This is a genomic window from Brachybacterium paraconglomeratum, assembly GCF_039541415.1.
In the GTDB taxonomy this organism is placed as follows: domain Bacteria; phylum Actinomycetota; class Actinomycetes; order Actinomycetales; family Dermabacteraceae; genus Brachybacterium; species Brachybacterium paraconglomeratum_A.
Map to the genome: position 1 here is coordinate 1 of NZ_BAABGE010000003.1, position 57,671 is coordinate 57,671.

General features: G+C 68.5%; 48 protein-coding genes, 3 tRNA genes and 2 pseudogenes (1 of these 53 running past the window's edge). 32 read left to right on the forward strand and 21 right to left on the reverse strand.

What is annotated here, in order from left to right; translation table 11 throughout:
* Positions 1–120 precede the first annotated feature (120 nt).
* Positions 121–609 (reverse strand): YajQ family cyclic di-GMP-binding protein, encoded by a 489-nt coding sequence (locus ABD893_RS03940; protein WP_345076252.1) that lies wholly within the window; start codon positions 607–609, stop codon positions 121–123.
* 197 nt (positions 610–806) lie between these two features.
* On the opposite strand from ABD893_RS03940, the gene ABD893_RS03945 reads away from it, so the two are divergent.
* The 10 genes from ABD893_RS03945 (at position 807) to ABD893_RS03990 (ending at position 6,983) form a co-directional block, all read left to right on the forward strand.
* Positions 807–888 (forward strand) — tRNA-Tyr (locus tag ABD893_RS03945).
* 85 nt (positions 889–973) lie between these two features.
* Positions 974–1,046, forward strand: a tRNA-Thr gene (locus tag ABD893_RS03950).
* A gap of 53 nt (positions 1,047–1,099) precedes the next feature.
* Positions 1,100–1,176: transfer RNA gene (locus tag ABD893_RS03955), tRNA-Met, on the forward strand.
* A gap of 97 nt (positions 1,177–1,273) precedes the next feature.
* A complete protein-coding gene (gene rpmG, locus ABD893_RS03960) occupies positions 1,274–1,444 on the forward strand; it encodes a 50S ribosomal protein L33 (protein ID WP_029360274.1) in 171 nt (56 codons plus the stop codon).
* 207 nt (positions 1,445–1,651) lie between these two features.
* A complete protein-coding gene (locus ABD893_RS03965) occupies positions 1,652–2,101 on the forward strand; it encodes an FAS1-like dehydratase domain-containing protein (protein WP_345076253.1) in 450 nt (149 codons plus the stop codon).
* 64 nt (positions 2,102–2,165) lie between these two features.
* Positions 2,166–2,648: a MaoC/PaaZ C-terminal domain-containing protein gene (locus ABD893_RS03970; RefSeq protein WP_345076254.1), complete on the forward strand. Its 483-nt coding sequence runs from the start codon at positions 2,166–2,168 to the stop codon at positions 2,646–2,648.
* Positions 2,645–3,772, forward strand: a complete 1,128-nt coding sequence (locus tag ABD893_RS03975) for a UDP-N-acetylmuramate dehydrogenase (protein WP_345076255.1) — start codon at positions 2,645–2,647, stop codon at positions 3,770–3,772. Before ABD893_RS03970 ends, ABD893_RS03975 begins: the two co-directional genes overlap by 4 nt.
* Positions 3,773–3,857: 85 nt before the next feature.
* Positions 3,858–5,126 (forward strand): serine hydroxymethyltransferase, encoded by a 1,269-nt coding sequence (glyA, locus tag ABD893_RS03980; RefSeq protein ID WP_345076256.1) that lies wholly within the window; start codon positions 3,858–3,860, stop codon positions 5,124–5,126.
* A gap of 139 nt (positions 5,127–5,265) precedes the next feature.
* Complete coding sequence (locus tag ABD893_RS03985) at positions 5,266–6,165, forward strand: bifunctional methylenetetrahydrofolate dehydrogenase/methenyltetrahydrofolate cyclohydrolase (RefSeq protein ID WP_345076257.1); 900 nt, start codon at positions 5,266–5,268, stop codon at positions 6,163–6,165.
* Positions 6,162–6,983 (forward strand): exodeoxyribonuclease III, encoded by an 822-nt coding sequence (locus tag ABD893_RS03990; RefSeq protein WP_345076258.1) that lies wholly within the window; start codon positions 6,162–6,164, stop codon positions 6,981–6,983. Before ABD893_RS03985 ends, ABD893_RS03990 begins: the two co-directional genes overlap by 4 nt.
* Positions 6,984–7,215: 232 nt before the next feature.
* On the opposite strand, the gene ABD893_RS03995 is transcribed toward ABD893_RS03990, so the two are convergent.
* The 4 genes from ABD893_RS03995 to sdhC all read right to left on the reverse strand — a co-directional run bounded on the left by ABD893_RS03995 (position 7,216) and on the right by sdhC (position 10,668).
* A complete protein-coding gene (locus ABD893_RS03995) occupies positions 7,216–7,977 on the reverse strand; it encodes a succinate dehydrogenase iron-sulfur subunit (protein ID WP_345076259.1) in 762 nt (253 codons plus the stop codon).
* Positions 7,977–9,752 carry a succinate dehydrogenase flavoprotein subunit gene (gene sdhA, locus ABD893_RS04000; protein ID WP_345076260.1) on the reverse strand — a complete coding sequence of 592 codons (1,776 nt, stop codon included), beginning with the start codon at positions 9,750–9,752 and terminating at the stop codon, positions 7,977–7,979. Before sdhA ends, ABD893_RS03995 begins: the two co-directional genes overlap by 1 nt.
* Before the next feature lie 77 nt (positions 9,753–9,829).
* Positions 9,830–10,288 (reverse strand): succinate dehydrogenase, hydrophobic membrane anchor protein, encoded by a 459-nt coding sequence (sdhD, locus tag ABD893_RS04005; protein ID WP_345076261.1) that lies wholly within the window; start codon positions 10,286–10,288, stop codon positions 9,830–9,832.
* 2 nt (positions 10,289–10,290) lie between these two features.
* Positions 10,291–10,668: a succinate dehydrogenase, cytochrome b556 subunit gene (gene sdhC, locus ABD893_RS04010; RefSeq protein WP_345076262.1), complete on the reverse strand. Its 378-nt coding sequence runs from the start codon at positions 10,666–10,668 to the stop codon at positions 10,291–10,293.
* A 442-nt stretch (positions 10,669–11,110) separates the two neighbouring features.
* On the opposite strand from sdhC, the gene ABD893_RS04015 reads away from it, so the two are divergent.
* From ABD893_RS04015 to ABD893_RS04025, 3 genes and pseudogenes are all read left to right on the forward strand, one after another.
* On the forward strand, positions 11,111–11,290 hold the full coding sequence (locus ABD893_RS04015) for a hypothetical protein (RefSeq protein ID WP_345076263.1): 180 nt from the start codon (positions 11,111–11,113) through the stop codon (positions 11,288–11,290).
* 114 nt (positions 11,291–11,404) lie between these two features.
* Complete coding sequence (locus ABD893_RS04020) at positions 11,405–12,655, forward strand: M20 family metallopeptidase (protein ID WP_345076264.1); 1,251 nt, start codon at positions 11,405–11,407, stop codon at positions 12,653–12,655.
* A gap of 126 nt (positions 12,656–12,781) precedes the next feature.
* A pseudogene (locus ABD893_RS04025) lies at positions 12,782–14,068 on the forward strand (ISL3 family transposase).
* Positions 14,069–15,571: 1,503 nt separating this feature from the next.
* On the opposite strand, the pseudogene ABD893_RS04030 reads toward ABD893_RS04025, so the two are convergent.
* Positions 15,572–16,079 (reverse strand): annotated as a pseudogene (locus ABD893_RS04030) (transposase); the annotation flags it as partial.
* A 609-nt stretch (positions 16,080–16,688) separates the two neighbouring features.
* On the opposite strand from ABD893_RS04030, the gene ABD893_RS04035 reads away from it, so the two are divergent.
* The 7 genes from ABD893_RS04035 to ABD893_RS04065 all read left to right on the forward strand — a co-directional run bounded on the left by ABD893_RS04035 (position 16,689) and on the right by ABD893_RS04065 (position 25,321).
* Positions 16,689–17,036 carry a hypothetical protein gene (locus tag ABD893_RS04035; protein ID WP_345076265.1) on the forward strand — a complete coding sequence of 116 codons (348 nt, stop codon included), beginning with the start codon at positions 16,689–16,691 and terminating at the stop codon, positions 17,034–17,036.
* Positions 17,037–17,644: 608 nt separating this feature from the next.
* Positions 17,645–18,757 carry a BMP family lipoprotein gene (locus ABD893_RS04040; RefSeq protein WP_345076266.1) on the forward strand — a complete coding sequence of 371 codons (1,113 nt, stop codon included), beginning with the start codon at positions 17,645–17,647 and terminating at the stop codon, positions 18,755–18,757.
* A 159-nt stretch (positions 18,758–18,916) separates the two neighbouring features.
* Positions 18,917–20,488 carry an ABC transporter ATP-binding protein gene (locus ABD893_RS04045; RefSeq protein ID WP_345076267.1) on the forward strand — a complete coding sequence of 524 codons (1,572 nt, stop codon included), beginning with the start codon at positions 18,917–18,919 and terminating at the stop codon, positions 20,486–20,488.
* Positions 20,485–22,086 (forward strand): ABC transporter permease, encoded by a 1,602-nt coding sequence (locus ABD893_RS04050; RefSeq protein ID WP_345076268.1) that lies wholly within the window; start codon positions 20,485–20,487, stop codon positions 22,084–22,086. The genes ABD893_RS04045 and ABD893_RS04050 overlap by 4 nt, the downstream gene beginning before the upstream one ends.
* Positions 22,083–23,420, forward strand: a complete 1,338-nt coding sequence (locus tag ABD893_RS04055) for an ABC transporter permease (protein ID WP_345076269.1) — start codon at positions 22,083–22,085, stop codon at positions 23,418–23,420. The genes ABD893_RS04050 and ABD893_RS04055 overlap by 4 nt, the downstream gene beginning before the upstream one ends.
* A gap of 13 nt (positions 23,421–23,433) precedes the next feature.
* Positions 23,434–23,901, forward strand: a complete 468-nt coding sequence (locus ABD893_RS04060) for a cytidine deaminase (RefSeq protein WP_345076270.1) — start codon at positions 23,434–23,436, stop codon at positions 23,899–23,901.
* Positions 23,902–23,983: 82 nt separating this feature from the next.
* Positions 23,984–25,321, forward strand: coding sequence for a thymidine phosphorylase (locus ABD893_RS04065; RefSeq protein WP_345076271.1), 1,338 nt, complete (start codon positions 23,984–23,986; stop codon positions 25,319–25,321).
* 30 nt (positions 25,322–25,351) lie between these two features.
* On the opposite strand, the gene ABD893_RS04070 is transcribed toward ABD893_RS04065, so the two are convergent.
* The 4 genes from ABD893_RS04070 to ABD893_RS04085 all read right to left on the reverse strand — a co-directional run bounded on the left by ABD893_RS04070 (position 25,352) and on the right by ABD893_RS04085 (position 29,982).
* A complete protein-coding gene (locus tag ABD893_RS04070; RefSeq protein WP_345076272.1) occupies positions 25,352–26,461 on the reverse strand; it encodes an NUDIX domain-containing protein in 1,110 nt (369 codons plus the stop codon).
* Between the two features lie 81 nt (positions 26,462–26,542).
* Positions 26,543–27,553, reverse strand: coding sequence for an L-idonate 5-dehydrogenase (locus tag ABD893_RS04075; RefSeq protein ID WP_345076273.1), 1,011 nt, complete (start codon positions 27,551–27,553; stop codon positions 26,543–26,545).
* Positions 27,554–27,713: 160 nt separating this feature from the next.
* Entirely contained in the window at positions 27,714–28,487 is a 774-nt protein-coding gene (locus ABD893_RS04080) for a FadR/GntR family transcriptional regulator (RefSeq protein ID WP_345076274.1), read from the reverse strand.
* 64 nt (positions 28,488–28,551) lie between these two features.
* On the reverse strand, positions 28,552–29,982 hold the full coding sequence (locus ABD893_RS04085; RefSeq protein WP_345076275.1) for an Nramp family divalent metal transporter: 1,431 nt from the start codon (positions 29,980–29,982) through the stop codon (positions 28,552–28,554).
* A 173-nt stretch (positions 29,983–30,155) separates the two neighbouring features.
* Between ABD893_RS04085 and deoC the strand changes: the two genes are divergently transcribed.
* The gene (gene deoC, locus ABD893_RS04090) at positions 30,156–30,821 is read left to right on the forward strand and encodes a deoxyribose-phosphate aldolase (RefSeq protein WP_345076276.1); all 666 of its coding nucleotides are present in this window, start codon (positions 30,156–30,158) and stop codon (positions 30,819–30,821) included.
* Between the two features lie 72 nt (positions 30,822–30,893).
* On the opposite strand, the gene ABD893_RS04095 is transcribed toward deoC, so the two are convergent.
* Together ABD893_RS04095 and ABD893_RS04100 are read right to left on the reverse strand one after the other, a co-directional pair.
* A complete protein-coding gene (locus ABD893_RS04095) occupies positions 30,894–32,609 on the reverse strand; it encodes a phospho-sugar mutase (protein WP_345076277.1) in 1,716 nt (571 codons plus the stop codon).
* Positions 32,606–33,505, reverse strand: coding sequence for a purine-nucleoside phosphorylase (locus ABD893_RS04100; RefSeq protein ID WP_345076278.1), 900 nt, complete (start codon positions 33,503–33,505; stop codon positions 32,606–32,608). Before ABD893_RS04100 ends, ABD893_RS04095 begins: the two co-directional genes overlap by 4 nt.
* A 152-nt stretch (positions 33,506–33,657) precedes the next feature.
* Between ABD893_RS04100 and ABD893_RS04105 the strand changes: the two genes are divergently transcribed.
* A complete protein-coding gene (locus tag ABD893_RS04105) occupies positions 33,658–35,124 on the forward strand; it encodes an NAD(P)H-quinone dehydrogenase (protein WP_345076279.1) in 1,467 nt (488 codons plus the stop codon).
* A 361-nt stretch (positions 35,125–35,485) separates the two neighbouring features.
* On the opposite strand, the gene ABD893_RS04110 is transcribed toward ABD893_RS04105, so the two are convergent.
* Genes ABD893_RS04110 through ABD893_RS04130 form a run of 5 tightly spaced genes read right to left on the reverse strand, consistent with a single transcriptional unit; the run spans position 35,486 to position 41,676 of the window.
* A complete protein-coding gene (locus ABD893_RS04110) occupies positions 35,486–37,267 on the reverse strand; it encodes an acetyl/propionyl/methylcrotonyl-CoA carboxylase subunit alpha (RefSeq protein WP_345076280.1) in 1,782 nt (593 codons plus the stop codon).
* Positions 37,268–37,321: 54 nt separating this feature from the next.
* Complete coding sequence (locus tag ABD893_RS04115) at positions 37,322–38,074, reverse strand: Maf family protein (RefSeq protein WP_345076281.1); 753 nt, start codon at positions 38,072–38,074, stop codon at positions 37,322–37,324.
* On the reverse strand, positions 38,071–39,750 hold the full coding sequence (locus ABD893_RS04120; RefSeq protein ID WP_345076282.1) for a DUF885 domain-containing protein: 1,680 nt from the start codon (positions 39,748–39,750) through the stop codon (positions 38,071–38,073). Before ABD893_RS04120 ends, ABD893_RS04115 begins: the two co-directional genes overlap by 4 nt.
* Positions 39,751–39,781: 31 nt before the next feature.
* Complete coding sequence (locus tag ABD893_RS04125) at positions 39,782–40,090, reverse strand: acyl-CoA carboxylase epsilon subunit (protein WP_345076283.1); 309 nt, start codon at positions 40,088–40,090, stop codon at positions 39,782–39,784.
* A complete protein-coding gene (locus ABD893_RS04130; RefSeq protein WP_345076284.1) occupies positions 40,087–41,676 on the reverse strand; it encodes an acyl-CoA carboxylase subunit beta in 1,590 nt (529 codons plus the stop codon). Before ABD893_RS04130 ends, ABD893_RS04125 begins: the two co-directional genes overlap by 4 nt.
* 189 nt (positions 41,677–41,865) lie before the next feature.
* Between ABD893_RS04130 and ABD893_RS04135 the strand changes: the two genes are divergently transcribed.
* The 7 genes from ABD893_RS04135 to ABD893_RS04165 all read left to right on the forward strand — a co-directional run bounded on the left by ABD893_RS04135 (position 41,866) and on the right by ABD893_RS04165 (position 48,947).
* Entirely contained in the window at positions 41,866–42,765 is a 900-nt protein-coding gene (locus tag ABD893_RS04135; protein ID WP_345076285.1) for a biotin--[acetyl-CoA-carboxylase] ligase, read from the forward strand.
* A 45-nt stretch (positions 42,766–42,810) separates the two neighbouring features.
* A complete protein-coding gene (locus ABD893_RS04140) occupies positions 42,811–44,031 on the forward strand; it encodes an adenylate/guanylate cyclase domain-containing protein (protein WP_345076286.1) in 1,221 nt (406 codons plus the stop codon).
* 128 nt (positions 44,032–44,159) lie between these two features.
* The gene (locus ABD893_RS04145; RefSeq protein WP_345076287.1) at positions 44,160–44,855 is read left to right on the forward strand and encodes a response regulator transcription factor; all 696 of its coding nucleotides are present in this window, start codon (positions 44,160–44,162) and stop codon (positions 44,853–44,855) included.
* Between the two features lie 3 nt (positions 44,856–44,858).
* The gene (locus ABD893_RS04150) at positions 44,859–46,322 is read left to right on the forward strand and encodes an ATP-binding protein (protein ID WP_425548339.1); all 1,464 of its coding nucleotides are present in this window, start codon (positions 44,859–44,861) and stop codon (positions 46,320–46,322) included.
* Between the two features lie 18 nt (positions 46,323–46,340).
* A complete protein-coding gene (locus ABD893_RS04155; RefSeq protein WP_425548340.1) occupies positions 46,341–47,648 on the forward strand; it encodes a 5-(carboxyamino)imidazole ribonucleotide synthase in 1,308 nt (435 codons plus the stop codon).
* On the forward strand, positions 47,645–48,163 hold the full coding sequence (gene purE / locus ABD893_RS04160; RefSeq protein WP_345076289.1) for a 5-(carboxyamino)imidazole ribonucleotide mutase: 519 nt from the start codon (positions 47,645–47,647) through the stop codon (positions 48,161–48,163). Before ABD893_RS04155 ends, purE begins: the two co-directional genes overlap by 4 nt.
* Before the next feature lie 106 nt (positions 48,164–48,269).
* Positions 48,270–48,947 (forward strand): acyltransferase, encoded by a 678-nt coding sequence (locus tag ABD893_RS04165; protein ID WP_345076290.1) that lies wholly within the window; start codon positions 48,270–48,272, stop codon positions 48,945–48,947.
* 15 nt (positions 48,948–48,962) lie between these two features.
* On the opposite strand, the gene ABD893_RS04170 is transcribed toward ABD893_RS04165, so the two are convergent.
* The 4 genes from ABD893_RS04170 to ABD893_RS04185 form a co-directional block, all read right to left on the reverse strand.
* On the reverse strand, positions 48,963–50,537 hold the full coding sequence (locus tag ABD893_RS04170) for a hypothetical protein (protein ID WP_345076291.1): 1,575 nt from the start codon (positions 50,535–50,537) through the stop codon (positions 48,963–48,965).
* 96 nt (positions 50,538–50,633) lie between these two features.
* On the reverse strand, positions 50,634–50,777 hold the full coding sequence (locus ABD893_RS04175; protein ID WP_345076292.1) for a hypothetical protein: 144 nt from the start codon (positions 50,775–50,777) through the stop codon (positions 50,634–50,636).
* Between the two features lie 261 nt (positions 50,778–51,038).
* Positions 51,039–51,899 (reverse strand): ABC transporter ATP-binding protein, encoded by an 861-nt coding sequence (locus ABD893_RS04180; protein ID WP_345076293.1) that lies wholly within the window; start codon positions 51,897–51,899, stop codon positions 51,039–51,041.
* Positions 51,892–52,818, reverse strand: coding sequence for an ABC transporter permease (locus ABD893_RS04185; protein ID WP_345076294.1), 927 nt, complete (start codon positions 52,816–52,818; stop codon positions 51,892–51,894). Before ABD893_RS04185 ends, ABD893_RS04180 begins: the two co-directional genes overlap by 8 nt.
* 70 nt (positions 52,819–52,888) lie before the next feature.
* On the opposite strand from ABD893_RS04185, the gene ABD893_RS04190 reads away from it, so the two are divergent.
* The 3 genes in view from ABD893_RS04190 to ABD893_RS04200 are tightly spaced (at most 30 nt apart) and all read left to right on the forward strand, a layout consistent with a single transcriptional unit that may run on beyond the window.
* Positions 52,889–53,683: a glycosyltransferase family 2 protein gene (locus ABD893_RS04190; protein ID WP_345076295.1), complete on the forward strand. Its 795-nt coding sequence runs from the start codon at positions 52,889–52,891 to the stop codon at positions 53,681–53,683.
* A 30-nt stretch (positions 53,684–53,713) separates the two neighbouring features.
* A complete protein-coding gene (locus tag ABD893_RS04195; RefSeq protein ID WP_345076296.1) occupies positions 53,714–57,169 on the forward strand; it encodes a glycosyltransferase in 3,456 nt (1,151 codons plus the stop codon).
* Between the two features lie 6 nt (positions 57,170–57,175).
* Positions 57,176–57,671, forward strand: the 5' portion of a protein-coding gene (locus tag ABD893_RS04200) for a hypothetical protein (protein WP_345076297.1). Its footprint extends 515 nt past the window's final position; the window shows 496 of its 1,011 coding nt (coding positions 1–496); the start codon lies at positions 57,176–57,178; the stop codon falls past the right edge of the window.

The following is a 57,671-nucleotide window of genomic DNA, read 5'->3' on the forward strand; positions in this document are numbered from 1 at the left end:
ATTCGACGTCGAACCAGGGCTGATAGCCGGGTTTCTCGTGGGGAAGGCCCCGCACCCTTTCTGGGTGCGGGGCCTTCCTCGCTGTGTGTGACCTGTAGGCGCGACGCCGGCGCGGCAGGGTCAGCGGTAGTTGACGAACTGCAGCGCGACGTCGAGGTCCTTGCCCTTCAACAACGAGATGACGGTCTGCAGATCGTCGCGGCTCTTGGAGGAGACCCGCAGCTCGTCGCCCTCGATCCGCGCCTTGACCGCCTTGGGCCCCTCTTCGCGGATCAGCTTCGAGATCTTCTTGGCATCTTCGGTGCTGATGCCCTCCTTGAGTGCAGCGGCCAGGCGCATCTCCTTGCCGGACTGCTTGGGCTCGTCCACCTCGAGCGCCTTGAGAGAGATTCCGCGACGGATCAGCTTGGACTGAAGCACATCCAGCACGGCGAGAACGCGCTCCTCCGCGTTGGCGACCATGACGATCTCGTCGCCGGTGAGCGTGATCGACGCCCCGGTGCCCCGGAAGTCGTACCGCTGCCCGACCTCCTTCACGGCCTGGTTGACAGCGTTATCGATCTCCTGGCGATCGAGCTTGCTGACGATGTCGAACGATGAATCTGCCACGGTGGGTCCTTCCTTCAGGCGGCCGCAGGGGCGGGCCGCAACTCCATTGTCCATGAGGGGCACTGAGAGCTGTGATGCTCTTCATGCGACCCGAGGCCCCTTCGAGTTCGCATCGGCGGCGGGACGCCGCTATGCTGATTCAGGTCCGCTTCCGGCGGCCACACGATCCAGGTCGGGTGGGCAACGGGAGCAGTCTTGGCAGATTACCCGAGTGGCCAAAGGGAGCTGACTGTAAATCAGCTGGCATCGCCTACGTGGGTTCGAATCCCTCATCTGCCACCGCGGAGGGTCCATGTGATCCGAAGCACCGGGGCCCACCCCTGAATTGCCTCCGGGCAAAGAGGCGGGTAAGGTTCACCGGGTTGCCCTGATAGCTCAGTCGGCAGAGCGTCTCCATGGTAAGGAGAAGGTCAAGGGTTCGATTCCCTTTCAGGGCTCTGATGGATGCGGCGGCCCGTTCTCATTCGAGACGGGCCGCTTCGTCGGTCATGCCGAGGTAGCTCAGACGGTTAGAGCGCACGACTCATAATCGTGAGGTCGCGGGTTCGATCCCCGCCCTCGGTACCACACCGGTCAATACCGGCGTGCAGAATCCACATCCCCTGAGCACGGGGACCCACGCGACGCGCTGCGGAGTGCGTCACCCGGACGAAAGAGGCGAACCGTGGCGAGCAAGAGCTCTGACGTGCGTCCCAAGATCACCATGGCTTGTGTTGATTGCAAGGCGCGCAACTACATCACCAAGAAGAACCGTCGCAACACCCCGGATCGGCTCGAGCTCTCGAAGTTCTGCCCGACCTGCGGCAAGCAGACGGCGCACCGCGAGACCCGCTGAGCGAGTCGCACGCACTTCCTCGAAGGCCACCCGGATTCTCCGGGTGGCCTTCGTCGTTCCCGGAGTACTCAGCACAGGACCGGGGCGCCGCGGCGCGGGGGAGCTCCAGCGTGTCAGCCAGCGAGCGCGCCGCCGCTGCGGCCCGACGGTGAGATGATCGAGGGGTCCATCATCGTCGGCTCCGCCGACTCGACCTCGGGAGACATCGTGACCACCACCCCCGATCCCGCCTTCGCAGGGCGCAGTTATCCGGCCGGACCCGTGCACACGGTCTCCGCCGCAAAGATCATCGAGTTCGCCCACGCCACCGGCTCCTCCTCGCCGCTGCACAGCGACCCCGAGGCTGCACGCGATGCCGGGCATGCCGGCGTCGTCGCTCCTCCGACGTTCCTGGTCTCCCTCGCGCAGGCCACCGAGGCGCAGTACATCGAAGACCCCGCCGCAGGTATCGACTTCCGCCGGGTCGTGCACGGGGAAGAGACCTTCACCCTCCATCGGCCAGTCGTGGCAGGAGACCGCCTGGTGCCGACCCTCACCGTCGAAGCGGTCCGCGCTGCCGGTGGTCACTCGATGATCACCACCCGCGTGGACCTGGCTGATGAGTCCGGCACTGGTGTCGCCAGCGTGCGCAGCATGCTCGTCGTCCGCGGCGCCTGACCCGGGCTCGCGCCCGCCGCACCCATCCTCGCCACGCCCGCCTCCCCGCCATCCAGGAGCAGACATGACCGCCACCACGCCCAGCCCTGTGGACCTCGCCGATCTGGTCGTCGGCCAGAAGCTCGCCCGCACCCAGCATGAGATCACCCGCGACACGCTGGTGCGATATGCCGGCGCCTCAGGGGACTTCAACCCCATCCATTACAACGACACCGTTGCCACCGAGGCAGGGCTCCCGGGCGTCATCGCCCACGGCATGCTCACCATGGGCACCGCAATCACCGGGCTGCTCGACGCGATCGTGGACCCCACCGCGGTACGTGCCTACACAACCCGGTTCACGAACCCGATCCCGGTGCCCGCGACCGGTGTCGCCCTCCTCGAGGTGAGTGCCGTCGTCGGCGCGATCGATGAGTCGGCACGCACCGCCAGGGTGGACATCACCGCAGAGGTCGACGGCACCAAGGTGCTCGGCCGTGCCCGTGCCACCCTCGCCCTCCCGGCTGCCGACGATTCAGAGGCACAGACCGGGAACGATGCCGCATGAAGCTCTCTGACCTGACCACCCTCCGGATCGGAGGGAAGATCCGGAAGCTGGTCGAGGCGCGCACTGCCGAAGAGGTGATCGAAGCGGTCGCCGCCGCCGATGCCGCAGGCGAGCAGCTCCTGGTGCTCGGGGGAGGCTCGAACCTGGTCGCCTCGGATGCGCCGTTCGACGGCACGGTCGTGCTGCTGCGGGACCCGGAGGAGCCGCCGCTGCTGGACGCCACCTGCGAGGTGGGCGCGTCCGGAGAGCCCGACGGGATCCCCGTGGATCCCGCCGATCTCACGCCACTGGATCCGACCTGCGGTGGCGCCATCGTCGAGTACTTCGCCGGCGTGAACTGGGACCGCGCGGTGCGCTATGCGATCGCCCGCGAGATGGTCGGGATCGAGTCGCTCTCGGGCATCCCCGGCACCGTCGGCGCCACCCCGATCCAGAACGTCGGCGCCTACGGGCAGGAGGTCGCCTCGACCATCTCCCGCGTGCGCACCTGGGACCGGGAGAAGAACGTGGTGCGCACCTTCTTCGCCGCCGACTGCGGGTTCGCCTATCGCGACAGCATTTTCAAGCGCACCCGGTACGCGGGTCCCGTGCCCTCCGCCACAGGACGCTATGTCGTCCTCTCCGTGACCTTCCAGCACACCATCGGTTCTCGCTCCGCCCCGATCCGCTACGGCCAGCTCGCCGAGGCGCTCGGCGTCGAGGTCGGGGACCGGGCACCGATGAGCGAGGTGCGGGACGCTGTGCTGCGGATCCGCAGCGCCAAGGGCATGGTGCTGGACCCTCTGGACCACGACACCTGGAGTGCTGGCTCGTTCTTCACCAACCCGATCCTTGCGCCGCACGAGGCTGCGCTCCTGCCCGAGGACGCACCGCGCTATGACGTCGACGGCGGGCGGATCAAGACCAGCGCCGCGTGGCTGATCAGCCACGCCGGCGTCGAGCGGGGACATGCGCTGGGGGAGCGGGCCGCCGTCTCCACCAAGCATTCTCTTGCTCTGACCAACCGCGGCGGCGCCAGCAGCGATGACCTGGTGGCGCTGGCACAGGACGTCCAGCAGAGGGTGGAGAATGCTTTCGGCGTGCACCTGGTCCCTGAGCCGGTGCGTCTCGGCCTCGAACTCTGAGCCGTCCTGCCGGGATCCGGCCCCGCGTCCTAAGATGGCAGGACGGCGTCCATCGCCTATCCGCCCCGACACTGCAGGAGGCCCAGTGAACGTCCTCGACCAGTCCATCTCCGAGCTCGACCCGGACATCGCCCAGGTGCTCGACCGTGAGCTGGCCCGCCAGCAGCGCACGCTCGAGATGATCGCGAGCGAGAATTTCGTTCCCCGCGCGGTGCTGCAGGCACAGGGGTCCGTGCTCACGAACAAGTACGCCGAGGGCTACCCGGGCCGCCGCTACTACGGTGGCTGTGAAGAGGTCGACGTCGCCGAGCAGATCGCGATCGACCGTGCGAAGGAGCTTTTCGGCGCCGAGCACGCCAACGTGCAGCCCCACTCGGGCGCCTCCGCGAACGCCGCGGTGATGCATGCTCTGGCCCGTCCCGGCGACAAGCTCATGGGGCTTTCCCTGGCACACGGCGGCCACCTCACCCACGGCATGAAGATCAACTTCTCCGGCCGTCTCTACGAGATCGTCGCCTATGAGACCGAGCCCGAGAACGGCCAGATCGACATGGCCAAGGTGCGCGAGCTCGCCATCGCCGAGCAGCCCAAGGTGATCGTCGCCGGCTGGTCCGCCTACACCCGCCAGCTCGACTTCCCCGCCTTCCGCGAGATCGCCGACGAGGTCGGCGCAGTGCTCTGGGTCGATATGGCGCACTTCGCGGGTCTGGTCGCTGCGGGGCTGCACCCGAGCCCCGTTCCCTACGCGGACGTGGTCTCCACCACCATCCACAAGACCATCGGCGGGCCCCGCTCCGGCATGATCCTGTGCAAGGAGAAGTGGGCCAAGAAGATCGACTCTGCTGTCTTCCCCGGGCAGCAGGGCGGCCCGCTGATGCACGTCATCGCGGCGAAGGCGATCGCGCTCAAGATCGCCGGCACCGAGGACTTCAAGGACCGTCAGGTCCGCACCCTCGAGGGCGCGAAGATCCTCGCCGATCGACTCCAGGCGGAAGACGCCAAGGCGGCTGGCGTGAAGCTGATCTCCGGCGGCACCGATGTGCACCTGGTGCTGGTGGACCTGGTGGACAGCGAGCTCGACGGCCAGCAGGCCGAGGACCGCCTGCACGAAGCCGGAATCACCGTGAACCGCAACGCCGTTCCCAACGACCCGCGCCCACCGCGGGTCACCTCGGGCCTGCGCATCGGTACTCCGGCACTGGCCACGCGCGGCTTCGGCAAGGCGGAGTTCACCGAGGTCGCCGACGTCATCGCCCTGGCACTGACCGGCGGTGCGGACATCGAATCGCTGCGTGCGCGCACCGCAGCACTCGCTGAGTCGAAGCCGCTGTACGCCGACCTCCAGCAGTACTGAGCAGCCTCGTGGGGCCCGGCACGATGCGCCGGGCCCCACTGCTGTCCCTGCACCTCACCTCAGCACCCGGTCCCCGCGTCGAGGGCATCCGCCACTGGCCCTGCATCACCCATCACCCCCTGAGAACCCAAGGAGCGCTATGACTGCCCAGATCCTCGACGGCAAGGCCACCGCGAAAGTGATCAAGGAGGAGCTCGCCGAGCGCGTCGCCCGACTCGTCGAGGCAGGGCATCAGCGCCCGGGCCTTGCGACCGTCCTGGTCGGCGAAGATCCGGGCAGCGCCGCCTATGTGCGCGGGAAGCATCGTGACAGCGAGCAGATCGGGCTGCACTCGATCCAGAAGCACCTCCCGGCCGACGCCACCCAGGAGGACGTCGAAGCGCTCGTCGACGAGCTGAACGCTGACCCCGACTGCACCGGATACATCGTGCAGCTCCCGCTTCCGAAGCAGATCGACACTGACGCGATACTCGAGCGGATCGACCCTGCCAAAGATGCCGACGGGCTGCACCCGACGAACCTCGGGCGCCTGGTCCTGAACGCCTACACCGAGATCGATACCCCGCTGCCCTGCACCCCGCGCGCCGTGATCGAGCTGGTGCAGCGACATGGTCAGGACTTCCGCGGCAAGGACGTGGTGGTCGTCGGCCGCGGCATCACCGTCGGCCGCTCGATCGGTGCACTGCTGACACGGCGCGAGCACAACGCGACCGTCACGCTGTGCCACACCGGGACCACGGACCTGCCCTCCCACCTGCGCCGCGCCGATGTGATCGTGGCCGCCGCCGGCGCCGCGCACCTGGTGCGCGCCGAGGACGTCAAGCCCGGCGCGATCGTGCTCGACGTCGGCGTCTCCCGACGAGAGGACCCCGAGGGAGGCAAGGCGAAGCTCGTGGGCGATGTGGATCCTGCGGCGGCCGAGGTTGCCGGCTGGATCAGCCCGAACCCTGGTGGCGTCGGGCCGATGACCCGCGCGCTGCTGCTGAAGAATGTCGTCGAGGCGGCCGAGCGTGCCGCCGGGATCGAGGTGCCCGCATGAGCCTGACCATCGCGACCGTCAACGTCAACGGACTGCGTGCCGCCGCCCGGAAAGGGATGGGCGACTGGCTCGCCTCCACTTCCGCGGACGTCATCACCCTGCAGGAGGTGCGCGCCCCGGAGGAGCTGCTCGCCGACCTGGTGGGGGAGAGCTGGTCCATCGTGGGGGAGGTCTCGCAGCTGAAGGGGCGCGCCGGGGTGGCGATCGCCGCCCGCACCTCGCTGGAGCGGATCGACCTGGCCGGGGTGCGCCACGGCCTGCCGGGCCTGACCGAGGACGCCCACACCGGCCGCTGGCTCGAAGCAGACCTCGAGGATCCGCTGGGAGACGGCACCGCGATGACGGTCATCTCCTGCTACACGCACTCGGGCAATACCGAGAAGCCGCAGACGATGATCGACAAGTACGCGTTCCTCGACGCGATGATGGAGCGCCTGGAGGCGCTGCGGGGCGACGGACGCCACGTGGTGCTCACCGGCGACATCAACATCGCCCACACCGAATGGGACATCAAGAACTGGAAGGGCAATCTGAAGTCCGCCGGGTTCCTGCCCGAGGAGCGCGCCTACCTCGACCGTCTCACCACCGCGGCGGGCTTCGTGGATGTGCATCGCACCCTCCACGGGGACGGTCCCGGCCCCTATACCTGGTGGTCGCAGCGAGGGAAGGCCTTCGACAACGACGCAGGCTGGCGGATCGACTACCAGCTCGCCACCGCGGGCCTCGCCGCGAAGGCCACCTCCGCCCAGGTGGACCGTGCCCCCAGCTACGACACCCGCTGGTCCGATCACGCCCCGCTGCTGGTCAGCTACTCCTGAGCTCCAGAGCACGGCCTGACCCGCCTCGGGCCCGGCCGTGCTCTGCGTGGCCCGACCTTGGCCCACCGAGGCCCGGACCGTCCCTTGGCCCACCGAGGCCCGCCAGAAACGACGAATGTGCGCTGAGGACCGATGATCTCTCGAACATCGGTCCTCAGCGCACATTCATGGGTCTAGCGGAACTGGGTCCTGCGGGGCAATGCCAGCCTGACGGGCGGCCTGAGCCGAAGGCTCAGACGCGGCCGCGGATCACTGCCTGCTTGACCTCGGCGATCGCCTTGGTGACCTGGATGCCGCGGGGGCACGCCTCGGTGCAGTTGAAGGTGGTGCGGCAACGCCACACGCCCTCCTTGGAGTTCAGGATCTCCAGTCGCTGCTCACCGGCATCATCGCGCGAGTCGAAGATGAAGCGGTGCGCGTTGACGATCGCGGCGGGACCGAAGTACTGCCCATCGGTCCAGAACACCGGGCACGAGGAGGTGCACGCGGCGCAGAGGATGCACTTGGTGGTGTCGTCGTAGCGCTCGCGCTGCTCGGCGGTCTGCAGCCGTTCCCGGCTGGGCTCCTGGCCCTTGGCGACCAGGAACGGCATGACCTCCTTGTAGGAGTCGAAGAACGGCTCCATGTCGACGATCAGGTCCTTCTCCACCGGGAGGCCCTTGATGGGCTCGACGGTGATGGGCTTGCTGATGTCGAGATCCTTGAGCAGAGTCTTGCAGGCCAGACGGTTGCGGCCGTTGATCCGCATCGCGTCCGAGCCGCAGATCCCGTGCGCGCAGGAGCGCCGGAAGGTGAGCGATCCATCCTGGTGCCACTTGACCTCGTGCATCGCATCCAGGACCCGGTCGGTGCCGTGCATGGTGACCGTGAAGTCCTCCCAGTGCGTGCCCTTGTCATCCTCGGGATTGAAGCGCGCAATGCGCAGGGTGACCTGGAACGAGGGGACCTCGCTCGCGCCGGTCTCGGCCTGGGGCTTCTCAGCGACGGCAGTCATCAGAACGTACGCTCCTTCGGCTCGTAACGGGTGATCACGACGGGCTTGGTGCCCAGGCGGATCGAGGTGCCCTCGAGACCCTCCTCGTCGGGGAGGGTGCGATAGGCCATGGTGTGCTGGAGGAAGTTGACGTCGTCACGCTTCTCGTAGTCCTCACGGAAGTGACCGCCGCGGGATTCCTTGCGCTCCAGCGCGCCCAGCGCCACGATCTCTGCGAGGTCCAGCAGGAAGCCCAGCTCGACGGCTTCCATCAGGTCGAGGTTGTACCGGCGACCCTTGTCCTGGATGGCGACCGTCTCGTAGCGCTTCTTGAGTCCCTTGATGTCGGAGAGGGCCTGGCGGCAGGTCTCGTCGGTGCGGAACACCTGGACGTTCGCGTCCATCGTCTCCTGCAGCGCGCTGCGGATATCGGCGATGCGATCCTCGGTCGCAGGGCGGTCCCGCAGCCGCTCGAGCAGCTCGACGGTGGGCAGCTCGAGGCCTTCCGGCAGCTCGGGCAGGTCCACGGTCGCGGCATGTGCCGCGGCGGCGATGCCGGCGCGGCGACCGAAGACGTTGATGTCCAGCAGCGAGTTGGTGCCCAGGCGGTTTCCGCCGTGCACGGAGACGCATGCGGTCTCCCCGGCGGCGTACAGCCCGGGGATCACGTCGGTGGCATTGCGGAGCACCTCGCCCTGGACATTGGTGGGGATGCCACCCATGCCGTAGTGCGCGGTGGGGAACACCGGGATCGGATCCGTGTACGGCTCGACACCGAGGTAGGTGCGGGCGAACTCGGTGATGTCCGGGAGCTTCGCATCAATGTGCGAGGGCTCGAGGTGGGTGAGGTCGAGGTAGACGTAGTCCTTCTTCGGGCCGGCACCGCGGCCCTGTCGCACCTCGTTCGCCATCGCTCGCGCGACCACGTCACGAGGAGCGAGGTCCTTGAGTGTCGGGGCGTAGCGCTCCATGAAGCGCTCCATCTCGCTGTTGCGCAGGATGCCGCCCTCACCTCGGGCCGCCTCGGAGAGGAGGATGCCCAGGCCGGCCAGGCCGGTCGGGTGGAACTGGAAGAACTCCATGTCCTCCAGCGGGATGCCGCGCCGGAAGGCCATCGCAGGGCCATCACCGGTGAGGGTGTGGGCGTTCGAGGTGGTCTTGAAGATCTTGCCGAAGCCGCCCGAGGCGAAGATGACGGACTTCGCACGGAAGATGTGCATCTCGCCGGTGGCCAGCTCATAGGTGACCACGCCGGACGCACGCACGCCCTCGTCGCTGCGGGGGTCGCCTGTCATCAGCACATCGAGCACGTAGTACTCGTTGAAGAACTCGACCTCCTGCTTCACGCAGTTCTGGTAGAGGGTCTGCAGGATCATGTGGCCGGTGCGGTCCGCGGCGTAGCAGGACCGGCGCACCGGGGCCTCGCCGTGATCACGGGTGTGACCGCCGAAGCGTCGCTGGTCGATCTTGCCCTCGGGCGTGCGGTTGAACGGCAGGCCCATCTTCTCCAGGTCGAGCACCGCGTCGATGGCCTCCTTGGCCATGATCTCTGCGGCATCCTGATCGACCAGGTAGTCACCGCCCTTGACGGTGTCGTAGGTGTGCCACTCCCAGTTGTCGTCCTCGACGTTGGCGAGGGCGGCGCACATGCCGCCCTGGGCAGCACCGGTGTGGGAACGGGTGGGATAAAGCTTGGTGACGACTGCGGTGCGGGAGTTCTTCGAGGACTCCAGGGCTGCGCGCATGCCGGCACCGCCGGCGCCGACGATCACCACGTCGTAGTTATGGGTCTGCATGTCTGGTGACTGCTCCGTTTCGGGTCGACCGGGAAGAAGGAAAGGGGCGGCCGAGGGGATCGGCCGCCCCGGGGGCGTCAGCCCTCGCAGAAGGAGGGCAGCAAGCTCGGCTCGGCACCGACCGGGCAGGGATCGAAGGTGAAGATCACCAGGGTGCCCAAGATGATCGTGACCACCACGGCGAAGTACAGCAGGCCCTTGAGGACCATCCGCAGGCGGGGGCCGCGGGCGTAGTCGTTGATGATCGTGCGCACGCCGTTGCCGCCGTGGATCAAGCCGAGCCACAGCATCAGCAGGTCCCAGACCTGCCAGAACGGGTTGGACCACTTACCGCCCACGAAGGCGAAGTCGATGCCCTGAACACCCTGACCGAGCCAGAGGTTCACGAACAGGTGGCCGAAGACGAGGATCACCAGCAGCACGCCGGAGGCTCGCATGAACATCCACGAGAGCATCTCGCCATTGATACCGCGCTGGGCGGTGCGGCGGTAACGGGTGGTGGGATCTGGGATCGAGGTGCCAGTCTGTGCAGTCATGGTCACGCTCCGAACATGTGCATGAGGTGGCGGGGGAGGAAGCCGGCCATGAGAATGGCCCACACGATCACCACACCCCAGAACAGGCTGCGGTGGCGCTTGGTCCCCTGGGACCAGAAATCCACCAGGATGATGCGCAGGCCATTGAGGGCGTGGAAGAGGATCGCGCCGACGAGGCCGACCTCACCGAGGCCGAACACGATGGTCTTGTAGTGCCCGATCACCTCGTTGTACGCCTCGGGGGAGACACGGACGAGAGCGGTGTCCAGGACGTGCACCAGCAGGAACAGGAAGATGAGCATTCCTGAGATGCGGTGGGCGACCCAGGACCACATGCCTTCGCGTCCGCGATAGAGCGTCCCGGATTGGGCTGAAGCCACGGAGATCCTCCAGAAGCGTCGGGATGAAGCCGGGAACAGTGATGCGATGCCATGGGCGAGGCGCGCGGTGCGACCGGGCAGAACTCGGGCGACCATCGCGTCCGGGGCGCCTCGCAGGCGACCTTTCACGACACGGCGACATCATCATCGCCCCCGACAGGGGCATTGCCAGCGTAGCACCAGGCAGGGCCCCTGATGTGCCGCGCGGCATGGCCCGTGGCGTCGGTGGGGATGGGCTCTGAATCTCGAATGTCGGACTGGCACGCTGGGGAAATGCCCCCGGGGCGTGGTGTGACCGCGATGCCTGTCAGCTGTGCCAGCACGAGACTGTGGCCGCTCTCACGCCGCTCCCGCGTCGCTCTCGGTCCAGGCCTCGCCAGGAGCTGGCGGGGCGGGACCATCTACCCAGCGCGTCGATGTCGGGGGTCGGGAGGTCCGGGGGTTGGGAAGCACTGTGGTCGATGCCGTCTCCGCTCGGACCACGGTGTACGGTGCCACGGATCGCCACATCGCCCTGGTCGGGCTGGACGGCATCGGCATCCTCGACACCGAGGACGCGCTGCTGGTGCTCGCTGATGCATACGCGCAGGACCTCACGACGCTTGTCGCCCGCCTTCCATAGTGGGAACCGTGTCATCTGCGCTGACGTCGACCGCCCGCAACGGCCACCGCGAACGGCGCCGGCCCCGGCGAGCCTCGCCGTCGGTCATCCCGGACGGATGCAGGGAGTGCACAGGTGGAGCAGTCGGAGCAGGTGCTGCTGGGGACCGGGCAGCAGCGGTTGATGTTGGGCCCGGAGGGCCTGATCGCCCGGACGGTGGCTGAGAAGTCCGCGGACCTCCGCGAGGTCAGGCGACATCTCCACCGCCACCCTGAGCTCTCCCACCAGGAGTACGAGACCACCGACTACATCGCCGAGCAGCTCCTGGCGCTGGGCCTCTCTCCGCAGCGCATGGCGCACACCGGCCTGATCTGCGACATCCCGGGCAATGACCCTTCGCTCGGGCTGATGGGATTGCGTGCCGATATGGATGCGCTCGGCATTCCCGAGCTGAGTACCGTCGCCTTCCGCTCCTCCGTCGACGGGGTGTCTCATGCCTGCGGGCACGACGTCCACATGAGCGCGGTGCTGGGTGCGGCGACAGCCCTGGTTCGGGTGGCAGAGGTCGGCGGTCTGCAGCGAGGGGTGAGGCTGGTCTTCCAGCCCGCTGAGGAGATGCACCCCTGCGGCGCCCTCGAGCTGATCGGCCAGAACGTGCTGGACGGTGTGGACTCGATCCTTGCTCTGCACTGCGACCCGGGCGTGGACGTCGGGCACATCGGATTGAAGTCCGGCCCGATCACCTCCGCCACGGATCCGGTGAAGATCGAAGTGCGCGGGGCCGGCGGCCACACGTCCCGACCCCATCTCACCCAGGATCTGGTCTACGCGCTCGGCTCGATCGCCACTCAGCTGCCGGCCGCGCTCACCCGTCGCATGGATCCGCGCTCGGGCGTGAACCTCACCTGGGGCAGCATCCATGCCGGCTCCGCCTTCAACGCGATCCCCAGCAGCGGCACCCTCGAGGGAACCCTTCGCTGCCTGGATCATGACGCCTGGGACCGGGCCGAGGAGCTGCTGGAGTCGGTGCTCGCAGATCTCGTGCGTCCCTGGGGCGTCGACGCCCGGGTCACGCACGACCGCGGCGTGCCGCCGGTGTCCAACAGCCCCGCCAGCGTCGAGGTGCTGGCCGCCGCGGTGCGTGGCGTGCTCGGCCGGGAGAATCTCGATCCGACCGCGCAGTCCCTCGGAGGCGAGGACTTCGCCTGGTACCTCGAGAAGGTGCCCGGAGCGCTGGCCCGGCTCGGGACCCGTACCCCGGGCGGCCGCACCTTCGACCTCCACATGGGGGACCTGATGATCGACGAACGCGCGATCGGGATCGGTGCCTCGGTGCTCGCGTCGGCCTGCGTGCAGCGGGATCTGCTCCCCGCCCATCATCGGTGAGGTGCCTTAAGGGGCTCTTCCCGGTTCGTGGTGAAGGGGAGTGTCGCGTCGCTGGCGTGAAACGGCTCGTGGTCCTGCTGTGATGGGTGTTGTCAAGACATCCACATTCCAGAGGACCACGAGCCTGTGCATGAGAGTACTGGTTCGCAGCGGGATGCTGCGAGCACGATCTTCAACCTGCCCGATTACCGCGTCACATACGCCGTCGACCTGCCCGATGGAGGCCGGCGGGTGGTGATCGTCTCGACCGTCCCGCCGGGCTGTCCTGCCTGCGGGGTGCTCGCGACGAAGGTCCACTCCCGCCGAATGCAGCAGGTCAGGGACGTTCCCGTGGCCGGAGCGGCGTCGGTGGTGTGGGCCAAGCGGCGCTGGTTCTGCCTGGAGCCGGCCTGCGCCCGGGGCACCTTCGCCGAGTCCACCGAGCAGGTCCCCCGATACGCGCGTTCGACGACCCGGCTGCGGGATCAGGTCGTTTCAGCGGTGATCTCCTCCGGCCGGGCGGCCTCGGAAGTCGCCCGTGCCCACGGCGTCTCGTGGTGGCTGGTCCAGGCCGCGCTGGCGGCCGCTGCCGTGGCCCTTACCGATATCGATAAGACCACCGTGACCCGGCTGGGAGTCGATGAACACCGCTATCGATCAGTGCGCAGGTTCCGCACCGAGGAAGGCTCCTGGAGACGGTTCGAGCCGTGGATGACGACGCTGGTCGACCTGGCCACCGGGCAGGTTCTCGGCATCGTCGACGGGCGGGACTCCAGGGCCGTCGGTGACTGGCTCGCCCAGCGCTCTGAGGTCTGGCGGGAGCGGATCGAGATCGTCGCGATCGATCCCTCGGCCGCGTTCCGCAAGGCGCTGCGGACCTACCTGCCCCGCGCCGCGGTCTCGGTCGACAAGTTCCACCTGGTCAAGCTCGGAAACGACATGGTCACCACCGTCCGTCAGCGCCTCGCCCGCACCCACCGCGGCCGTCGGGGCCGCAAGGACGACCCGGCCTGGGCTCACCGGATGCTGCTGCTACGCGGCGCTGACACCCTCACCCCACGGGCCTGGGAACGACTGGAGAAGGTGTTCCGCACCGATGACCCCACCGACGAGCTCTCGGCCGCCTGGGGCATCAAGGAGCAGCTACGGCGCCTGCTGGCCACCGACACCCTGGCCCAGGCTTGGGACGAGCGGATGCGGATGGGCTACTTCGCCCAGATCGCGAACATGCCCGAGGCGACGAAGCTCTACGACACCGTCGTGACCTGGTGAGAGGCGATCGAGGTCCTCATCGTCACCGGCGCGACCACCGCGCGCGTCGAGGCCGCGAACACCAGCATCAAGAACATCAAACGCACCGGCCGCGGATTCCGTAACCCCGAGAACTACCGGACCCGTATCCTGCTGACCAGCGCCGCGAGAACCGTAGCGTGAACACCCGCCACGGCAGGGTCATTCACCACGAACCGCGAAGAGCCCCTTAAGGACAGATAGGGTTGTAGAACGGCGCTCCTGACCTGGATGTATAGGAATTTCCCGAGCCCATGCTTCCTAGGTTGAAGGTCCACCTTCATGGACAAGATCACACGGATGCAGGTAGGTTCCGCGCCAGTGCGGTTGGCAGCGCGGGCGGAGCTTTTTGAACGAGGCTGTGCGCGCTTAGCCTCAAAGCAGTTCAGTTCGTGATATCTGTGTAATAGTTGGATTCTTGCTGAGGCTCGACGACCCCGGCACCCCGTCTGCTGAAGTATCTCGCTGAGAACAGCTCCGTAGGAGCCGGGTCCATCTGTGGTGATAAGTAAGTACGCCATCGAGGTCTCCTTCGGTTCGGCGTGCGATCCACTCTCGTGCGCGTCGCAGCCCTGCGGGGCTGGTCGGAACGGCTTTCCGTTTAATGAGACCTTCATTGAGAGACCCGGTGGGCGCGTAACTGTGGGTTGCGGCATGACTGTCGATTCCGATGACGTATCGGTAGATGTCCCCACGGTGGCAGGCAGACTATTCATGACGATGTTCCTCTCGAATCGCTGGGACGGGAGGTCGTTGCCAGCGTCGGCCCAGGACGAGAGTCACTACGAGGCGGGCCTGCAATGAGCCACACCGAGGGGATCATGATCCACTCGGTGGACATGCTTCTGATCAAGCCATCGTGGTGGGCCAGGGCTGGCGTCGGCACCTAGCGCGCGCGCCGGACAGATCTCAGGAATGAAACCCGCAGGGGCCAGCCGATTCACGAGTCACGACGAGCGTCGGGCTGCCAGCACCAGCCCTGCCAGCCAGCCCCGGGCCGGCCACCACCAACACTTACAGCCGATTCAGTATTGCGCTCACTCAAACCGTCGGCTAGCGTGTTACAGACCACAGTGGCTGTGGAATTGGGATTTTGCTATTGAGAGGTGTCTCCAATGTTGCGGACAGTCCGTTCAAAGTTGGCTTCAATGCTGGGCGTGGCCGCGCTCACGTTTGCGGTATTTGGCATGGTGGCACCCGCGAATGCCGCCTCCGCGCCAGACTGTACAAGGTGGGCGGTCGGTAATGTTGGATATGTGTCATGCTCGGGCGGCACCGGAAATTATGCATACAAGGCTGTCGCGCAATGCCGTGGACCCTTCGGCGGGCTGTATAATAAATCGGGAGGCTATGTCGGGAAGGGGACGCCACAAACTTCCGTCAACTGCGGCGCGCATGCCCTTGTTTGGCATAATGCATTCGTTATGTCCAACTAACCTCTATGCCGTTAAGTTAGGGTTTGGGTGAGGTAGGTCGGCGATTGCGCCGGTTGCGGCCATGAGGCGTGGAGGGCGCGTTTGACGTGCCACTTGGTGTACTTGCGTTTGACGACACGAGGGTTCGCGCGTCGTCGTCCGGACCGGATTCAGGCGACGGAGCAGGCGACGCATGAACGTCATCCAGGACCGGTGGCAGGCTTCTGGGTCGTCAGGGGGAAAAATCGCCCGCGTGGGCGATGGACTGGCGGATGATGCGAAGGGCCGCGACGAAACTGACCCGGTTGGGATCGCGCCCGGCGTGAGCCGCCGTGTCGGCCATGGGGGTGCGGATCGCGTAATGGCAGCACAGGTGCCCCCCAGATCTCTTGGAGCACCAGGTCAGGCGACTTGCTGCGCAGCACCGTGCGCGGGCCCCGCTGGTGAGTTTTCAGCTCGCCGAGGGCTGTCTCGATCTCCCACCGTTGGGTATACGCCGCAGCCAGTTCAGTCGCTGAGACCTCGTCGGCATCGAGCATTGTGGTGAACAATCGGTACGACCCGGGGTGGCCCCGCCCGTCATCGATCGCGTAGTCGACTACCCCTACCCGCACCCGACGCGCTGCGGCCGGGTGGGTTTGGCGCAGGTCCGCCAGCCACGACCCATCGGGCAGATCCTCGACATGAACCGGCTTGGGTGCGGAGCGGTCGGTGCGACCCCACAGCAAGTCCGCCCCGGTCAGGAGGGTGCTCAGCGACGGAGCCGGGGACTATCGGGAGGAAGTGGGCAGGTGCGCGTGACCTGCCAGGACGATCCCGACCCAGAGCGATCGGTCCGAGAGGCTACTGATCTTCTGACGGGCATGCCGAGCGATGGTCGCGGGGAATTGGACCAAGTCGTGTCGCACCCGTTTGGCTCCCACCGCTGCGTGGGTTGGTCGGCGTAGCCGAGCATTCCCGTCCAGACCGAGATTTCGCTGGCCAACGCTACGATTTGGCAACAGATCCGGTTCCGCCCGAACGGAGTCCGGAGCAGGCTCTCAACCCCGAACTTTCATGAGGTCGGTAGGTCAGCTCAGGCTCAGCCCTCATCCAGCGAGACTGGAAGGGTCGGGAGTGGTGTAGTTACGCAAGAATGCCCCGTTGGGCCGGGATCACCAGGGTTTTGATGATTGTTACCACGCGCGCCAATCGACCCGGTCCAAGGGAGAATCCTTCATGCGCGGTCACTTCACGGACTCCAGCCCATTTTCGACTACCCGGACCTCGTGTCTGCCGCGGGACTGCCCGCGGTGTTGAACCTCGCTGACAGAGCCGGTTTCTCCGGCTTGTTGGACAAGTGCCTGTCCGTGCCCACACCCAGTGTGTCGGCCAAGACCCGCGCTCTGCTGGCGGGGATGTTGGCCGGGGCGGACGATATCGACGGGATGGACGTCCTGCGAGCCGGCAGCATCCCCGTAGTGCTGGGCGAGGTGCGTACTCCCTCGCCGCTGAGCACCTTCCTGCGTTCGTTCGCCCACGGCCACGCCCTCCAGCTCGGCCGGATCGATCGGCCACTGCAGGCCCGACTCTCCAGCGTGTTGTCCTCGCTGCTGGGTGAGGGGCGGGTGCTGGTCGATCTCGGCGACACCATCCGTGAGCTGCACGGCTACCGGAAACAAGGGTGGCCTATGGCTACATCAAGACCAAAGGTCTGAATGCGATGGTCACGGCGATCTCGACGAAGGACTCGGCACCGTTGACCACCCCCGCCGGGCTTCGGCGCGGCAACGTCCGTTCCAGTGAGAACGCGGGCTGACACGCCTCGCGCGCACTGACTCAGGCAACTGATCTGGCAGCGGACCAGCAGGCGCTGCTGAGCGCGGACAGCGTGTTTTGCACCCGCGAGACCGTTGCGGTACCCCAGCGGGCCGGGGCCGAGGCCCGGTTGTCGATCACGATCCCGGCGTAGCCACCTACTCGGTACCCGCACTAAGGATGGTCTTACCTTCCACAATCACATGGAGGATCTGATGATCGGCGAGCGTGGATCGGCATCGGCGCGTTCGTGCTCGTCGCGGCATGTGTGTCGCGGGATCTCCTCCTGGTCTGACCCAGCGGTCACGGATCGTTCCTCGGCGGCGCGCGCAGATCCTCCATATACGTCACCTCCGCGTCGATTTCATAACGGTTCACGGACTGGGACCGAAGCGGCCCCACGCGGGTGCTCCTCGCGGATATGGTCCAGATCGCACTGCGACAGCGCTGTCGCGACGGACCCCACGGGGCGTATCCGGCCCCCCGTATCTCCACCGGAGGAACCTTCATGAAGAGCATCACGCGTGCGCTCGCCCTGGTCGGCGCCGGCGCCTTGACCCTCGCCGCCTGCGGCACCGCCCCGGAGGAGAACGCCGGCGACGGCAGCAGCGATGCCGGTGGCGGCAGCGACTATAAGGCCTGCATGGTCTCCGATGCCGGCGGCTGGGACGACAAGTCCTTCAACGAATCCAGTTACAAGGGTCTGATGAACGCCGTCGACGTGCTCGGGATCGACCATTCCACCGCGGAGTCCACCACCGTCTCCAATTTCGAGCCGAACATCAACAACATGATCACGCAGAACTGTGATCTGATCATCACCGTCGGCTTCCTGCTTGCTCCCGCCACCGGCAAGGCCGCGCAGGAGAACCCCGACACCGACTTCGCGATCGTCGACTCCACCGCGCAGGACGCCGACGGCGCCCCGCTCGAGCTGGAGAACGCCAAGCCCCTCGAGTTCAACACCGCGGAGGCGGCATTCCTGGCCGGCTACCTGGCCGCGGGCATGACCGAGACCGGCAAGGTCGCCACCTACGGCGGCGTGGACATCCCCACCGTCACCATCTTCATGGATGGCTATGTCGACGGCGTCGCCCACTACAACGAGACCCACGGCGAGGACGTCGAGGTGCTCGGTTGGAACAAGGAGACCCAGTCCGGCTCCATCGTCGGCACCTTCGAGGACCAGTCCAAGGGCAAGGCAGTCTCTGACGAGTTCTACAACGCCGGCGCAGACATCGTGATGCCGGTGGCCGGGCCCGTGGGCGCCGGCACCCTGGCCTCCGCCAAGGAGGGCGAGGACCGCAAGGTTATCTGGGTCGACGCCGACGGCTTCGAGACCAACTCCGCCGATCCCGAGGCCCAGGAAGTCATCCTCACCTCCGTCATGAAGGAGATGACCGTGGGCGTCGAGGACGTCATCGCCGGTGCTGCCGGTGGCGAGTTCGACGGCACCCCGTACGTCGGCACCCTCGAGAACGGCGGAGTGGGCCTGGCCCCGTTCCACAATTTCGAGGATGATGTCCCGGCCGAGCTCACCGAGGAGCTGGACGCCCTCGAGCAGTCGATCATCAGCGGCGACGTGGTCGTCGAGTCCGAGGCCTCTCCCGCGGGAGCCTGAGCATCTGCTGACCGGAGCGCGGTCCCCGCTTGCAAGGGCGGGGGCCGCGCCCCATGTCTGAACACGACTGTCTGAATACCACTTCTGAACACCACTGTCTGCACACTGCTGTGTGAACACCGCCGGGGCACCCGGCCTGCACCGACGGAAGCGAGCGCTGTGAAACTCGAACTGCGCGGGATCACGAAGACCTTCGGGGGATTCGTGGCCAATGACGCCATCGACCTGGTCGTCGAACCCGGGGAGATCCATTCCCTGCTGGGCGAGAACGGGGCCGGCAAGTCGACCCTGATGAACGTCCTGTACGGGCTCTACCGACCCGATGGCGGCCAGATCGTCATCGACGGCAAGCCGGTCACCTTCTCCGACCCCGGTGATGCGATGGACGCCGGCATCGGCATGGTCCATCAGCACTTCATGCTGGTCCCCGTCTTCACCGTCGCCGAGAACATGGTGCTGGGCAACGAGCCGACCAAGGGCGGGCTGCTCGACCTCGCCGCCGCAAGGAAGCTGGTGCGCGAGATTTCCGCCCGCTTCGGCTTCGATCTGGACCCCGACGCACTGGTCGAGGACCTGCCCGTCGGCGCCCAGCAGCGCGTCGAGATCATCAAGGCGCTCAGCCGTCGCGCCGAGGTGCTGGTGCTGGATGAGCCCACCGCCGTGCTCACCCCACACGAGACCGACGAGCTGATGGAGATCATGCGTCAGCTGCGGGACGAGGGCACCTCGATCGTGTTCATCACCCACAAGCTCCGTGAGGTCAAGGCGGTCTCCGACCGCATCACCGTGATCCGTCGCGGCAAGGTCGTCGGCGAGGCCGACCCTTCCGCGGACCAGGCGGAACTCGCATCGCTGATGGTGGGTCGGCAGGTCTCGCTCGCTCAGGACAAGGCTGTGGCCGCCCCCGGTGAGATCGCGCTCGAGGTCACCGACCTGCGGGTCACCGATCCTGTCGGGACCAGGACCCTCGACGGCGTCTCCTTCGAGGTGCGCCACGGCGAGGTGCTCGCGATCGCCGGCGTCCAGGGCAACGGCCAGACCGAGCTCACCGAGGCCCTGCTGGGGCTGCAGGAGACCGTGCACGGCTCGGCGAAGCTCGAAGGCCGCGAACTGGTCGGCCGCACAACCAAGCAGGTGCTCGACGCCGGCGTCGGCTTCGTCCCCGAGGACCGCACCCACGACGCGCTGATCGCCGATTTCTCCGTTGCCGAGAACCTGGTCCTGGACCAGCACGACCGCCCGCCGTTCGGCAGCGCGGTAGCGATGAAGCTGAAACCGATCCGCGAGAACGCGGAGCAGCTGATCCCCGAGTTCGATATCCGCACCGAGTCGCCAGTGTCCGCAGTGTCCACGTTGTCCGGCGGCAATCAGCAGAAGGTCGTCATGGCCCGGGCGCTCCACCGCAAGCTCGCCCTCCTGATCGCCTCCCAGCCCACCCGCGGCGTGGACGTGGGCTCGATCGAGTTCCTCCACCGCCGCATTCTCGACGAGCGGGACAAGGGCACCCCGGTGGTGATCGTCTCCACCGAGCTCGACGAGGTCACCCAGCTCGCAGATCGCATCGCCGTGATGTACCGCGGCAAGATCCTGGGGATCGTTCCCGGGGACGAGGATCGCGATGTGCTTGGCCTGATGATGGCCGGCTACAGCGTCGAGGCCGCCCGTGAAGCCGTCGCCGCCGGTGCCCGCACCGCCGACTCCCAGCTCGCCGACGAAGGAGATATTGCATGACCGCCTCCGAGGCAGGCTCCGCCCCCGGCATCGGGGCCGGCAGCTCCGACACCCCGCCACCGCCCGCTGAGTCAGCGGAGAGCGCTCTGGCCAGGACCCTGCAGAGGATCGCTCGCGGCGACCTGCTGGTCGTGGCGATGAGCTTCGTGTTCGCCTTCCTGATCGGCTCCGTGCTGATCGTGATCGCCAACCAGGAGGTCCGTGGGACCCTCAGCTATTTCTTTTCCCGCCCCACCGACGCGCTGTCCGCGATCTGGCAGTCGGTCACCCAGGCCTATGGCGCCATGTTCCGCGGAGCGATCTTCGACATCCCCGGCTACACGCGGGCTGCCGAGAGCGTTCGGGAAGCCGGCGGGTCCGGCACCTATGTGCTGTTGCCGGCTCTCTCCGCCGGGCTGCGGCCTCTGACCGAGACCCTCACCGTGGCCACCCCGCTGATCATCGCGTCCGCGGGGATGGCCGTCTCCTTCCGTGCCGGGCTGTTCAACATCGGCGGTACCGGCCAGCTGATCGCCGGCGCGATGGCCGCTGGCTACGTGGGCTTCACCTTCGAGCTCCCCATCGTGGTGCACTTGCTGGCCTGCCTGATCGCCGGCGTCCTCGCCGGTGGGGTGTGGGGCGGCATCGCTGGTTTCCTCAAGGCCCGTTTCGGCGCCAACGAGGTCATCAGCACCATCATGCTGAATTGGATCGCCACCTATCTGCTGTTCTTCGCGCTGAAGACCGCAGCATTCACCGGTGTCAACCAGTCCCAGCCCACCTCGCCCTCCGTGGGTGACAACGCGGTGCTGCCTCTGTTGCTGGGCTCCGGGTTCCGTCTCCATGCCGGCCTGTTCCTCGCTGCCGGGGCGGCTGTGCTGCTGTGGTGGCTGATGAGCCGCTCGACCATCGGCTTCCACTTCCGCGCCGTGGGCTCCAATCCGCGTGCCGCGCAGGTCGCCGGGATCTCACCGGCCCGCACCTCCTTCCTGGTGCTCGCTGTCGCTGGGGCCCTGGTGGGTCTCGCCGGCGCCGTGCACGTGCTCGGCACCGAGCAGAGGCTGACCGAGGGTGTGGCCGGGAGCCTCGGCTTCGATGCCATCACCGTGGCGCTGCTGGGCCGCTCGGGCCCGATCGGTATCGTGCTCGCGGGCCTGCTCTTCGCGGGGCTGTCCACGGGTGGGCGCTTCATGGAATCCAACCAGGGCGTCCCGCTGGACCTGGTGCAGGTGATCCAGGTGCTGGTGGTGCTGTTCATCGCCGCCCCGCCGCTGGTGCGGACGCTGATCGGCCTGCGCCGCATCGACCATCCCGGCGCCGCCGCTCGCGTGCGCGGTGCCCGCCGTGCCCGGACCGGTGCCGAGAAGGTCGCCGTCGCCTCCGGCGCCGCTGCCACTGCTGCCGCTGCCGCCGACGCGGCGGGTGGGACGACCTCGGACGAGCCCGGACTCGGCACCGTCGAGGCCTCCGACGCCCCCGGAGCTGCGAGCACCGCGACCAGCGGCGGACCGCCAGATCCCCACGCGACCGACGACACCGATCCTTCCTCCCCGGACGGACCGACCCCCGCAGCGGACTCGCCCGAGGACCGCACCGATGCCCAGGAGGAGGAGCGATGAGCACTGCACCTCACGTCGTCGCCGACGACTCTCCGGTGGAGAAGGCATTCACCGACGTCCGCCCCACGAGCTGGTGGCACCTTCCAGCCACTACCACCGTGATGGGCCTGCTCGCTCTGGTCGTCTTCGGCCTGCGCGGGATCCCGGGTGTGGATTCCGCCTACGTCGTGGTCCATGACAGCGATCTGAACCCCTTCGGCCTCATCCCCGAACGGATCGTCATCCCGTCGATGGGCGGCGCGATCGCGCTGTCCGTGATCGCGCTGCTCGCCTCGGCCGCGCTCTGGGTGCTGCATGCCCGCAGCGCCCGGCCGCCGGCCCGAGCACGACTCACCCTGATCGCCCTCTTCGCGGTGGTCTGGATCCTGGCGTTCATGACCTGGGTGATCTCGCAGCGCACGCTGGATGTGACCACCCTGCTGCAGGGCACCATCGTGCTCGCCGTCCCGCTGGCCTTCGGCGCCCTGTCCGGGGTGCTCTCGGAGCGCTCGGGCGTCATCAACATCGCGATCGAGGGGCAGCTGCTGTTCGGTGCCTTCGGGGCCACCCTGGTCGGCTCGATCACCGGCAGCGTCTGGATCGGTCTGCTGGCCGCCCCGCTCGTCGCCATGTTCATGGGCGCGCTGCTGGCCATGTTCGCGGTCGGCTATCACGTCCAGCAGATCATCGTCGGCGTGGTGCTGAACGTGCTCGCGATCGGGCTCACCTCGTTCTTCTTCGGGTCCGTGATGAGCGACAACCCCGGGCTGTTCAACGCGCCGATGCGCCTGCCCACGCTGCGGATCCCCGTGCTGGCGGACATCCCGCTGGTCGGCGCCGCGCTGTTCGAGCAGAACATCCTCGTCTACCTGATGTGGATCATCGTCGCGGGACTGACCATCGCCCTGTTCCGCACTCGCTGGGGCCTGCGGGTGCGCGCCGTCGGCGAGCACCCCAAGGCTGCCGACACCGTCGGCATCGCCGTGAACCTCACCCGCTGGAAGAACGTGCTGCTGGGCTCGGCGGTCGCAGGCCTCGGCGGGGCGACCCTCACCATCGGCACCGGAGTCGCCTTCGGTGAGGAGATGTCCGCCGGCAAGGGCTACATCGCGCTCGCCGCGATGATCCTGGGCCGCTACCACCCCATCGGCGCACTCCTCGCGGCGCTCACCTTCGCCTTCGCGGATTCGCTGCAGCTGCGCCTGGGCACGATGTCCGCCGCTGAGGGCGGAGTCTCCATCCCCGGTGACTTCCTGCTGATGCTCCCGTACGTCGTCGCCCTGTTCGCGGTGGCGGGCGTCGTGGGCCGGGTGCGGGTCCCGGCGGCCGACGGCCAGCCATACCTCAAGGAGTGAGAGCATCGACAGCATGAGCACCAGCGAGCCCGCAGCGGGCGGGATTTCTGACCAGGACCGAACCATTCCCGACGACGCCGAGTTCGAGCGCCTGCTCGCCGTGGCACGGGAGATCGCCGAGCGCGCCTACACCCCGTACTCCCACTTCCGGGTGGGGGCGGCCGGTCTCACCGAGGATGGCCGCCTGGTGCGCGGCTGCAACGTCGAGAACGCCGGCTACGGCGTCACCCTCTGCGCGGAGTGCGGGATGATCAGCGAGCTGATCGCCGGCGGCGGCGGCAGACTGCGCCGCTTCGTCTGCGTCGGCGGTGACGAGCAGCTCCGCCGCGAGGAGCGCGGCGTGGTCATGCCCTGCGGCCGCTGCCGGCAGCTGCTCTCGGAGCACGCGGCACCCGACCTCGTGATCCTCACCCCCGAGGGACCGCGCGGAATGGACGCCGTACTGCCCCAGGCCTTCGGACCTGCTGATCTCCTTCCCTGACCAGAACCGACGCACCGCTGAACACCCCAGCGCGGTTGCAGATGCAAGCAGTGCGGCACCCGCCCCGACCCGAGGAGCACCCATGACCCAGAACCCCGCAGCGGATCCCGCAGAGCGACCCGGGAAACACGCCGTCGAACCCTTCGACGTCGTCGACGTGATCCACACCAAGCGTGATGGCGGACGCCTCGAGGACGGCCAGATCGACTGGGTCGTCGACGCCTACACCCGCGGCGTGGTCGCCGAGGAGCAGATGGCGGCGCTCGCGATGGCCATCTTCCTGCGCGGCATGGAGCGTGCTGAGATCGCCCGCTGGACGCATGCGATGATCGCCAGCGGCGAGCGGATGAACTTCGCTGCGCTCTCGAAGCCCACCACCGACAAGCACTCCACCGGCGGAGTGGGGGACAAGATCACCCTGCCGCTGGCACCCCTGGTCGCTTCCTACGGGGTCGCCGTGCCGCAGCTGTCCGGCCGCGGGCTCGGCCACACCGGCGGCACTCTGGACAAGCTCGAGGCGATCCCCGGCTGGCGCGCCGACCTCAGCAATGAGCAGATGATGGCGCAGCTCGAGAACGTGGGTGCTGTGATCTGCGCGGCCGGTTCCGGCCTCGCCCCGGCGGACAAGAAGTTGTACGCCCTGCGCGATGTCACCGGCACCGTCGAGGCGATCCCGCTGATCGCCTCCTCGATCATGTCCAAGAAGATCGCCGAGGGCACCGCGGCGCTCACCCTGGACGTGAAGACCGGTGCCGGCGCCTTCATGAAGGACGAGGCCGACGCCCGCGAGCTCGCACGCACCATGGTCGCGCTCGGCACCGATGCAGGAGTGCGCACCGTCGCCCTGCTGACGGATATGTCCGCGCCGCTGGGCCGCACCGCCGGCAACGGCCTCGAGGTGCGCGAGTCCCTCGAGGTGCTCGCCGGCGGGGGCCCCGCCGACGTGGTCGAGCTGACCTGCGCCCTGGCCCGCGAGATGCTCGAGGCCGCCGGGGTGCACGATCCCGATGTGGAGGCTGCGCTCGCCGATGGTCGGGCGATGGATTCCTGGCGCGCAATGATCTCCGCCCAGGGCGGCGACGTCGACGCGCCGCTGCCGGCCGCGCAGCACATCGAAGAGGTCCGGGCCACCGAGGACGGCGTGGTCACCGGACTCGACGCGATGGGCGTGGGCGTGGCCGCCTGGCGGCTCGGCGCCGGCCGTTCCCGTCCGGGCGAAGCCGTGCAGGCCGCAGCCGGGGTCGAGATCGCCGCACATATCGGTGACCAGGTGAAGGCCGGGGATGTTCTCGCCCGCCTGCACACCGACACCGCCGGGCGGATGCCGCGCGCCATCGAGTCGATCGAGGGATCCTGGACCCTCGCCCCGGCGGGCACCGAGGTTCCCACCCGCAGGATCGTGCTGGACCGCATCGGCTGAGCGGCGCGCTGTGGGCGGCCGCCGCAGGCGTCAGGGGCCGACGGCCCTGGTCCCCGTCTCCCGGCGGCGCAACGCGGGCAGGATGTGCTCGACCATCAGCGGCGCCAGCCGACCGGTGCCGGACGGAGCCGCAGAGACCGTCACCGGAATCCACCGGTGGTCGGCGAGCTCGGCACGGACCTGCAGCGGCGAGGGCAGCGGGACGCGGGTGGTGAAGACGCTCGAGCGCACCGTGGTGCCGGGCTCGTTCGCCGCCATCGCCTCGAACTCGCCGAGCTCCTCGAGATCCGACGCGTGCATTTCCACCCCGAGCTCCTCCTCTACCTCGCGCAGGGCGGCCTCGCGGGGGCTCTCCCGACCGTCGAGCTTCCCTCCCACCTGCATCCACGATCCGGTGCCGTGCTTGCGCACGCACAGCAGCTCGGTGCGGTGAGCGGACCCCTCCGGTGCCTCGCGCAGGAAGCAGACCGCTGCGATCCGCAGCTGGGCGGTCTCCGGCGATCCTGCCCGGCAGTGCCGCTCCGCCTCGGCCAGCAGCACCAGCTCGCGGAGGCGACGGATCGCCGCACGCAGGCCGTAGGGGCGCAGACCCGCCCGTTTCCAGCGCTCCACGTACCGGTTCTGCTGGCGGGCCAGCGCCGTGCCCCGCTGGAGCAGGATCGGCACCGGCTTGCGGTGTTCGCGCAGATCCCGCGCCAGCCGCAGACCGAAGACCACGGGCACTGGCCGGTCCAGCACGATCGCCTCCGCCAGCAGCCCGGCGGCGGCGAGCGGCGCGATCAGTTCAGCGGCGAAGATCCCCTCGGCGATCAACAGCGGGGACTCTCCGATATCGAGCCGGCCGGTCCCAGTGCGACGTGACTGCGAGATCGAGTACGTCGGGATCTCCGCGGCGCCCTCGTGGGCCAGCGCCGTGAGTGCGACCAGCGCAGCCCCACCGTCCCAGGAGGCAGGCAGATCCCAGTCGGGAATGCCGAAGCGGCGCGGCAGGGAGGCATCGTCACCCTCGCGGTAGAAATCATCGAGGTTCAGCGCCGGCACGCCGGAGCGTTCGACGACTTCTCCTTTGCCACTTCCCGAGGGGCCGGTCAGCAGGACGATCCGGCGTGGGGCGGGGGACGGCAGCGGGGAGGTTCTCACGACCGTCGAGTCTAGGACAGCACTCGTTCCACTCCTGCTGGACGGGCCGAGTTCCCCCCGCTGTTCCTCACAGCACGTCACTCAACCGATCCGGAGCACGACTTTGCTGCTGGTGGGATCGGACACCTGGGTGGTGAACGCCGCTGCGGCCTCCTCGATGTCCATGACATGGCTGATGACGTGCTCGGCGAGGTCATCCTTCGCCAGCAGCGCCACCGCCTCCTCGATCTCGCTGACGAAGCGGTAGGTGCCGCGGTAGTCGATCTCCTTGGAGACCACGGGGCCCAGCGTCACCGAGACCTGCGTCGGCGGCAGGTTGCCCACCTGCACCACGACCGAGGCGCGGGTGATCGAGCGGAAGATCGCATCGAGGGACGCCGGTGCACCGGACGCTTCGAAGGCCACGGTGACCGTGTCGGGCATGCCTTCGGCGCTGTCGAGCGCCTCGTCGGCACCCACCGCGAGGGCGCGCTCGCGGGCCGGCGCGGCGAGATCCACGGCGGTGATGTGGGCGGCGCCTGCGGCACGGGCAGCGACGATCACCAGCAGACCGACAGGTCCGCAGCCGGCGACCAGCACATGCGCGCCACCGACGTCGCCAGCGCGGCGCACCGCATGCATCGCCACGCCCAGCGGCTCGGCAAGCACCGCGCGACGGGTGTCCAGGCCCTCGGGCAGCGGCACCACCTGCTCGGCTCCGACGGTGATCACCTGGGCGAAGCCGCCATCGGTGTGCGGGTCCTGTGCGGCAGAACCGAGGTAGGTCAGCTGCGGGTGGAGGTTCGCGCGGCCGCCGAGGCGTTCGGGCAGCGGCCCGGTGGTGTGGGCGGGATGGACGGTGACCGGCTGCCCCTCGGTGAGGGACAGGACGCCCTCACCCAGGCGCAGCACCCGGCCGGAGACTTCGTGGCCGAGCACGAACGGATGGGACATGACCGCGGTCCCGGAGATCCCGCGGCGCCAGTAGGCGATGTCGGAGCCGCAGATGCCGCCCCATTCGACGGCGATCTGGACCTGCCCAGGGGAGGGGTCTGTCGCGGGGCGGTCGACGACGCGGAGGTCGTCGATGCCGTGGATCTCGAGTGCGCGCATGATGCGGGGCCTTTCGGGTCGGTGGTGGGTGCAGTGGCAGTGGCAGTGGCACAGTGGCACAGTGGCACAGTGGCACAGTGGCACAGTGGCGGTTGGCGGCTCACAGCTGGCGGAGCAGCGGAGCGGTGCGTTCGGGCAGCACAGGGCTGGGTCAGGCAGTTCAGGGGATGATTTCGAAGGCCTCCACGGCGCGCATGTGATGTTCCATCGCTGCTTCGGCGGACGCGGGGTTCCCGGCGAGGATCGCATCGATGATCCTCAGGTGGTCGGTGTGCTCGGAGCCGACCAGGCCGTGGGAGTCGCGCGCGGCGCGCACGTCCTGCATGGCACGGGACAGGGGGGTGCTGACCGCCTCGAGCAGGCCCTGCAGGGCCTGGTTCCCGCTGAGCTGCGCGATCTCCTGATGCAGGGAGAGGTCGAGCTGCGGGTAGAGCGTGGAGTCGTGCAGTGCGGCGCTCAGCTTCCCGCGCAGGGATTCCAGGCGCTCCCGGCCTCCCGCTGGCTCGTCGGCCCCGGTGGCGAAGCGAACGGCGGCCCGGAGCGCGGCACGCACCTCGAGTGGGCCGCGCACATCCATGAGCGTGGTGAAGCTGTCGTCCCGGGACTCGCGGATCGCGCGGCTGAGGTAGAAACGTACGAGCTCGGGGTCCGGCGGGCGCACGGTCGCGCTGCGCCCGTTGCTGACTTCGATGATGCCGAGGGCGGCCAGGGCGGCCAGCGCCTCCCGGATCACGGTGCGCGAGACCCCGAACCGCTCGGCGAGGGTTCCGGTGGCGGGGAGGGGATTCCCGTCCGTGAGGCCTTCTTCGTCGATCAGCCCCAGCATGGCCTCGCGGGCACGGTCAGCGAGCGAGCCGCGCGCGAGATGCTCTCCGGGGGTGTCCTTCATGGGGGCGGAGAGGTGCTTCCAGGCGGTGGCACTGAGATCAACCATGGGGCAGCTCCTGTGGTCCGATGACCGGCCCGTACGGGCCGCTCGCGGTGAGGTTCGGGGGCGCTCAGAACGCGTTGAGCAGACCATAGATGCCGACGAAGACGATGGCGATCGCCGAGATCCACAGCATCACCATGGTGGGCGCACCGTCTCGAATCCTCGGATCGGTCTGCTTGTAGGACAGATACATCGTCGCCGCCGCAACGCCGATCAGGAAGATCGCGTTGAGGATGCCCGCGATGATCACCAGCGCGAGCGGAGAGGAGACCGCGGTGCCGAGGATGCCCCAGCCGATCGGCAGGATGATCATGATGACGCGTTGCCAGCGGATGCGTGCCTGCTGGTCATTCCAGTCGTAGGCACCGAAGATCGCGAGCGTGTGGCCTACCTGCCGGCCGAGGCTCGGCACGTTGGCGAGGATCGTCTTGAACATTGCCAGTCCCGCACCGATGAGGAACAGCACCCCGCCCCAGCGGCCGACGGCCGAGTCGAAGATCGAGGAGATGGTGAGCATGACGTCGTTGCCCTCGGGAACCAGGCCCTGCGGGTGCAGCACCGCGGCACCGAGGATGTAGAACGCGGCGGTCGAGACGGTGTAGATGACCCAGGAGACCCAGGCGTCGACCTTCATCACCGAGATCCAGCCGCGGGCGCGGGCGACCCAGCTCTCGGAGCCGTCGTTGGGGCCGGTCCAGGCGGCGTAGCCCTTCTCTACCACCCAGTAGGTGTAGGCGGTGGTCTCGCCCGCTCCCACGCCGGTCATACCGAACATCGCCAGTGCCACGCCGAAGGCGCCCGCCGCGATCTCGAAGCGCATGCCGTCGCCGAGGTCGGCGAGGCTCCAGGCGAACTCGGTGCCGTTCAGGAGGAACACCATGGTGATCGCGAAGGCGGTCACCAGCAGCACCAGCACGGTGGAGATGTTCTCGACGACCGCGTAGCGGTTCGCGGCATGGATCGCGATCGCGACGACGACCAGGATCGCTACCCACACACCGATCGACAGCAGCGAATAGGGGTCCGGGCCGATCGGGAACAGGGTGCTGAAGGCGAAGGCGGAGGCGCTGATCACGCCCGCCTGGCCGATGAAGAACTGCAGGAACATGAACAGCACGAGCCAGGAGATCCAGCCGCGACCGCCGATCTTCGGGGGCACGTCCTTGTATCCGTCCAGGGCGACGCGGCCGGTGGAGATCGACCAGCGCGCCAGCTCGATCTGCACCCACACCTTGAGGAACGTCGAGACCAGCACCAGCCACAGCAGCATGAAGCCGACCTGGGCGCCGAGCGTGGTCGCGGTGAGCAGCTCGCCGGAGCCGACGACCGCGGCGGAGGTGATCATTCCCGGGCCCAGGAAACGCAGCTTCCCGCGGAAATTGCGAGGCGGCTCGGCGATCAGTGCGCCGTCGATCACATAGGGATCGACGTCAGCGCTGAGAGTGGTGGCTCTCGGTGCGCTCGCCGCGGTGTGGGGTGGGGGTGTGGACGTCGACATCGACGGATCTCCTCGGGCCTGAACAGATGGTGGATGCATCACGCGGCCTGCATGCCGCGTCGCATCGAAGAATCGCAACCTATCATATAGGTAGAGAGGTGTGGCGGGCGGTCGTGACCTGATCGAGGCCGGTGCGGATGCGCGAGACAGGGGTGTTCTGCCAAGATCACTGCATGACCACACTCGACCGCGACCAGCTCGCCGCCCTGATCGACCACACCCTGCTCAAGCCCGAAGCCACGACTGCGGACGTCACCGCACTGCTGCGCGAGGCGGAGGAGCTGGGCACCTACTCCGTCTGTGTCTCGCCCTCGATGCTGCCGCTCGGGACCTCCGTCAAGGTCGCCACCGTGTGCGGATTCCCCTCGGGGCAGCACGCGCCGTCCGTCAAGGCCGCTGAGGCCGCCGATTCCGCGGCGAAGGGGGCCGACGAAGTTGACATGGTGATCAACGTCGGGCTCGCACGAGCGGGTGAGTTCGCGGCGGTCGAGCAGGAGATCCGCGCCGTGCGTGAAGCCGCACCGGCCCCGGTGGTGCTCAAGGTGATCATCGAGTCGGCCGCTCTCACCGACGAGCAGATCGTCGCGGTCTGCGAGGCGGCGGAGCGTGCTGGCGCCGACTTCGTGAAGACCTCCACCGGTTTCCACCCTGCCGGGGGCGCCACCGAGCATGCCGTGCAGCTCATGCGCAGCACCGTCGGCGACCGGCTGGGCGTCAAGGCCTCCGGCGGGATCCGTACCCGCGAGGCTGCCGAGGCGATGGTCGCCGCGGGCGCCAGCCGACTGGGACTGTCCTCCTCGAGGGCGATCCTCGAGGGCGGCACCGGCTCAGGTTACTGAGGGGTCGAAGCACTCAGAGCTGGGCATAGCGCCCATGACCGGCTGGACCTCGACCTCCGGGCTCGGAGCCGCTCAGGCGGCTCCGAGCACCAGCCGAAACTCGTCCTTCAGCTGCTCCAGACGTTCCCCGGCGCTGCCTCGGATCTCGCTGATCTGTGCGGCGCTGGCCCCTTCGGGGTATGCCGTGACCAGCTCGAGGTAGCACTTGAGCTTCGGCTCGGTCCCGGAGGGCCGCACCACCACCCGGGTGTCGTCCTCGCTGCGCAGCAGCATGCCCTCGGTCGGCGGCAGCCCGGTGGTCTCCAGCGATCCCTGGGAGAGGTCCTGATTCTCCAGCACCCGCGAGCCCAGCAGCGCCGTGGGTGGGGCAGTCCGCAGCCGCTCCATCATCAGACCGATCAGCGACAGGTCCTCCACACGGATCGACAGCTGCGCGGTCGAGTGCAGGCCATGCCCCGCAGCGAGCTGGTCGAGCCGCCCGACCAGCGTGGTGCCCTCGGCCTTCGCCAGGGCCGCCATCTCCGCGACCATCAGCGCCGCCGAGAGTCCGTCCTTGTCGCGCACGACCTCGGGCAGCACGCAGTACCCGATCGCCTCTTCATATCCGAAGGCGATCCCCGGGGCGCGAGTGATCCACTTGAACCCGGTCAGCGTGGCCGTCGCCTCCAGACCCGCGTCCTCGGCCACTCGACCGAGCCACCGACTGGAGACGATCGAGCGGGCCAGGACGCCGCGGTAGCCGTGCCGCTGCACCAGGTGATCGCCGAGCAGCACGCCCAGTTCATCGCCGGTGAGCATCCGCCAGTCCTGCAGATGAGGATCGAGCACCGCGGCCGCGCAGCGGTCCGCATCGGGATCATTGGCGATCACCACATCGGCCTCGAGGGTGCGGGCCAGTTCGAGTGCGAGGTCGATCGCGCCGGGCTCCTCGGGGTTCGGGAAGGCGATGGTGGGGAAGTCGGGGTCGGGGTCGGCCTGCTTCGCGACCGGATGCACGTCGGTGAAGCCGGTGCGGTGCAGGGCCGCCAGGGCGAGCTCGGTGCCGACGCCGTGCATCGCCGTGTGCACGATCCGCACGTCGCGGGGGCCGCTCTCCGAGGGCAGCTCGCAGATCGCTGCGAGATAGTCCTCGCGCAGCTGCTCGCCCAGCAGCTCCCAGCCGGAATCGGCGACAGGGATCTCCCGCACAGGGCCGACGGCGGCGATGCGAGCGGCGATCTGTACATCAGAGGGCGGCACGATCTGCACGCCGCGGCCGTCGGGCTCAGCGGCGCGGCCGCCGAGGTAGACCTTGTAGCCGTTGTCCGCCGGAGGATTGTGAGAGGCGGTGACCACGATGCCGGCGTCGGCCTCGAGCTGCCGCACACCGAAGGCCACGAGGGGAGTGGGACCGAAACGCTCCAGCAGCTGGACTCGGCAGCCGGCGGCGACCATGATCGCGGCGGAGCGGCGAGCGAAGTCCTCGGAGTTGTACCGGGCATCGAAACCGATGACCACCAGCGGCTGCGTCAGCTCGAGATCACCGAGCAGGTGATCGGCGAGCCCGCGCGCCGCGCGGGAGACCACCGCGAGGTTCATCCGGTTCGGGCCCGGCGCCATCCGCCCCCGCAGCCCAGCGGTGCCGAACTGCAGATCGGCGGCGAAGGCGTCGGAGAGCTCCTCCTGCGCCACCTCGCTGCCGGACTCCGCCTGCTCGAGGAGGCTCGAGAGCGCGGCATGCGTCGCAGGATCGGGATCATCCTGGATCCAGTCCTGGATCTGCAGGTGCAGGCTGGCCGCGAGACTCATGCGGCGCCGCCGGATCCGCTCATGGTGCCGGTCCCGCCCGTTGTGTCGCTGTCGCCCGACGCATCATGGCCGCTCGCCGCGCCCGTGATCCGGCGAACGGTCTCCGCCAGCAGCCGAGAGATGCGCGGGCCGGCGGCGCGGCCTGCTTCGAGCACCTCCTGGTGGCTCAGGGCCTCACCGCTGATCCCGGCGGCGAGATTGGTGACCAGCGAGATCCCCAGCAGATCCATCCCCGCCTCACGCACGGCGATCGCCTCGAGCGCGGTGGACATGCCGACCAGGTTCGCCCCGACAGCCTTGGCCATCTGCACCTCCGCCGGGGTCTCGTAGCTGGGTCCGGAGAACTGCATGTACACGCCCTCCGCGAGGCTCGCATCGACCTCGCGGGCGATATCCCGCAGCGCAGGGGTGTACAGATCGGTGAGATCCACGAAGTTCGCGCCGACCAGGGGAGTGGCCCCGGTGAAGTTGATCTGGTCGCGGATCAGCACCGGGGTGCCGGGAGCCCAGGACGGGTCGATGCCTCCGCAGCCGTTGGTCAGCACCATGGTGCGGGCGCCGGTCGCAGCAGCGGTGCGGACGCCGTGGACCACGGCATCCACCCCTGCCCCCTCGTAGAAGTGCGTGCGTGCTCCGAGCACGAGCGCACGCGCCCCCGTGCCCTCGACACGCACCGAACGCAAGGTCCCGATGTGGCCGGCGACAGCGGGTGGACGGAACCCGGGAATGGTGGTGGCGTCGCCCTGCCAGACGGTTTCGCCGAGCAGGTCGGCGGCCTCGGCCCAGCCGGAGCCGAGCACCAGGGCGAGATCGTGGGCGGGAACCCCGCTGGTCTCGGCGATCGCGGCGGCGGCGTCGCGGGCGAGCTGATACGGGTCGGATGCGGAAGCAGTCATGGTCAGAAGGTAGCGCAGTGAAGCACCTCGTGGGGTACTGCGCCCGGTCACATCGGCGAGACACTCTTGCACTGTGCTGTGATTCGGTGGTCGAATGCTCGGTTGCTCCCGAACCGATCCCTGACCGGCCCTGTCTTTGCCACAATGGCGGGGTGAGTGATCCCAGCACAGCCCTGCCGTCCGACCCTCGACGCCTCCCCGACACCGGTGGACGGCCCCGGGTGGTGATCATCGGTGGCGGCCCGGGTGGCTATGAGGCCGCCCTCACCGCTGCCCGGCATGGCGCCGAGACCCTCCTGGTCGAGGAGCGCGGCATCGGGGGAGCCGCCGTCCTCACCGATGTGGTGCCGTCCAAGACCCTCATCGCCACCGCCGACGTCCTCGATCAGGTCGCCGGTTCCCAACAGCTGGGCATCCGTGACGCCGACACCGGCTCCGCGCCCACCGCCCACACGCTGAACGTGGACCTCGCGGCCGTCAACCAGCGCGTCCGCGAGCTCGCCGCGGCGCAGTCCTCTGACATCCGCACGAGCCTAGAGGAGGCCGGGGTGCAGATCATCGAGGGACGCGGCCGCTTGGACGGCCCGGACCGGATCGAGGTCCTCGACCCTGCCGGGCAGCGGATCGCCCAGCACGAGGCCGAGGTGATCCTGCTGGCCGTCGGTGCGCGTCCGCGGGAGCTGGACAGCGCCCCGTGCGACGGAGAGCGGATCCTGAACTGGACCCAGCTGTACGCGCTGGACTGCCTGCCCGCGCACTTGATCGTGGTGGGCTCGGGGGTCACCGGCGCCGAGTTCGCAAGCGCCTACCGGGCGCTCGGCAGCGAGGTCACCCTGGTCTCCTCCCGCGAGAAGGTGCTGCCCGGCAGCGATGCGGATGCCGCTGACGTGCTCGAGGACGCTTTCGCACGTCGCGGCGTCACCGTGCGCTCTCGCTCCCGCGCCGCCACTGCCCGGCGCAGTGAGGAAGGCGTGGTGGTGACCCTCACCTCCGGCGAGGAGATCACCGGCAGTCATGTGCTGATGGCCCTGGGCGGCATCCCGTGGACCTCAGACCTGGGGCTGTGGACGGCGGGGGTGCGGGTGCAGGACTCCGGACACATCGAGACCGACCGTGTCTCCCGCACCTCGGTGCGGGGGATCTACGCCGCCGGGGACTGCACCGGTGTGTACCCGCTCGCCTCCGTCGCCGCGATGCAGGGCCGGATCGCGATGCATCACGCCCTCGGCGATGCGGTCTCTCCGCTGATCGCCACCCAGGTCTGCTCGGCGATCTTCACCAGCCCCGAGATCGCGGTGGTCGGGGTCAGCGAGCAGGAGGTGCTCGACGGGGAGGCGGCGGGGGAAGTGCTGGTGCTGGGACTGGACACCAACCCGCGCGCGAAGATGCAGGGGATCACCGAGGGGTTCGTGAAGCTGATCGTGCGCCCTGGCTCCCACACCGTGGTCGGCGCGGTGGTGGTCGCGCCCCGTGCCAGCGAGCTGATCCTGCCCTATACCCTCGCCGTCGCGCACCGACTCACCGCCGAGCAGGTCGCCGGCACGTTCACCATCTACCCCTCGCTCACCGGCTCCCTGGCCGAGGTCGCCCGGCAGCGGGTGCTCGACGTGGAGGCCTGAGCAGGCTGCACGGCCCATGCGGCACCAGGCGGCCCATGCGGCACCGGGCGGCTCCAGGCCTGACGGCGCCAGGCCCGACGGCACCAGGCTCTAGATCGACGTTCCGTACAGGAACGTGCGGGGATATTGATCCGAACGTCGATCTCGACGGCGCCAGCCAGCGTCAGACGGCACCGGGCGGCGCCAGACGGCGCCAGACCCGAGGGCACCAGGCTCGAGATCGACGTTCCGTACAGGAACGTGCGGGGATATTGGTCCGAACGTCGATCTCGACGGCGCCAGCCAGCGTCAGCTAGCGCCTGCCAGCGTCAGGCGGCACCAGAAGGCGCCAGCCAGCGTCAGTCGGTGCGAGGTCCGCTCGTCAGTCGTCGATCTGGCAGAGCACGGCGCCGGCCGAAACGGTGGCGCCGATCTCCGCATTCAGACCCTTGACGACACCGGAACGGTGCGCGGTGATGGGCTGTTCCATCTTCATCGCCTCGAGCACCACGAGCAGGTCACCATCGGAGACCGACTGCCCCTCCTCGGCGACGACCTTCACGATGGTTCCCTGCATCGGTGCGGAGACGCTGTTGCCGCCAGCGGCAGCCCCGTCACCGGAGGCCCGATGCTGACGCTTGCGGCGCTGGCGCACCGCGGCCTGCGGCGCACGCAGCGAGGCGGGAAGGCTGATCTCGACCCGGCGGCCGTCGACCTCGATCACCACGGCCTCGCGGTCCTCCGCCTCCTCGGGCTGAGAGGGCAGCGGGGCGGCCGGGAGATCGTTGACGAAGGCGGACTCGATCCAGGTGGTGTGCACGGAGAAGGCCTGCTCGGGATCCTCCGGTGCGAAGGCCGGGTCCTCGACCACCTTGCGGTGGAAGGGGAGCACGGTCGGGATCCCTTCGATCGTGAACTCCGCGAGCGCCCTGCGGGAGCGCTCGAGCGCTTCCTGGCGCGTGGCACCGGTGATGATGAGCTTGGCCAGCATGGAGTCGAAGGCGCCAGAGACCTCGTCTCCGGTGCGGACTCCCGTCTCGACCCGGACACCGGGGCCGGAGGGCGCGTCGAAACGCTGGATCCGGCCGGGCGCGGGCATGAAGCCGCGGCCCGGGTCCTCGCCGTTGATCCGGAACTCGAAGGAGTGGCCCCGCACGATCGGGTCCTGGTCGCTGATGCGCTCGCCAGCGGCAATCCGCAGCTGCTCGCGCACCAGGTCCACCCCTGCGATCTCCTCGGTCACCGGATGCTCGACCTGGAGTCGGGTATTGACCTCGAGGAAGGAGATGGTGCCGTCCTTGCCGACCAGGAACTCGCAGGTGCCTGCTCCGACATAACCGGCTTCCCGCATGATCGCCTTCGAGGAGGAGATCAGCTGGGCGTTCTGCTGCGGGGTGAGGAAGGGCGCGGGCGCCTCCTCGACCAGCTTCTGGTGGCGGCGCTGCAGCGAGCAGTCACGGGTGGAGACCACCTGGACGTTGCCGTGCATGTCGGCGAGGCACTGGGTCTCGACGTGGCGGGGGGAGTCGAGGAAGCGTTCGACGAAGCACTCTCCGCGGCCGAAGGCGGAGACGGCCTCACGCACGGCCGAGTCGAACAGCTCCCGTACCTCGGACTCCTCGCGGGCCACCTTCAGGCCGCGACCGCCGCCGCCGAAGGCCGCCTTGATCGCGATCGGCAAGCCATGCTCGCGGGCGAAATCGACGACCTCGTCGGAGTTCTTCACCGGGTCCTTGGTGCCGGCGACCAGCGGGGCGCCGGCCTTCTGCGCGATATGCCGGGCAGAGACCTTGTCGCCGAGCTTCTCGATGGCGGAGGGCGGCGGACCGATCCAGGTCAGACCGGCGTCGATGACCGCCTGAGCGAAGTCGGAGCGCTCGGAGAGGAATCCATAACCGGGGTGGACCGCGTCGGCACCGGAGCGCTTCGCGATATCCAGGATCTTGTCGACGACCAGGTAGGAGCTGGCGGCGGTGCTGCCACCCAGCGCATAGGCCTCGTCGGCGATCTGCGTGTGCAGGGCATCGCGATCGGGATCGGCGTAGACGGCGACGGAGCGGAGCCCGGCGTCCCGGCAGGCCCGTGCGACCCGCACCGCGATCTCTCCACGGTTGGCGATGAGCACCGTGGACAGGGGGCGGGGCTTGGAGGAGCGTGCGGGCATTGGCGGGGGTTCCTTCCGGGAGTCAGCAGTGGCCGAGTCTAGTACCGCGGGCGATCAGGCGGTGCCAGGGCCCGCAGGGTTGCCAGCCGGGGTCTCGCCCCACAGCTGGTGGATGCCCAGGCCGATGTCGTCGAGCATCCTGCGCAGCAGCGGCAGGGAGAGGCCGACCACGGCATGCGGGTCGCCGTCGACGCGTTCGACGAAGGGGCCTCCCATCCCGTCGATGGTGAAGCCGCCAGCCACTCCGAGGGGTTCGCCGGTGGCCACATAGGCATCGATCTCGTCGTCGCTGAGCTGGGCGAAGGTGATCTGGCAGCTTGCCGACGCGCCGAAGGTCGCGCCGGTGCCGCCGTCCTCCTCGTCGCGGTCATCCACGATCCAGTGCCCGGAGTGGAGCACGGCGGTGCGCCCCCGCATGGCCTGCCAGCGGTCCCGGGCACGCTCTGCGGTCAGTGGCTTGCCGATCATCTCGCCGTCCAGCTCGAGCATCGAATCGCAGCCCAGCACCACATAGCCGCCCTCGCTGCGAGCGGTGGCTGCCAGGGCCTTCTCCCGGGCCAGCAGCAGCACCTCTTCCTCCGCGGTGAGCTGGTCGCCGGGATCCCCGGAGGCGGAGGCGCGTTCGCGGGCGGCGGCGAGGATCGCGTCCTCATCGAGGTCCACCGGCAGCGCGGAGTGCTCGATGCGCGCCGCGCGGAGGGTGGCGCGGCGTCCCGCCGAGGCGGAGGCGAGCAGCAGCAACGGGTCGTAGTCGGAGTCGACGGTGGGATCGATCACCGCATCGGCAGCGGTCTGGGCGTGGGTCATGACATGGCCTCCTCGAGGACGGACAGGGGCAGGCTGCCCAGTTGCAGGGCGCGACGGTGGAAGTCTCTGGCGGGCTCGGGGGTCGCGGCGCGCAGCTGCTCCCAGACCCGCTGCCCGATCTTGTAGGACGGTGCCTGGCCGGGCCAGCCCAGGTAGCGGTTCAGCTCGAAGCGCTGCTCCGCCTCGGTCACGCCCCAATGCGCGCTCATGAAGTCCCAGGCCTTCTCGTAGCTCCAGGCACCACCCGCGGAGCCGGCGAGCCCCTCCGGCATCGGCAGGCCGCAATGCAGGCCGACATCCAGCACCACCCGGCCCGCGCGCAGACGCTGGGCATCGAGCATCCCCAGCCGGTCGCCGTCATCGGAGAGATGGCCGAGCTGATCCATCAGCCGCTCTGCGTACAGCGCCCAGCCCTCCCCGTGGCCGGAGACCCAGCACATCATGGCGCGCCAGCGGTTCAGCGTGCTCGCCTGGAGGGTCTGCGTGCCCACCTGCAGGTGATGTCCGGGGACCCCCTCGTGATAGACGGTGGTGGTCTCCAGCCAGGTGTGGAACTCGGTGGTCCCGGTCGGGACGTCCCACCACATCCGGCCGGGACGGGTGAGGTCCTCGCTGGGGCCGGTGTAGTAGATCCCGCCGGAGCCGGTGCGGGCGATCTTGCATTCGAGCCGACGCAGCGGCTCGGGGATGTCGAAATGGGCGCCGGCGAGGTCCTCGATGGCACGGTCGCTGAGGTTCTGCATCCAGCTGCGCAGCTCCTCGGTGCCGTGCAGGATCCGGGCAGGGTCGGTGTTCAGCGCCTCCTTGGCGGCGTCGACGGAACGACCACCGCCATTGCCGGCGCGGGTGTTGATGCGCTCCGCGACCTCTTCCTGCTCGGCGACCACGGAGCGCAGCTCCTCGATGCCCCAGGCGTAGGTCTCGTCGATGTCGATATCGGTCCCCAGGTAGGTGCGGGAGGCCAGGGCGTAGGCGTCCCGCCCGACGGCGTCGTGCTCGGGGGCGCGGGGGGCGAGCGTCTCCAGCTGGTCGGCAAGGTCGAGGTAGCCCTGGGCGGCGGTGCGGGCCGCCTCTGTGACCTGTGAGCGCTGGGCGTCATCGCCCACAGCGTCCCGGGCGAAGCCGGCGAAGAAGCCGTCCTCAGCGGCGTAGCCGCGGGCCTGCACCGCGCCGAGCAGGAGCTGGCGGCGGGAGGAGAGCACCCCGTGCTCAGCAGCCTCTTGCAGCGATTGGACCCAGGTGCTGAGAGTGCGGGGCATCGCCTGCATGCGCTGGGCGATCACGTGCCAGTCCGCGGCGGACTCGGTGGGCATCTGGTCCAGCACGTCACGGGATTGCAGCGGGGAGGCGAGGTTGTTGACGGTCGCGATGTCCAGTCGCTGCTCTGCGCGCTCGATCTCGAGGCCCAGGCGCTCGGTGAGCGCGGCCCTGGTGACGTTGTCGACCGCGTCCTGGTCGGGGACCTCGGCGATGCGTGACAGCAGGGTCCGTGCGGCCCCGGTGCGTTCGTCGACGGCAGCCGGGGAGTACTCGGTGACCTCGGTGTCGTAGCCGGGGATGCCGAGCGAGGTGGCGAGGAACGGGTCCAGGCGGGCGCTCAGCTCGACGTACTCGTCGGCCAGGCGATCAAGGGCAGAGGCGGTGCGCACGGAGGCGGAAGCAGCAGGCTCGGGCATGCGCCGCAGTCTAGTGCGAGGCGCGACAGGTTCAGCGATCTGAGAACTGCCAGGCAGCAGGGGAGGGCAGCCCCCTCAGTCCGTGAGCGCGGGGATGGCAGTGCACGGGGTCGGCCCATGCGCCAGCTCCAGCGCCCTGACCTTCGGCGAGGGAGCGCTCTTCAGCCTCCAGTCGACTGGTGACGCTCATCGCGGAGATCACCACCGCGATCGCGGCGAGCTCGTCGTCACGCAGGTATCCCTGCACCAGTCGGACGTCGGAAGGGCGCACCTGCGGAGCATCGGCGGAGCCCACCTGGTGGGTGCCGGCCGGGCCTGTCGTGGTGTGGGGAGCGGTCACAGCGGGATGTTCCCGTGCTTCTTGGTGGGCAGGGTGTCCCGCTTGGTGCGCAGCGCGCGCAATGCGCGGGCCACCTCCAGCCGGGTGTCCGCAGGACGGATCACCCCATCGATCCAGCCGCGCTCGGCAGCGGTATACGGGTTGGCGAACTGTTCGTCGTACTCGGCCTCGAAGCGCTTGCGCTCGGACTCGACATCCCCGCCCCGCTCAGCGACCTCGCGCAGATCGCCCCGATGGAGGATGTTCACCGCGCCCTGGGAGCCCATGACGGCGATCTGCGCCGTGGGCCAGGCGAGGTTGATGTCCGCGCCGAGCTCCTTGGATCCCATCACGATGTACGCGCCGCCGTAGGCCTTGCGCGTGATGACGGTGATCAGCGGGACGGTCGCCTCGGCGTAGGCGTACAGCAGCTTCGCGCCGCGGCGGATGATCCCGCCGTACTCCTGATCGGTGCCGGGGAGGAAACCGGGAACGTCCACGAAGGTGAGGACCGGGATGTTGTTCGTATCGCACAGTCGCACGAAACGTGCCGCCTTCTCGGAGGCGTCGATGTCCAGGGTGCCGGCAAGGTGTGAGGGCTGGTTGGCGATGATGCCCACGCTGGAGCCCTCGACGCGGCCGAAGCCCACCAGGATGTTGCGGGCGAACAGCGGCTGGACCTCGAGGAACTCCTCGTCATCGAGCACTGCACGCAGCACCGTGAGCATGTCGTAGGGCTGGTTCGGCGAATCCGGCACCAGGGCGTCCAGCGCGGTGTCCGCCGGAGTGTGGTCCTGCTCGAAGGGCACCGGGAACGACGGGGCAGGGCTGAGCGTGTTGGCCGGGAGGTAGCTGAGCAGGTCCTTGACGTACTCGATCGCCTCGGCTTCGTCGGGCGCCATGTAATGGGCGACTCCGGAGCGGGAGGAGTGGGTGCGCGCGCCGCCGAGCTCCTCGAAGCCGACATCCTCACCGGTGACGGTGCGGATCACGTCGGGCCCGGTGATGAACATGTGGGAGGTCTTCTCGACCATCACGATGATGTCGGTCAGCGCCGGGGAGTAGACCGCTCCACCGGCGGCCGGGCCCATGATCAGGGAGATCTGCGGGATCACGCCTGAGGCGCGGGTGTTGCGCTTGAAGATCCCGGCGAACATCGCGAGCGAGGCGACGCCCTCCTGGATGCGGGCGCCGCCACCGTCCAGGATGCCGATGATCGGCACCCCGGTGCTCAGCGCGAGGTCCTGGATCTTCTGGATCTTGCGGCCGTGGGCCTCGCCGAGGGAGCCGCCGAAGACGGTGAAGTCCTGTGAGTACACGCACACCTGGCGGCCGTCGATGGTGCCATAGCCGGTGACGATTCCGTCCCCGTCCGGCCGCTTGGCGTCGATGCCGAAGCTGCGGGCCTGGTGCCGTACGAAGCGATCGGTCTCGACGAAGGAGCCGTCGTCCAGCAGATCGGAGATCCGTTCCCGAGCGGTCTTCTTGCCCCGGGCATGCTGCTTCTGGACCGCGAGCTCGTCGGCGGCGGAGACCGCGGCGGCGTTGCGCGCGCGCAGGTCCTCGAGTCGCTGGGCGGTGGTGAGCGGCCGAGGAGCGTCGGTCACGGAGCCTCCTGCTGCGGCCTGTGAGGCCGCGTAGTGATCCGGCGGATGGACACCGGGATACTACGCTACGGAGGTCCGACGGCGATCGTTCACGACTGTCAGCGGCGCGAACGTCCGTGGCGGCTCGAGAACGACGGGTCCCCCCTCCGGGCAGCAGGACGGGCAGCAAGCAGTGGGACGAGGAGCGGCATGACGAGCAGGGCGGGCACAGCAGGACCGGTCATCATGCGCCGAGGCACGGTCACGTCGACTCAGGACGAAGCGACGCTCCAGCTGCGCGACGGGCGGGAACCGCCCTTCGCGCTCACAGCCCGCCATCAGACGGCCGGTCGGGGACGGCTCGGTCGAGCTTTCGCGAGCCCCGAAGACTCCAGCGTGTCGCTCACCTATGTGCATCGCAGCGGACTGCCCCCCGCTGAGCGCGGCTGGTTCCCGCTGGCCGCCGGGCTCGCCGCGGTGACCGCGCTCGGCGAGGTGCTCGGCCTGCGGGCGACAGCGGAGATCGGTCTCAAATGGCCCAACGACCTGCACACGGCGGACGGTCGGAAGCTCGGAGGGATTCTGGTGGAGGGGCGCGGCGCGCAGACGGTCCTGGTGGGCATCGGGCTGAACCTGCGCGGGCCGGTGCATCAGCAGGACGGCTCTGCCGTGCCCGACGCGGCCTGGCTGCGGGGCGAGGGAGGACTGTGCAGTGGCAGTGGCAGTGGCAGTGGCAGTGGCAGTGCAGGGAGTGCGGGAGCGGCGGATGGCCTGTCCGATCAGGAACTGCGGGAGCGTCTGGAGGAGTCGCTGGTGACAGCGCTCGCGCAGGAGCTCGCACGCCTCGAGTCCGCGAGCGGAGACGGCATTCGCTCCGGGACCCACGACCGCTACACTGTGACGTGCCTCACGGTGGGGCGTCATGTGCGCGTCGATCCTCTGGGGGATCTCGGCACGGGGGGAGCACGGTCGAGCTCCTGGTTCGGCCTCGCCCGGGGCGTGGACGGCCACGGCAGGCTGGTCGTCGATCGTGAGGGGCCAGAAGGAAGCGGCCAGGTGGCCGTGGATGTCGGGGACGTGAGGCATCTGCGGCTCGGGCAGTCCCCGTGACCGCATGGCGAACTTGAAGGACATCGAGCAGGAGGAGCACGTCACGTGACCGGAGGCATGGAAGACCTGGATCGCGCCGCAGGCCGGGAGGGCAGCAGTGCTCCCCGCGAGCCATCAGCGGCGCCGCACGGGTCCGTCCCGGTGGACTCCGTCCCCGTGGAGACCGCAGAGCTGCCCGATCTCTCTGAGGGTGCCTCCGGGCAGGCCTCGCTGGATGATCAGGAGATCCTCGATCTCAACAAGCGGTTCGCTGCTGTGCGTCGCAGCGTCGGTGCACTCGAGAAGGTGCTGCTGCAGGGCCCGCGCAAGTACTCGCGTCGAGATCTCGCCGATCAGCAGGACATCCCCGAACGTCTCACCTCCGTGTACTGGCGCTCGCTCGGCTTCACCCCGGTGGACGAGGACACAGTGGTGTTCACCGAGGAGGATGCCTACGCGATCGGCGATCTCGCCGCGATCGTCGAGGACGGAGCGATCACCGAGCGTGCCTTCGCGAGCATCTCCCGCGGGCTGGGCTTCCATATGGGTCGGCTGGCGATGTGGATCACCGAGGCACTTGTGGACGAGGCGAAGTACGCCGACGGACTCGACGACGCCCAGGCCCGTCAGCAGATGCTCGACTCGATCCCGGAGCTGCTGGAGGTCTTCGAATCGCAGGTGATGTTCACCTTCCGTCGGCAGCTCGCCGCCTATGCGGCCCGCGCCGGCAGCGAAGTCCTGCACCGAGACACCGATGAGCTGTTCCCGCTCCAGAGAGCCATCGGCTTCGCGGACCTCGTCCAGTTCACCCGCCTTGCGCAGGATCTGCCTGGCGCTGAGCTGGCGGACATGGTCGGCCGTTTCGAGTCCGTGAGCCGAGATCTGATCTCCGTGGGTGGCGGCCGGGTGGTCAAGACGGTGGGCGACGAGATCATGTTCCTCGCCGACACGCCCGAAGACGGCGCCCAGATCGCGGTCAGCCTCGCCGAGGCCATCACCGCCGCGACCGATCTGCCACCGGTGCGGGTGGGACTGGCCTGGGGGTCGATGTTCTCCCGTTACGGAGACGTGTTCGGCCCCACCGTCAACCTCGCCGCGCGGATGGAGTCCGTGGCGCGGCCGGGGACCGTCCTCGTCGATGGGGACACCGCCGCCGCGGTGTCCCAGGCGCTGCCCGGCGGATTCACGCTCACCGAGGGCGAGGAGGTCGAGCTGCACGGGATCGGAAGCGTGCGCGTCCAAGAGATGAGTCGTGACCGCTCGGCACCGCTCGATATGGGCCTGTGAGCCGCGGTCGGAGGGCGCCGCGAGCGCCCGGGTTCGCTGTGATCACGGCGGAGCTGTGATGATGGAGGGATGCTCGACCTCACCCCAGTCCGGGCAGTCTCTGCCGGCATCGTCGTAGGATGGAACTCGTGACACGACTGCTACTCGTCGAGGACGACTCGGCCATTGCCGAACCACTTTCCCGCGCACTGGACCGGGAGGGCTACACCGTGACCCGCGCGTCACGGGGGATGGACGCGCTCGCGATCGCGGCGGGACCCGAACCGATCGACCTGGTCATCCTCGATCTCGGCCTGCCCGATCTCGACGGCCTCGAGGTCGCCAGGCGACTACGCAAGGGCGGGCTGGAGTCCCCGATCCTGATCCTCACCGCACGCGCCGATGAGGTGGACGCCGTGGTGGGCCTCGACGCCGGCGCCGACGACTATGTCACCAAGCCGTTCCGCCTCGGGGAGCTCCAGGCCCGTATCCGGGCCCTGATGCGGCGCTCGCAGGCGATGGAGGACTCCGGGGACAGCTTCGACGTCAACGGCGTCATGCTCGACGTGTCCGCCCGTCGCGCCTACGCCGACGGCGAGGAGCTGAGCCTCTCCGCCAAGGAGTACGACCTGCTCACCGTGCTGGTGAGAGAGTCCGGCAGCGTCGTGACCCGCGACGATCTGATGCGCGAGGTGTGGGGCGCCGAGTGGTGGGGCTCCACCAAGACCTTGGACATGCACGTCTCCTGGCTTCGACGCAAGCTCGGCGACGATGCCACCGATCCCCGCCGGATCACCACGGTGAGGGGAGTGGGCTTCCGCTTCGAGACCGGCTCGGAGAGCTGACCGGTGCGGCAGCGCGTGCTGCAGGCCACCATCATCACCGTGCTCCTGGCCGTCCTCATGCTCGGGATCCCGCTGGGCGTCTCCTGGTTGACCCTGGCCAGTCAGAGCCTCACCAACCAGGCGAACAAGATCGTCGACACCGTGCGCATCGATACCGAGGCGCGCCTCCAGGAAGGCGGCGAGATCGATGAGGCGCTGCTCCAGCGCCACGTCGATGCGCAGACGGACCTGAACATCGCGATCTCGGTGGTCCACGACGACGTCACCTACACCGCTGGCGACCCTCCGGGAGAGAAACCCGAGAAGGTCACCACCAATGGCGCCTCCGGCCAGTCGATCGCCGTATACATCCCGCAGTCGGACGTGCGTGCGCACACGGCCAGCGCCTGGGTGCTGATCACCGTCGCCGGGTTGGCGGCACTGTCCATCGGTGTCTCCGAGGCGCTGTGGCAGGCACAACGGATCTCGATGCCGCTGGCCCGGCTCAGCCGGCGCGCCGAGGAGATGGGCTCCGGTCGCTCCCGCGGCCCCTGGCACGCCTCCGGGATCGCTGAGATCGACGACGTCGCCGAGGAGCTCGCCCGCTCCGGCGCGATGCTCAACGAACGGCTCGAGGCGGAGAGCCGTCTGGCCTCCGACGCCTCCCATCAGCTCCGCACCCCGCTGACCGCACTGTCGATGCGCCTGGACGAGATCCTCGCGACCAGCTCCGAGGAGTGGGTGCGCGAAGAGGCCCGCATCTCGCTCGAGCAGATCGACCGCCTCACCGAGGTGGTGCACGACCTCATCAACGCGCCGCGCGCCTCCCAGCGCCGCAGCCCGGGCGTGGTCGAGCTGCGCAATGTGCTGACCCAGCAGAGCGAGGAGTGGTCGCCGGCATATCGGCGCGCCCATCGAGAGCTGCGGGTGCAGGTTCCGCGCAGCGCCGCGGTCTGGGGCTCGACCGGACCTCTCACCCAGGTGATCGCCACACTGGTGGAGAACGCGCTCGCCCATGGCGGCGGGCGCACCACCGTCAAAGTGCGTCGCAACGACCACTCGACCGTGGTCGAGGTCTCCGACGACGGCGGGGGCATCGACCCGGAGCTCGGCGCGCGGATCTTCGAGCGGTCCGTCTCCGGGCGCAGCTCGAGCGGCACCGGCGTGGGCCTCGCGCTCGCCCGGACCCTGGTCGAGGACGACGGCGGTCGCCTCGAACTGCTCACCGAGAACCCCACCACCTTTGGAGTGTTCCTGATCTCCGCGCCCGGTGATGACGGCGGTGAGGACGACTACGAGGACAAGCGCAGCGGCCGCAGCGCACGAGCACCTCGGGACGGTCGCGGCGGGCGGCTCGCGAAGGCCGCCCGAGGGGTCCGCGCCGACATGATGCCGAGCGCCGCGCAGCGGTTGCGCCCCGGCGCGGACGACCTTGATTCCCTGCCTCAGGGGTCCGTGGTCCGGCGCCGCCCGCGTTCGCGGAGCTGACCTCGTACACTGGCCGCCGTGTCGATGACCCCGCCCCGCCCTGAGCCGTCCGTCCATCCGACGGCGGCAGCCGCCCCCGCCGCGACCCCCGAGAGTCCGGTGGGTGCCCGCAGCGTCGGCCTCATCGGCGCCGGGCAGCTGGCCCGGATGATGATCGGCCCTGCGATCGAACTGGGCCTCGCCACGCCGGTGCTGGCCACCGACCCAGCGGAGAGCGCCGCAGCCGTCGCCGCCGACGTACGGATCGGACGGCACGACGACGCCCGAGCGGTGAGCGACCTGGCCTCAGAGGTCGACGTGATCACCTTCGATCACGAGCATGTGCCCACCCAGATCCTGGAGGACATCGAGCGTGCCGGGACCGCCGCGGTGCGACCCGGCCCGGCGGCTCTCCTCCATGCGCAGGACAAGCTGGTGATGCGCGAGCGCCTCACGGCCCTCGGCCACCCGTGCCCGCGCTGGTGGCGGATCAGCTCTGCAGCGGACCTGGAGAACGCGCTCACCGAGAGTGACGGCAGGATCGTGATCAAGACCCCCCGCGGCGGCTACGACGCCCACGGAGTGCAGATCATCGAGCACGCAGACCAGGCCCAGGAATGGCTCGCCGAGCACGGTGAGCTGCTCGCCGAGGAGCTGGTGCCTTTCACCCGCGAGCTCTCCGCCCAGGTCGCACGCCGGCCCGGAGGAGAGGCTGTGGCCTATCCTGTGGTGCAGTCGGTGCAGAAGGACGGGGTCTGCTACGAAGTGGTCGCCCCCGCGCCCGGGCTCGCTGCGGAGGACCAGCAGCGGATCCAGGACCTCGCCCTCGCCATCGCGGAGGACCTCGACGTCACCGGGATGCTCGCCGTCGAGCTGTTCGAGACGCCGGGCGGCGAGGTGCTCGTCAACGAGCTCGCCATGCGTCCCCATAACACCGGCCACTGGTCCATGGACGGCGCCGTCACCGGCCAGTTCGAACAGCATCTGCGAGCAGTCGCCGATCTGCCGCTCGGCGCCACGACCCCGCTCGCCCCGGTCTCGGTGATGGTGAACCTGCTCGGCGGAACCGCCGAGGACCTCGCACCCGGCGCCCACGCCGCGCTCGCCGCCGATCCGGAGCTGAAGATCCACCTCTACGGCAAGTCTGTGCGGCCCGGCCGCAAGATCGGGCATGTCACCCTCGTCGGCGCGGACGCGGACGAGCTGCTCGCGCGTGCCCACCACGCCGAGCGACTGATCATCGATGGGCCTGCCGCCGCCGCTGCACCTGTCCCTGCCGCAACCGCGACCGGCGCACCCGCCACCGCAGCGCCCGCCACGTCCGAGACCTCAGGAGAGACCCGATGACCGAGAACACCTCCCGCCCACTGGTGGGCATCGTGATGGGCTCCGACTCCGACTACCCGGTGATGAAGGCAGCGGAGGAGGCACTCGCCGAGTTCGAGATCCACGCCTCCGTCGAAGTCATCTCCGCCCACCGGATGCCCGAGGACATGGTCACCTGGGGCCGCAGTGCCGCCGAGCGCGGGCTGCGGGTGGTGATCGCCGGTGCTGGCGGTGCCGCCCACCTGCCCGGCATGCTCGCCTCCCTCACCCCCCTGCCCGTGATCGGGGTGCCGGTGCCGCTCAAGCACCTCGACGGCATGGACTCCCTCCTGTCGATCGTGCAGATGCCCGCTGGGGTGCCGGTCGCGACCGTCTCCATCGGCGGCGCCCGCAACGCCGGCCTGCTCGCCGCCCGGATCCTCGCCGCCGGCTCCGGCGCGGAGGCGGAGCGCCTCCGCGAGCGGATGGTCGCCTTCCAGGCGGAGCTGCGCGAGATCGCGCTCGCCAAGGGGGAGAAGCTGCGAGCTTCGCGGTGACTCAGCACCTCTGGTGAGAACGCGGTGAGGTGCGCGCTCCCCTCCCAGCTGCTTCACGGGGCGTTCCGTCCTGTTACTGGCCAGAGCTCGTTGTATCGTCGGCCTCATGACTGACACCCCTGCCTACCGGGTCGCCCCGGGGGCCGACATCTCGGACGACGCGACCATCGGGGACGGCAGCTCCGTCTGGCATCTCGCACAGGTTCGCGAGGGCGCCCGGCTCGGCACCGACTGCGTGATCGGCCGCGGTGCCTATATCGGCTCCGGCGTGCAGATGGGCAACGGCTGCAAGGTCCAGAACTATGCGCTGGTCTATGAGCCCGCGAAGCTCGCCAACGGCGTCTTCGTCGGCCCCGCCGCGGTGTTCACCAATGACCACTTCCCGCGCGCGGTCAACCCCGACCTCACCCCGAAATCAGCGTCCGACTGGGAACCTGTCGGCGTGACCTGCGAGACCGGTGCCTCGATCGGTGCCCGCGCAGTCTGCGTGGCACCCGTGACCATCGGGGCCTGGGCGATGGTCGCCGCCGGCGCCACCGTGGTCGCGGACGTCCCCCCGCATGCACTGGTGGCCGGAGTCCCGGCTCGGCGCCTGGGCTGGGTGGGACGCTCCGGCGAGAAGCTGGTCCCCTCCTCCGACGGGACCGACTCCTGGGTATGCCCCACCACCGGAGAGTGGTACATCCACGACGATTCCACCGGCGGGCTGCTGCTCGCCACCTCAGCCTTGGCCGACGCCCCGCGTCCGGCCACCCTCACCGATCCCGACGGACTGGATGCATGAGCAGCGGGTACGCGGTCACCGGCAATGTGGCGTGTCTGGTTTCCCGTCCCTGCCCAGATAGAGGAGAAGGTCATCCCATTGAGGCGCCCAGCGACGGTGAGCGGCCTCGATGAGCTTCGCATCGTCAGGCATGATCTGGCGGACGTCCCTCACGACGCGAAGCCTTCCACCCTGCTCCTCCCCGGCCCACGGAATAGACCACCACGGAACCTCGAAAGCTTCTTTGAAAGCGTCGATGACTCCTGAGGGGTAGATGCGTAACGCAGCGTAGAAGCAGGTGAGCAGGCCGTGCTGATCGAGTCTGCATGCGTGCTCGCGGATTGTTGCGACGAATAGGGAGAGCCCCTCCTCGCCCGGCAGCATCGCAATTGCTTCAAGGTTGTCGACTTCAAAGGCACCACGAGTGGCACTTGCGTGGTGGCGTGCTTGGAGCAGCCCTGTGAGCCCCAGCGATGTCGTTCCGATATGGAGGACGCTCGCGACGACCTGACCTGTACCGCGACCAGAGGAGGTGCTGCCCTGGCCGTCGATCGTCGACACGAACGCAGCTACGGGGACCAGCGCGACCTCACCTGGCGGGATACCCAGCTCTTCGGTCATCTCGCGGAGGGCAGAACCGGTGACATCAGGCGCTCCCAGAGCGTCTGTGTCCAACCTGATGTCCTGCTGATCCAGTTCGATGACGCCTCCTGCGGTCGCACTGAGCGTGCCAGCTCCATTGCGAGTCGCGGCGCTGCGTCGACAGAGGACGACCATGTCCACGGGCCCCGAGGCGACGGCTCCCGTGACCGACGTCGGAAGTCCCAGTACGTCGACTCCGTCGACCGGAGTGCTGCGGGTCATGAGCGACACATAGGACGTGACGGGACACGTGCGCTGATGACCTAGCGAGGTTTCACTTCTCCGGAGGGAATGTGAAGGCTCGGGAGAGTCTGACGCCTCCCTGCGGAAGACAGGAAGCCCCGCATCCTGCGACGTGGGGGACAGGCCCTTCGCCGCGATGTCGCCTGGCGGCTCGGTCGCTTGATAGGAGGTTTCGGTGGTCTCCAGGACGAAGGAGACTTCTCCCTCGCTGGAGTTCGCCGCCAGCGTGACTGCGTTGAGTTCGATGAGCCGACCGTTGTAGTCGCCCAAGCGCGAGGACTCAGGGAAGTCGAGCCCATCGGGTGTGTCGTCGTATGCGCTTCGTTCGTGCGGCCCGACTTCTCGGTCGCGAAAGGTGGTGTCAGCCCAGACGAGGACGCTGTCCGCTGCGCCGCTGCGCGACGCTCCAGCATCGACGAGCACGGCCGCTCCGGAAAGAGCGGTGGCGAAGGCTGCAGACGAGACGTCGCCTCCGCTGCGCGGTGGCCGAGATGCCAAGGCACGGGGGACGGGTGCGACTCTGTCGAATCGCGCGAGCAGCTCTGCTATGCCGTTCAGCAGGTCGTCCAGCCGCTTCACCTGTTCAGGAACCACGAAGCGAGTAGCGATGAAGGCCACATCGGGTGCCGTGGTGCGCTCGATGCACTTCTCCAACGAGGTGCGCCACTCAGTCCAGGGGGTGGGGCGGGAGGCTCCTTCGTAAAGACGCAGCAGATCTCCCAGCACAGCTCCCGGCCTGGTGTTGCGTCCTCTGACGTGTTCCGTCGCGTCCCGGTTCAGATGTCGCCAGGTCGTCCTGTCGAGCCCTTCCTTACGAGCACGTCACCATGCCAGAGGGCGCATGATGAGGAAGGCTTGGACAGGAGGGATAAACCGCATCACGCCGACGTAAAGCAGGATCAGGCCACCCACCACGCCGGCGACGTTCGATAACGGCGACAGCCACAAGGAGTCCAGCTCACTCACAGTTCATCCTTTCCCTGCCCGCTCTACCGGTCATTGCGAATTTAGCAGGGAGCGCGCCGTGCAAGGCACTCTGTGAGGACGCAGGGGATCGCTGTCGGTACTGCTGAGACACATCGGAGAGACGCTTCGGTCGCTCCGCGCTGACATTCGCCGAGGCGAAAGTGGTAGGTCGGGACGGTTCGCCGCGAGTACAGGATCTCCCGTCCCGCGAGTGGAAGAAGGGCGACTCGATGCCCTGCCCGATGCCGAGCGCTCGGGCGGCTACTTCAGATTTGCACCGGACGAAGCGTCGGAGCGCCCTTCGACGAAGTCGTGGTAGGCATCGGCGACCTCATCGACGTCGCCATCCGCGACGAGAACGCCCTTCTCGATCCAGAGCGCGCGCGTGCACATCGCCCGGACGGATGCCAGGGAGTGCGACACGAAGAAGACCGTGCCGGCCTCAGCACGGATCTCCTCGATGCGGGCGGTGCTCTTCTTGCGGAAGGACGCATCGCCCGTGGCCAGCGCCTCATCGATCATGAGGATCTCGGGAGTGCGGATGGTCGAGATGGCGAATCGGAGCCGCGAAGCCATGCCGGAGGAGTAGGAGGTCATCGGCAGGTAGAGGAAATCGCCGAGCTCGGCGAATTCGGAGACACCCGGGATGTTCTTCCGCACTTCCTTGTTGTTCAGCCCCAGCGCCAGACCGCCGATCGTGATGTTGCGTTCGCCGGTGAGTCGGGGCAGCAGCGCGGCGTTCACGCCGAGCAGCTCGGGCTCCGCCGACGTGAAGACTCGGCCGGAGGTCGGGGGGAGCAGACCCGCCACCGCGCGCAGCAGCGTCGACTTGCCGGACCCGTTGGTGCCGAGTATGCCGATCGACTCGCCGTGATGGGCGACGAAGGAGACTCCGCGGACAGCGGGGACTTCTGTGATCGGTCCGGTGTTCGGGCGACCCAGGCTGATGGCCTTGTCCCACAGGGAGCTGCGCTCCTTGGTGGTGCCGCCCCGGCGTGCACCGAACACTCGATACGTGATGTGCAGGTCGTCGACCACCACGGAGGGCGGGCCGAGCGGCTTGCGCTCCAAGCGCTGCGGAAGGTTCTCGGGGTCGATTTCGTAATCGATGTCTTCAGTCACGACCGTACGTCTCCTCTGCGCGCCAGAAGTATAGGAATCCGAGGGCGAAGATGACTACCGCCCAGGCGATGGCCTCGAACCAGAGCATCGCGGTCATAGGAATCAGTTCCTCGTTGCCGAACACGGCACGGAACAGCTCCAGGTAGATCGCGACGGGCTGGTGGATCAGGAGCGGCTTGAACCACAGGCTGTCCGGAACCATCGCCGGGATCAGGAACATCGCCCCGGAGGCGTAACGGCCGAGAGTCAGGATGAACGGCATCGCGTTGGCGATGTCGGGTGCACGGGCACCGACGCGCGCGAAGAACAGCGCGAGCCCTGAGGAGAAGATCATCAGGAGCACGGCGGCGAACGGCAGCAGGAGCCATGACCAGGTCGGCGTCACGGCGCCCATGCCGGGGAACAGTCCCGTGATCATCGCGACCACCATCATCGCGACAAGGATCGGGGCGAACATCACCATCTCGGTCATCACCGTTGCGAGCGGGACCACAGCGCGGGGGAACCGGTGTGATCGGATCAGCTGCAGGTTCGCCGGGATCGAGTTGAGGCCCGACATCACCGACGTCTGGAAGAGCGAATACGTGAATGTCCCGATCACGATGAACGCCGCACGGTTCTCGATCCCCGGGGCGCTGGAGTGGAACAGGAATCCGAAGATGATGACGTACACGCCGGCATCGAGGATCGGGCGGAGCACTGCCCACGCCTGACCCAGGTACGAGCCCTGGTTGCGCGAATACGCCCGCGACGCGGAGAGGTTCCAGATGAAGGAACGGCGCTGCCACACCTGCGCGATATAGCGGCTGAGCGGAGGACGGATCCCCATCTCATCCAGCCCTGATTGCGCTGCGAGAGCCTGCGACTCTGCAGAGGTGAGGCGCGGAGCGAGGGGTACCTGCGCCTTCTGGTCGGCCAAAGTCGTTCTCCTCGAGCTGGACATTGTCGGCAGGCCGCATGGACCTGCGGCGTCGGTATGATCTTGCACCATGACTGCCGCAGAAGAACGACTCCCGCTGGTGACAGTCGTCATGCCGGTCCACAACGGGTCCAGGACCCTGCGTCAATCGGTCGTCAGCGTACTCGATCAGACCTTTCGCGATCTCGAGCTGGTCGTCGTCGACGACGCTTCCACGGACGACACCGTGGACATCGTCGAAGAGCTCGCCGCAGCGGATCCCCGCCTGCGCCTGATCCGCCGTGAACGCAGCGGCGGCCCAGCGGCAGCGCGCAACACGGGCATAGAGACCGGCGTCGGCCGATACCTCGCCTTCTGTGACGCTGACGATCTGTGGCTCCCGGAGAAGCTCGAGCGGCAGCTGGCGCTGGCCGTGTCCAGCGGTGCGGCGCTCGTGTACAGCGGATATCACCGCGTGGACGCGTCCTTCGCAGGGTCGGCCGAGAACTTCACCCCCGAAGGGCGGGTGGTGCGGGTTCCGAGGCGTCTCACGCTTTCCGGGCTCCAGCGCCGCAATGTCATCGGGAATCTCACGGCGATGCTCGACCTGCAGCGCACAGGCCCGGTGGCCATGCCCGACATTCCAGGCGCCGAGGACTGGGCGCTGTGGCTGCTCACTCTCCGTGACCACGGTGACGCCGCCGGGATCGACGAGCCGCTGGCCCTCTACCGGGCATCCCAGCCCGACTCCCATTCCGCCGATCGTGGACGCGCGCTGCGCGCCGTGTGGCAGGTGCTGCGTCGACAGGAGGGGCTGTCTGCGCCGAGTGCGGCCGTGCATCTTGTCACGGGGGCTGCCGCGGCTCTGCGCAAGAACCGGATCTAGCAGGGCCCCATCGATAGACTGCTCGACACTATGATCCTGATCTGCGTGAACGAGCTCGCCGGGCCGACCGGGTACCACAAGTCCGTGGTGGAGACCGCCAATGCACTGCATCGAGGGGGATATCCGCTCGCAGTGCTCAGCTTCCTCGGGGGCGGTGATGGAGCGGTTCTGGCGATGCCGAGATGGCCGCTGGATCCCGGGGTGCCGGCGTTCGCGCTGCGCGACCTGCCCGCCGAAGGCGGTCGCCTGCTCTCGGAGAACATCCACCCGACGATGAAGGGCCGCGTCTACGCGACCGCCTACGAGTTCACCAAGAACGAGCTGGCCGCCCTGCGTCAGCTGAACGCCGAGCTCACTGCCGACGACACGATCATCTTCACGACGCCCCTCCAGGCGCTCGCCTTCCACCGAGCACTCGCCGGCCAGCAGCGTCGCGTCCGCACGGTCCTGCAGGCCCATGGCGATTACCGCCACCATGACCAGCTCTGGGCCCTGGTGGACGAGGCCCGGGATGTCATCGACCAGGTGCAGACAGTGGCGGAGGGCCTGCGCGAGCAGTTCGTCCCGAAATTCGATGAGTCCGATGTCGTCTTCATCCCGAACATCCACCATCCGAGCCCGGTCACCCGCGCCGCGCACGACGGGGTCGAGATCGTGCTGCCGGCCTCGTTCCAGCACCGCAAGAACCAGCTCGACGCGATCCAGGCTCTCTCGCTCGTCGACGACGAGTCCGTGAGGCTCACGCTGTGGGGCAACATCAGCCCGCTGAACCCGTACTTCATCGCGGTCCAGGAGAAGATCGAGCACCTCGGACTGTCCGATCGGGTGCGGATTCCCGGCTTCGGCGACGAGCAGGACGTGTACTCGGGTGCTGACATCGTCCTGATGACGTCGCTGTCCGAGGGATTCGGCTATCCCTTGCTCGAGGCTGCCTATCACCGTCTGCCCACCGTCACCTACGACTACGAGTTCGGGCCTCGCGACGTGGTCGAGGACGGCGAGAGCGGATACATCGTCCCGCTCGGCGACGTGGAGCAGCTGGCCGCGCGGCTGCGTGAGCTCGCCGCAGACGCCGACCTGCGTCAGCGCCTCGGTGGCCGGGCGCGGGAGATCTTCGACGAACGCTTCGCGGCTGACGCGGTGGTCGCGCAGTATCGCAAGGTGCTCGGATCGCCGGAGAGCCGGGAGGTGGATCTCGCGGTCCTGTTCGCCACCGAGGGCGGCGAGCCGGTCGCAGCCAGCGACATCGTTCACCGTGTGAAGCGTGTCGGGGCCCGCAGGATGCACCAGATCACGGTGCAGTCTCGGACGGCTCTCCATGACGTCCGGATCGATGATGGCGAGCGGATCGTCGCCCCTGCGGTACGGCAGGTCGGCACGAGCACGATCATCGAGTTCCCCGTCGGCGGGCACGAGGTCGTCTCGTACAGCACGGAGCCGGGGTCGAGCGACCGCTACTACCTCGCGGGGCCAGCCCATGGGCCCGCGCTCCCGGTGCGGCCCCATCTGCGCCGCGATGCGACCTACGGCGACGGCATACCACCGGTCCGCGACACGATCTTCGCCACCCGTGGCGGTTCGCGACATGTCTCCTGGCGCACCACTCCGCCGGCTCTCGTGGAGTTCGCGGGAAAGTCCGGTGAGGCGGTCGCCTGGAAGCTGCGGCAGATCCTGCCCTCACCGCTGCCGCGCACCGCTGCCGCGTCGACGCCGCAGAGCGCGGAGAAGACCGACGCCGCCGCCCCGAGCGTTCCGCCCGCGGCGGCGAGCCCGTCGGACGACGCCCCTGTGGTGAACGCACCGAACGGGAACTCCGCAGCGAGCACATCGACCGCCACACCTGCGGCGAGCACGTCGGATGAGACCGCCGCACCATCGCAGTCCTCCGAGCCCAAGGGACTCAGCGGGATCGGGCAGGCCGTCGGGCTGCCCGCTCAGGCCATGGGGTCTGTCGGGCGGGTCGCATCGACCTACGCCAGGACCGCCATGTCGATGCTGATGGGGGCGGTGGCCGTCAAGCCGGCAGCGCCGACCGGGCGGGAGATCGCTCGCCACCCACGGTTCCCCGTGACCGCCGGCGTCGACAACTTCGGCACCGTGATCAACTCCGCTGGCGGCGTCCAGGTCGCCAACAGCGGCACCGCCGAGCGGCCGGCGGTGAGCATCCAGGGCGAATACGACTGGCTGCTCCTGCGCGACGGCGCCTCTCAGCGACGGATCACCGCGCCGTGGTCCTACGGCGAGCTCTTCGAACGGATCTGCGCCGCCGAGCGCGACCACGGGCTCTTCGACATCACCACCCCCGACGGGGTCCACGTCTGGGAGCTCGGTCGCTCGGCTCTCATCATCCAGCTCGCCGAAGCGGCAGGGCTGTGGGGACTCTCCACCTCCGCCGGCGGCACCGTGAACGACGTCTACACCGGCAGCAAGCGCCTGACCACCGCCCCCTCGGCGCGCACCGTCGTCTTCGACTACGCGCGCCGTGGCCAGAGCGGCTACCGCACTGCTCCGTTCGTCGATGACAAGACGCTCTTCGTCGTGCAGCCCGATGCCGACGGGTATCCCGGTGTCGACGAGACGAACATGGTCTACCCCTTCGCCGAGTTCAACCAGTGGAAGCAGAATCCGCGCCGCCGCTGGGCGCACCTGAGGGTGCCCGAGGTGGACGCGCGTCCGTTCGAGGCGGCGCTGTCCGACGCTCTGGGCATCCAGGTGGACCTCGGTGACCATCTCCGCAACCGGCTGGCGAAGTTCCTCGCCGAGCGGGAGTTCTGGACCCCGGTGTTCGAGCGGGTCGCCCCGGAGGAGGTGCTCATCGCCTCGAGCCACTGGTGGTCCGGCATCGCTGCTGCCGCGGACCGCTCCGGCGCTCGAGTCTCGGATATCCAGTACGCCCTGACCAGCCGGTACGCGCCCAGCTTCTGGTTCGGTGCGAAGCCGCACTATGGCGCCTCGCGCTTCTACGCCTGGTCGGACTACTGGGCCGAGCGCACCAACGTCTACGACGAGCACATCGTCGTCCCGCGGGAGCAGCCGGAGCTCACTGCGGCGATCGACGAGGGCACGAGCGAGGATCCCGCATGGGATGTGTGCGTCATCTCCCAGCCGCGCGTCCTGCGCCGGATCCTCGCGTTCGTCCAGGACCTGGTCCGGGAGCGTCCGGAGCTGCGCGTCGTGATCGCGCCGCATCCTGCCCAGCGCACGATCATCGCGCAGGAGCTGGCCGCCGCAGGGTTGGAGTCTCAGGTGGACATCGCCGCCGAAGACACCCTGACCACCATCAGGCGCTCGGTGCTGAGCGTGGGGACGTTCTCCACCTCCCTGTGGGAGTCCGCGGCCCTGGGCCGCCCGACCTACGTGATCGAGGTCCCGGGGTACGAGGAGACGCTGCAGGACGTCGAGTCGGGCCTGTTCCGCTTCGCGAGCTCCCCGCACGACCTCGTGCCGTATGAGGTCCCGGCCTCGCGACACCGGATCTTCGGCTGAGCGACCATGGACATCCAGAATCATTACTACGGCCACAGCGCGGCGCTCGCGCAGCACGCCGGGCTCCGCTCGGTCCGTCACCTGCATGGACTCCTCCAGCACGGCTGGACCGTGCGCTCGCCGACGCTCGTCCACTTCTCCGATTTCGCGAAGCTGCCCCGGACGGCCCGTCGGCTCGTCTGGACGCATGCCTCGCGAGGGTGGGACCCGGCCGCAGACCAGTTCGAGACCACACCCATCGGCGCGCCTTTCCTCTATCTGAGTGCGCTCGCCGCCGATCAGCCTGTCGAGGCTCTCGGGGCCACGGTCGCCTTCCCGGTGCACGACACCCGCCTGGTGAAGCTCCAGCACGACGAGGCCCCGCTCGCTCGTGAGCTCGCCGAGCGCGACGGCCCGTCGATCATCTGCCTCCATCCGGAGGATCTCGAACGCCCCGAGAAGCAGCGAGTCTGGCTCGAGCACGGTCACCGGGTGGTCAGCGCCGGCGAGCGGCGGGATCCGC

Excerpts from the sequence above, each read along its gene's own strand:
- ABD893_RS03970 (WP_345076254.1), top strand. The coding sequence starts at position 2,166 with ATGACCGCCACCACGCCCAGCCCTGTGGACCTCGCCGATCTGGTCGTC.
- ABD893_RS03975 (WP_345076255.1), top strand. The coding sequence starts at position 2,645 with ATGAAGCTCTCTGACCTGACCACCCTCCGGATCGGAGGGAAGATCCGG.
- ABD893_RS03985 (WP_345076257.1), top strand. The coding sequence starts at position 5,266 with ATGACTGCCCAGATCCTCGACGGCAAGGCCACCGCGAAAGTGATCAAG.
- ABD893_RS03990 (WP_345076258.1), top strand. The coding sequence starts at position 6,162 with ATGAGCCTGACCATCGCGACCGTCAACGTCAACGGACTGCGTGCCGCC.
- ABD893_RS03995 (WP_345076259.1), bottom strand. The coding sequence starts at position 7,977 with ATGACTGCCGTCGCTGAGAAGCCCCAGGCCGAGACCGGCGCGAGCGAG.
- sdhA (WP_345076260.1), bottom strand. The coding sequence starts at position 9,752 with ATGCAGACCCATAACTACGACGTGGTGATCGTCGGCGCCGGCGGTGCC.
- sdhD (WP_345076261.1), bottom strand. The coding sequence starts at position 10,288 with ATGACTGCACAGACTGGCACCTCGATCCCAGATCCCACCACCCGTTAC.
- ABD893_RS04040 (WP_345076266.1), top strand. The coding sequence starts at position 17,645 with ATGAAGAGCATCACGCGTGCGCTCGCCCTGGTCGGCGCCGGCGCCTTG.
- ABD893_RS04050 (WP_345076268.1), top strand. The coding sequence starts at position 20,485 with ATGACCGCCTCCGAGGCAGGCTCCGCCCCCGGCATCGGGGCCGGCAGC.
- ABD893_RS04055 (WP_345076269.1), top strand. The coding sequence starts at position 22,083 with ATGAGCACTGCACCTCACGTCGTCGCCGACGACTCTCCGGTGGAGAAG.
- ABD893_RS04060 (WP_345076270.1), top strand. The coding sequence starts at position 23,434 with ATGAGCACCAGCGAGCCCGCAGCGGGCGGGATTTCTGACCAGGACCGA.
- ABD893_RS04065 (WP_345076271.1), top strand. The coding sequence starts at position 23,984 with ATGACCCAGAACCCCGCAGCGGATCCCGCAGAGCGACCCGGGAAACAC.
- ABD893_RS04075 (WP_345076273.1), bottom strand. The coding sequence starts at position 27,553 with ATGCGCGCACTCGAGATCCACGGCATCGACGACCTCCGCGTCGTCGAC.
- ABD893_RS04080 (WP_345076274.1), bottom strand. The coding sequence starts at position 28,487 with ATGGTTGATCTCAGTGCCACCGCCTGGAAGCACCTCTCCGCCCCCATG.
- ABD893_RS04085 (WP_345076275.1), bottom strand. The coding sequence starts at position 29,982 with ATGTCGACGTCCACACCCCCACCCCACACCGCGGCGAGCGCACCGAGA.
- deoC (WP_345076276.1), top strand. The coding sequence starts at position 30,156 with ATGACCACACTCGACCGCGACCAGCTCGCCGCCCTGATCGACCACACC.
- ABD893_RS04095 (WP_345076277.1), bottom strand. The coding sequence starts at position 32,609 with ATGAGTCTCGCGGCCAGCCTGCACCTGCAGATCCAGGACTGGATCCAG.
- ABD893_RS04100 (WP_345076278.1), bottom strand. The coding sequence starts at position 33,505 with ATGACTGCTTCCGCATCCGACCCGTATCAGCTCGCCCGCGACGCCGCC.
- ABD893_RS04110 (WP_345076280.1), bottom strand. The coding sequence starts at position 37,267 with ATGCCCGCACGCTCCTCCAAGCCCCGCCCCCTGTCCACGGTGCTCATC.
- ABD893_RS04115 (WP_345076281.1), bottom strand. The coding sequence starts at position 38,074 with ATGACCCACGCCCAGACCGCTGCCGATGCGGTGATCGATCCCACCGTC.
- ABD893_RS04120 (WP_345076282.1), bottom strand. The coding sequence starts at position 39,750 with ATGCCCGAGCCTGCTGCTTCCGCCTCCGTGCGCACCGCCTCTGCCCTT.
- ABD893_RS04135 (WP_345076285.1), top strand. The coding sequence starts at position 41,866 with ATGACGAGCAGGGCGGGCACAGCAGGACCGGTCATCATGCGCCGAGGC.
- purE (WP_345076289.1), top strand. The coding sequence starts at position 47,645 with ATGACCGAGAACACCTCCCGCCCACTGGTGGGCATCGTGATGGGCTCC.
- ABD893_RS04165 (WP_345076290.1), top strand. The coding sequence starts at position 48,270 with ATGACTGACACCCCTGCCTACCGGGTCGCCCCGGGGGCCGACATCTCG.
- ABD893_RS04190 (WP_345076295.1), top strand. The coding sequence starts at position 52,889 with ATGACTGCCGCAGAAGAACGACTCCCGCTGGTGACAGTCGTCATGCCG.
- ABD893_RS04195 (WP_345076296.1), top strand. The coding sequence starts at position 53,714 with ATGATCCTGATCTGCGTGAACGAGCTCGCCGGGCCGACCGGGTACCAC.